The sequence below is a fragment of the Shewanella xiamenensis genome, from assembly GCF_024971755.1.
Classification (GTDB): Bacteria; Pseudomonadota; Gammaproteobacteria; order Enterobacterales; family Shewanellaceae; genus Shewanella; species Shewanella xiamenensis.
Map to the genome: position 1 here is coordinate 56,424 of NZ_CP079717.1, position 57,671 is coordinate 114,094.

The 57,671-nt window shown below is 41.5% G+C and carries 50 protein-coding genes and 1 pseudogene (2 of these 51 cut by a window edge); 30 read left to right on the top strand and 21 right to left on the bottom strand.

The window, feature by feature from the left end; all coding sequences use genetic code 11:
* Positions 1 to 63 carry the beginning of an ATP-dependent helicase gene (locus KXJ80_RS00355; protein ID WP_259474396.1) on the bottom strand. The gene continues 1,803 nt to the left of window position 1, outside the view, so only the first 63 of its 1,866 coding nucleotides appear in the window; its start codon is at positions 61 to 63; the stop codon falls past the left edge of the window.
* A 244-nt stretch (positions 64 to 307) separates the two neighbouring features.
* Here KXJ80_RS00355 and KXJ80_RS00360 point away from each other — a divergent pair, with 244 nt between their 5' ends.
* Complete coding sequence (locus KXJ80_RS00360; RefSeq protein ID WP_259474397.1) at positions 308 to 1,165, top strand: hypothetical protein; 858 nt, start codon at positions 308 to 310, stop codon at positions 1,163 to 1,165.
* Positions 1,166 to 1,210: 45 nt separating this feature from the next.
* Here KXJ80_RS00360 and traN read toward each other — a convergent pair whose 3' ends face one another.
* The 7 genes from traN to KXJ80_RS00395 form a co-directional block, all read right to left on the bottom strand.
* Positions 1,211 to 4,588: a conjugal transfer protein TraN gene (gene traN / locus KXJ80_RS00365; RefSeq protein WP_259474398.1), complete on the bottom strand. Its 3,378-nt coding sequence runs from the start codon at positions 4,586 to 4,588 to the stop codon at positions 1,211 to 1,213.
* A 6-nt stretch (positions 4,589 to 4,594) separates the two neighbouring features.
* Positions 4,595 to 5,626, bottom strand: coding sequence for a TraU family protein (locus KXJ80_RS00370; protein WP_259474399.1), 1,032 nt, complete (start codon positions 5,624 to 5,626; stop codon positions 4,595 to 4,597).
* The gene (locus tag KXJ80_RS00375; protein ID WP_259474400.1) at positions 5,623 to 5,775 is read right to left on the bottom strand and encodes a hypothetical protein; all 153 of its coding nucleotides are present in this window, start codon (positions 5,773 to 5,775) and stop codon (positions 5,623 to 5,625) included. The genes KXJ80_RS00370 and KXJ80_RS00375 overlap by 4 nt, the downstream gene beginning before the upstream one ends.
* Positions 5,772 to 6,938 (bottom strand): TrbC family F-type conjugative pilus assembly protein, encoded by a 1,167-nt coding sequence (locus KXJ80_RS00380; protein WP_259474401.1) that lies wholly within the window; start codon positions 6,936 to 6,938, stop codon positions 5,772 to 5,774. Before KXJ80_RS00380 ends, KXJ80_RS00375 begins: the two co-directional genes overlap by 4 nt.
* Positions 6,925 to 7,398: a signal peptidase I gene (gene lepB, locus KXJ80_RS00385; protein ID WP_069455482.1), complete on the bottom strand. Its 474-nt coding sequence runs from the start codon at positions 7,396 to 7,398 to the stop codon at positions 6,925 to 6,927. Before lepB ends, KXJ80_RS00380 begins: the two co-directional genes overlap by 14 nt.
* 147 nt (positions 7,399 to 7,545) lie before the next feature.
* Positions 7,546 to 11,949, bottom strand: a complete 4,404-nt coding sequence (locus KXJ80_RS00390; protein WP_259474402.1) for an Ig-like domain-containing protein — start codon at positions 11,947 to 11,949, stop codon at positions 7,546 to 7,548.
* A gap of 575 nt (positions 11,950 to 12,524) precedes the next feature.
* Positions 12,525 to 13,253 (bottom strand): hypothetical protein, encoded by a 729-nt coding sequence (locus tag KXJ80_RS00395; protein WP_259474403.1) that lies wholly within the window; start codon positions 13,251 to 13,253, stop codon positions 12,525 to 12,527.
* Between the two features lie 2,397 nt (positions 13,254 to 15,650).
* Here KXJ80_RS00395 and KXJ80_RS00400 point away from each other — a divergent pair.
* From KXJ80_RS00400 to KXJ80_RS00420, 5 genes are all read left to right on the top strand, one after another.
* Complete coding sequence (locus KXJ80_RS00400) at positions 15,651 to 16,217, top strand: hypothetical protein (protein WP_259474404.1); 567 nt, start codon at positions 15,651 to 15,653, stop codon at positions 16,215 to 16,217.
* A gap of 163 nt (positions 16,218 to 16,380) precedes the next feature.
* Entirely contained in the window at positions 16,381 to 17,028 is a 648-nt protein-coding gene (locus KXJ80_RS00405) for a hypothetical protein (RefSeq protein WP_069455485.1), read from the top strand.
* A 59-nt stretch (positions 17,029 to 17,087) separates the two neighbouring features.
* Positions 17,088 to 17,663 carry a hypothetical protein gene (locus tag KXJ80_RS00410; protein WP_069455486.1) on the top strand — a complete coding sequence of 192 codons (576 nt, stop codon included), beginning with the start codon at positions 17,088 to 17,090 and terminating at the stop codon, positions 17,661 to 17,663.
* Positions 17,664 to 17,733: 70 nt separating this feature from the next.
* Positions 17,734 to 18,153, top strand: a complete 420-nt coding sequence (locus KXJ80_RS00415) for a LexA family protein (RefSeq protein ID WP_069455487.1) — start codon at positions 17,734 to 17,736, stop codon at positions 18,151 to 18,153.
* The gene (locus tag KXJ80_RS00420; RefSeq protein ID WP_069455488.1) at positions 18,141 to 19,397 is read left to right on the top strand and encodes a Y-family DNA polymerase; all 1,257 of its coding nucleotides are present in this window, start codon (positions 18,141 to 18,143) and stop codon (positions 19,395 to 19,397) included. The genes KXJ80_RS00415 and KXJ80_RS00420 overlap by 13 nt, the downstream gene beginning before the upstream one ends.
* A gap of 221 nt (positions 19,398 to 19,618) precedes the next feature.
* Here KXJ80_RS00420 and KXJ80_RS00425 read toward each other — a convergent pair whose 3' ends face one another.
* The 6 genes from KXJ80_RS00425 to KXJ80_RS00450 form a co-directional block, all read right to left on the bottom strand.
* Positions 19,619 to 20,086, bottom strand: a complete 468-nt coding sequence (locus tag KXJ80_RS00425) for a hypothetical protein (protein WP_069455489.1) — start codon at positions 20,084 to 20,086, stop codon at positions 19,619 to 19,621.
* A gap of 74 nt (positions 20,087 to 20,160) precedes the next feature.
* A complete protein-coding gene (locus KXJ80_RS00430) occupies positions 20,161 to 20,613 on the bottom strand; it encodes a hypothetical protein (protein WP_069455490.1) in 453 nt (150 codons plus the stop codon).
* Positions 20,603 to 21,124: a hypothetical protein gene (locus tag KXJ80_RS00435; protein ID WP_069455491.1), complete on the bottom strand. Its 522-nt coding sequence runs from the start codon at positions 21,122 to 21,124 to the stop codon at positions 20,603 to 20,605. The genes KXJ80_RS00430 and KXJ80_RS00435 overlap by 11 nt, the downstream gene beginning before the upstream one ends.
* A gap of 11 nt (positions 21,125 to 21,135) precedes the next feature.
* The gene (locus KXJ80_RS00440) at positions 21,136 to 21,588 is read right to left on the bottom strand and encodes a metal-dependent hydrolase (protein WP_069455492.1); all 453 of its coding nucleotides are present in this window, start codon (positions 21,586 to 21,588) and stop codon (positions 21,136 to 21,138) included.
* Positions 21,589 to 21,592: 4 nt separating this feature from the next.
* Complete coding sequence (locus KXJ80_RS00445) at positions 21,593 to 22,348, bottom strand: hypothetical protein (protein ID WP_069455493.1); 756 nt, start codon at positions 22,346 to 22,348, stop codon at positions 21,593 to 21,595.
* A 12-nt stretch (positions 22,349 to 22,360) separates the two neighbouring features.
* Positions 22,361 to 23,713 carry a hypothetical protein gene (locus KXJ80_RS00450; RefSeq protein WP_069455494.1) on the bottom strand — a complete coding sequence of 451 codons (1,353 nt, stop codon included), beginning with the start codon at positions 23,711 to 23,713 and terminating at the stop codon, positions 22,361 to 22,363.
* A 270-nt stretch (positions 23,714 to 23,983) separates the two neighbouring features.
* On the opposite strand from KXJ80_RS00450, the gene KXJ80_RS00455 reads away from it, so the two are divergent.
* The 5 genes from KXJ80_RS00455 to dnaN all read left to right on the top strand — a co-directional run bounded on the left by KXJ80_RS00455 (position 23,984) and on the right by dnaN (position 28,916).
* Positions 23,984 to 25,117: a PD-(D/E)XK nuclease-like domain-containing protein gene (locus KXJ80_RS00455; RefSeq protein ID WP_167352766.1), complete on the top strand. Its 1,134-nt coding sequence runs from the start codon at positions 23,984 to 23,986 to the stop codon at positions 25,115 to 25,117.
* 60 nt (positions 25,118 to 25,177) lie between these two features.
* The gene (locus KXJ80_RS00460) at positions 25,178 to 25,894 is read left to right on the top strand and encodes a recombinase RecT (protein WP_069455496.1); all 717 of its coding nucleotides are present in this window, start codon (positions 25,178 to 25,180) and stop codon (positions 25,892 to 25,894) included.
* Between the two features lie 9 nt (positions 25,895 to 25,903).
* Positions 25,904 to 26,818 (top strand): recombinase RecT, encoded by a 915-nt coding sequence (locus KXJ80_RS00465; protein ID WP_069455497.1) that lies wholly within the window; start codon positions 25,904 to 25,906, stop codon positions 26,816 to 26,818.
* A 2-nt stretch (positions 26,819 to 26,820) separates the two neighbouring features.
* Positions 26,821 to 27,750: a hypothetical protein gene (locus tag KXJ80_RS00470; protein WP_069455498.1), complete on the top strand. Its 930-nt coding sequence runs from the start codon at positions 26,821 to 26,823 to the stop codon at positions 27,748 to 27,750.
* A gap of 71 nt (positions 27,751 to 27,821) precedes the next feature.
* The gene (dnaN, locus tag KXJ80_RS00475; protein WP_069455499.1) at positions 27,822 to 28,916 is read left to right on the top strand and encodes a DNA polymerase III subunit beta; all 1,095 of its coding nucleotides are present in this window, start codon (positions 27,822 to 27,824) and stop codon (positions 28,914 to 28,916) included.
* A gap of 166 nt (positions 28,917 to 29,082) precedes the next feature.
* Here dnaN and KXJ80_RS00480 read toward each other — a convergent pair whose 3' ends face one another.
* The 3 genes from KXJ80_RS00480 to KXJ80_RS00490 all read right to left on the bottom strand — a co-directional run bounded on the left by KXJ80_RS00480 (position 29,083) and on the right by KXJ80_RS00490 (position 32,386).
* A complete protein-coding gene (locus KXJ80_RS00480) occupies positions 29,083 to 29,967 on the bottom strand; it encodes a 3'-5' exonuclease (RefSeq protein WP_259474405.1) in 885 nt (294 codons plus the stop codon).
* A gap of 290 nt (positions 29,968 to 30,257) precedes the next feature.
* Positions 30,258 to 31,190 (bottom strand): ParB N-terminal domain-containing protein, encoded by a 933-nt coding sequence (locus KXJ80_RS00485; protein ID WP_259474406.1) that lies wholly within the window; start codon positions 31,188 to 31,190, stop codon positions 30,258 to 30,260.
* The gene (locus KXJ80_RS00490; RefSeq protein WP_259474407.1) at positions 31,187 to 32,386 is read right to left on the bottom strand and encodes an AAA family ATPase; all 1,200 of its coding nucleotides are present in this window, start codon (positions 32,384 to 32,386) and stop codon (positions 31,187 to 31,189) included. Before KXJ80_RS00490 ends, KXJ80_RS00485 begins: the two co-directional genes overlap by 4 nt.
* Before the next feature lie 670 nt (positions 32,387 to 33,056).
* Here KXJ80_RS00490 and KXJ80_RS00495 point away from each other — a divergent pair.
* The 13 genes from KXJ80_RS00495 (at position 33,057) to KXJ80_RS00555 (ending at position 44,979) form a co-directional block, all read left to right on the top strand.
* A complete protein-coding gene (locus KXJ80_RS00495) occupies positions 33,057 to 34,766 on the top strand; it encodes a PRTRC system ParB family protein (protein WP_259474408.1) in 1,710 nt (569 codons plus the stop codon).
* 93 nt (positions 34,767 to 34,859) lie between these two features.
* The gene (locus KXJ80_RS00500; RefSeq protein ID WP_069455504.1) at positions 34,860 to 35,210 is read left to right on the top strand and encodes a hypothetical protein; all 351 of its coding nucleotides are present in this window, start codon (positions 34,860 to 34,862) and stop codon (positions 35,208 to 35,210) included.
* An 11-nt stretch (positions 35,211 to 35,221) separates the two neighbouring features.
* On the top strand, positions 35,222 to 35,443 hold the full coding sequence (locus KXJ80_RS00505; RefSeq protein WP_069455505.1) for a PRTRC system protein C: 222 nt from the start codon (positions 35,222 to 35,224) through the stop codon (positions 35,441 to 35,443).
* A gap of 256 nt (positions 35,444 to 35,699) precedes the next feature.
* On the top strand, positions 35,700 to 36,926 hold the full coding sequence (locus KXJ80_RS00510) for a hypothetical protein (protein ID WP_259474409.1): 1,227 nt from the start codon (positions 35,700 to 35,702) through the stop codon (positions 36,924 to 36,926).
* Between the two features lie 51 nt (positions 36,927 to 36,977).
* The gene (locus tag KXJ80_RS00515; protein WP_259474410.1) at positions 36,978 to 37,724 is read left to right on the top strand and encodes a PRTRC system protein B; all 747 of its coding nucleotides are present in this window, start codon (positions 36,978 to 36,980) and stop codon (positions 37,722 to 37,724) included.
* 2 nt (positions 37,725 to 37,726) lie between these two features.
* Positions 37,727 to 38,035 carry a hypothetical protein gene (locus tag KXJ80_RS00520; RefSeq protein ID WP_259474411.1) on the top strand — a complete coding sequence of 103 codons (309 nt, stop codon included), beginning with the start codon at positions 37,727 to 37,729 and terminating at the stop codon, positions 38,033 to 38,035.
* Positions 38,032 to 38,391 carry a hypothetical protein gene (locus KXJ80_RS00525; RefSeq protein ID WP_069455509.1) on the top strand — a complete coding sequence of 120 codons (360 nt, stop codon included), beginning with the start codon at positions 38,032 to 38,034 and terminating at the stop codon, positions 38,389 to 38,391. The genes KXJ80_RS00520 and KXJ80_RS00525 overlap by 4 nt, the downstream gene beginning before the upstream one ends.
* Before the next feature lie 484 nt (positions 38,392 to 38,875).
* Positions 38,876 to 40,756, top strand: coding sequence for a BRCT domain-containing protein (locus KXJ80_RS00530; protein ID WP_259474412.1), 1,881 nt, complete (start codon positions 38,876 to 38,878; stop codon positions 40,754 to 40,756).
* Between the two features lie 63 nt (positions 40,757 to 40,819).
* Positions 40,820 to 41,584 (top strand): hypothetical protein, encoded by a 765-nt coding sequence (locus KXJ80_RS00535; protein ID WP_259474413.1) that lies wholly within the window; start codon positions 40,820 to 40,822, stop codon positions 41,582 to 41,584.
* Positions 41,585 to 41,637: 53 nt separating this feature from the next.
* On the top strand, positions 41,638 to 42,423 hold the full coding sequence (locus tag KXJ80_RS00540; protein WP_259474414.1) for a PRTRC system ThiF family protein: 786 nt from the start codon (positions 41,638 to 41,640) through the stop codon (positions 42,421 to 42,423).
* The gene (locus tag KXJ80_RS00545; protein WP_259474415.1) at positions 42,420 to 42,644 is read left to right on the top strand and encodes a hypothetical protein; all 225 of its coding nucleotides are present in this window, start codon (positions 42,420 to 42,422) and stop codon (positions 42,642 to 42,644) included. Before KXJ80_RS00540 ends, KXJ80_RS00545 begins: the two co-directional genes overlap by 4 nt.
* Positions 42,645 to 42,665: 21 nt before the next feature.
* Positions 42,666 to 42,884: a hypothetical protein gene (locus KXJ80_RS00550; RefSeq protein WP_259474416.1), complete on the top strand. Its 219-nt coding sequence runs from the start codon at positions 42,666 to 42,668 to the stop codon at positions 42,882 to 42,884.
* Between the two features lie 361 nt (positions 42,885 to 43,245).
* On the top strand, positions 43,246 to 44,979 hold the full coding sequence (locus KXJ80_RS00555; RefSeq protein WP_259474417.1) for a phosphoadenosine phosphosulfate reductase domain-containing protein: 1,734 nt from the start codon (positions 43,246 to 43,248) through the stop codon (positions 44,977 to 44,979).
* Positions 44,980 to 45,251: 272 nt separating this feature from the next.
* Here KXJ80_RS00555 and KXJ80_RS00560 read toward each other — a convergent pair whose 3' ends face one another.
* Positions 45,252 to 46,346, bottom strand: a complete 1,095-nt coding sequence (locus KXJ80_RS00560) for a DNA-binding protein (protein WP_259474418.1) — start codon at positions 46,344 to 46,346, stop codon at positions 45,252 to 45,254.
* Positions 46,347 to 46,607: 261 nt separating this feature from the next.
* Between KXJ80_RS00560 and KXJ80_RS00565 the strand changes: the two genes are divergently transcribed.
* From KXJ80_RS00565 to KXJ80_RS00590, 6 genes are all read left to right on the top strand, one after another.
* Positions 46,608 to 51,611, top strand: coding sequence for a helicase-like domain-containing protein (locus tag KXJ80_RS00565; RefSeq protein WP_069455518.1), 5,004 nt, complete (start codon positions 46,608 to 46,610; stop codon positions 51,609 to 51,611).
* Between the two features lie 11 nt (positions 51,612 to 51,622).
* A complete protein-coding gene (locus KXJ80_RS00570; protein WP_069455519.1) occupies positions 51,623 to 52,078 on the top strand; it encodes a hypothetical protein in 456 nt (151 codons plus the stop codon).
* Positions 52,079 to 52,282: 204 nt separating this feature from the next.
* Positions 52,283 to 53,473: a hypothetical protein gene (locus tag KXJ80_RS00575; protein ID WP_069455520.1), complete on the top strand. Its 1,191-nt coding sequence runs from the start codon at positions 52,283 to 52,285 to the stop codon at positions 53,471 to 53,473.
* A gap of 71 nt (positions 53,474 to 53,544) precedes the next feature.
* The gene (locus tag KXJ80_RS00580) at positions 53,545 to 53,790 is read left to right on the top strand and encodes a hypothetical protein (RefSeq protein ID WP_259474331.1); all 246 of its coding nucleotides are present in this window, start codon (positions 53,545 to 53,547) and stop codon (positions 53,788 to 53,790) included.
* Between the two features lie 10 nt (positions 53,791 to 53,800).
* A complete protein-coding gene (locus KXJ80_RS00585; protein WP_259474332.1) occupies positions 53,801 to 54,043 on the top strand; it encodes a hypothetical protein in 243 nt (80 codons plus the stop codon).
* 445 nt (positions 54,044 to 54,488) lie between these two features.
* Complete coding sequence (locus tag KXJ80_RS00590; RefSeq protein WP_259474333.1) at positions 54,489 to 54,707, top strand: hypothetical protein; 219 nt, start codon at positions 54,489 to 54,491, stop codon at positions 54,705 to 54,707.
* A gap of 172 nt (positions 54,708 to 54,879) precedes the next feature.
* Here KXJ80_RS00590 and tnpC read toward each other — a convergent pair.
* The 3 genes and pseudogenes from tnpC to KXJ80_RS00605 all read right to left on the bottom strand — a co-directional run.
* A pseudogene (gene tnpC / locus KXJ80_RS00595) lies at positions 54,880 to 55,799 on the bottom strand (IS66 family transposase); the annotation flags it as partial.
* A gap of 337 nt (positions 55,800 to 56,136) precedes the next feature.
* Complete coding sequence (locus tag KXJ80_RS00600; RefSeq protein ID WP_259474334.1) at positions 56,137 to 57,129, bottom strand: AAA family ATPase; 993 nt, start codon at positions 57,127 to 57,129, stop codon at positions 56,137 to 56,139.
* Positions 57,126 to 57,671, bottom strand: the 3' end of a protein-coding gene (locus KXJ80_RS00605; protein WP_069455526.1) for a hypothetical protein. It continues 561 nt past the right edge of the window; only the last 546 of its 1,107 coding nucleotides appear in the window; its start codon lies beyond the right edge, outside the window; it ends in the stop codon at positions 57,126 to 57,128. Before KXJ80_RS00605 ends, KXJ80_RS00600 begins: the two co-directional genes overlap by 4 nt.

Sequence of the window (57,671 nt, forward strand, 5' to 3'; positions counted from 1 at the left end):
AACAATCAAATTGTGTTGATCGCTACTTTTTACAGCTCGTGCTTGCTCGTCACTTAAACCCACCGAAAAATCCTCAAATCCAGTTTCAGAATCGAGATAGTACCATCTGAAATAATGACGCTACCTTGGTTCAGCGACGAATTACTGCCCTGAATCAAAATCTAGGAGCCTCGGTATGCCGTAAACTGTCTCCAATGTTGTTCTTCTACTTCCGTTTGGAGACGTCTCAATAGCCTAATATTTCGATGTTGCCGTAATTAAAAACGATGATACTCTAGCATTAGTAAATTAAAACAAGGAATTACAAATGAGCCTATTCAATAAAAAACGTTTATACATTTCGCTTTTAGCGACGGCACTGCTTATGGGCTGCGCTTCAACTGACCCCTACAAGCCACAAAGCGATAAAGACTTTGTTTATGACCCTGCCAAAAGTTTTGCGATGAACGTCATCGATGGCTCACTGGGATTCCATAACGGTTTAACTGATGCAAATAGACCGAAGGACGCAGACACAACCCCAGGCGCAGGTTCTTACGCTGCAGATGCGATCATTGGTTTCGGGAATGGCGGTGGCTTAGGAGGTGCATTTTTAAGTATGTTGGGTACCAATCAAGGAAATGAACCTCTTCATACGTATTATGGTGTTGTTTATTACCCTGTCACTGAACGAGGTGATGTACAGGCAGTATTCGATAAAATTGAGCAAGAATTAATTTCTGAGGCGCAAACAAAACGTAATTTGGTTTTTAAAATGAAGACTGTGGAAAATGGCTCCGTCAAGCTAACTTTTAATGGTGAAAATTGTAAAATAAATAGAGAGTTAATGAATCTAAGCCCCGACACAACGTGTAATTTCATTCACCATGATATTCCAAAGCTTCTTAGATATGCCACCGTCAATCCGCAAGGAGAATCAGGCCTATTTGCTGTCATTGGTTACGAAAAATTTTATTTAGGAAGAGGCTTATCTTTAGATTTAGACGGAAAATATTATGTTTTTTCTCCTGTTATTAGAAATCGCACAAAATTTCCGTTCGTTTCAAATTCCCAAACAATCTATCCTTTTATCAAGCCCTCCATATCTTCAGAAACAACCTTATCAATAGAACAACTAATGGACATTGATCCTTGGGTTAGAAAAAATTACGGTTCAGCACAGTAACCGCGGCACAGCTCAGGAGGTTAATAGCTCCTGAGCTGCATATCTTTAATTTCCTTCTAGTTCACATATCATTGGTCGAGGATAGACAGAACAATCGATTTGGCTTGGATCAAATGTATCTCTAAGCTGATTTGCGGCGCCATCTGCATCCCCTCCAAATTGCTCTAATGCTCTCTCGTCTGCGTTTTTTCTATTCATTTCAATGCAATTAGGATCGCCATCGTCACAAGATAAATTTCCATACATTCTGCCATCACCCGTTAAGCGCTCAATGTCATAGCCTGAAGTTGATAATATGTCTGCTTGATACATTGTGGATAACCATTCAGACAAATCCAGTCTGTCAAAATCAATTCGTCCAAATTCTTCAATAGTGAAGCCAGGGCAACTCGCCATATCTTTACCAAGTTGCTTTGAACCTTGGTCTGCAATTATTCGCGACAACATTGAAGAGTAACAGCACCAATCTTGCCTTCTCAAATAACAGACACCTAAAACCTTCTCTGCACAATACTTTCCCCCTACAGCAAAACATTGCTTTTGGGCCAGTTTCACCCCCATATCTTGTTCATTTTTATCGCATTGAGTTAACAGGTTCGCTAATATTTTTACCACGTTATAGATGGTATAAATTAAACCGACAAAGCTTAGAATACTTAAAAAGGTATTAGCTGCCTCAGAAAGAACTACGTCACCAGCTTGAGCAACCCCTTGGTCAACCATTTCAGCAGTAGCCTCTTCAAACAACATATCTGCTAAAGCATCAGGTAAAAGGTCATTAAGGAAGTTATATAATTGCTGCTGCATTTGATGCATCAAACTACTTACGATTCCATCTGCTGTAGTTTCCCCGCCGACTGTGATTGCATCAACGGCCCCTTGCATAAACTCGGGGTCGCCCATCATGGAACTTGCAAAATCCACGACCGCAGTAGCTCCTGAATTCCAGCCATCTACTAACATTGAAGTAAAATCAGTGTATAAGCCCCCAATTTGATCGGTAACCCCGCCAGAAAGTGTCGATGATACATTTTTGAAGGTTTCAGTCTGCATCATCTTGTAGCCCATTGCGGCCATTTCAAGATAGTTGATTCCCGACGGCGCTTCGCAACAATTGTTGCCCATGCCACTGACCTCCCACGAACAATATTCCGATTCTCCGGGAAAGATTTCACACGTAGACGGATCAGTTGTAGCGCAAGCAGCGTCATCTTCTACAGATTGGGCGATTGAAGCCATGAGCACTGCTTTCTCAAAGTCGTCGCTCTTTTCTTCTTGACCATAGGCGCAATCGTTACCCATACAAGGCAGCATTGATGCACAAACATTCGTCGTTGTTGTTTTAGTAATTACAACTGGGTTAGATACATCGCATCTATAGTCATCGCTGTACATATAGCAGATACCAGTAGAATCATCTAACCAACCCTCGGCGCAACTAGACCCAGTTTTTTCACATCTAGGGTTTTGTTTAAATTTTTCGCAAGAGCCTTTAGTTTCTTTCAACTCATTATATTTATAACATTTTTCTTCAAATTCATTTGTTTCAGAATTAAAGACCGCGGCACAATATTTGTTCCCTTTAAGCGGGTCACAACTATATCCCTTCGCATTAATCTTCCATGTACCTACACGATACCCACCAGTTCCATCACTTTTAGCATCATAAATATGTTCTGGATTGGGGTCACCTTCAAACATTCTAGATAACTTTGAAATGACTTGCTGTGTATAGTTTTGTGTGCTTTGTTCTATGACTTCCCACTTATCAAAGGTACAAAATGGGTTAATCTCTACAGAAGGTATATATTCCATACACGCTGGAATTATTGGGCAAATGTCACTCTTACACGATTCAGACTTTCTGGGAGAGGCCTTACATTCCCAAACCGACCCATGAGGTATTGAACCTAACGAACGACAATTAGACAATTCGTATTGCAGGTCATCCTTTAAAATCACATAAGTGATTCCATACTGCCCAGCATATCTTATTGAATCGATGGAATCTTTGGGCGAAATATATTCAGTTTGATATATAAACTCTACACCTGGTTCAGCATCACATGGAATTTGTTCTAACATCTCAACCAAACATGTGGAATATTCATAGGTCGTTCGCTCGCAACTCAGAACTCTCCATTCTTGTCCATCTATAACATGTAAGTACCCAACTACAGGCTTGAATCGTGGCAATCCAGTTGAATCTCCACCCCAATGTTCAATTTTTACTGTGGCTTGTACCTTCGTTTTATTACCAGAGGTATTTTGAATAGGGTTGTCAAGATAGCGAAATGTATCCAACAAATCAGCTTTGATTCGGTTCCTAGATTGCGCCAATAATAGTGGAGATTCCGTAGTAATTCTTTTTGCAACCTGCTTGCATTCTTCATCAGGACAAATCGGCTTCCACCCAATTTTGTCAGCGCAACCTTCAGGCTTTTGTACAAATTTTTCAATATATTGAGGCGTTATGTTTTCAATATATCCCGGGTTCAGTTCCAGTGTTCTGGTAACCTCACAATGGTCTAAATTCTGGTGATTTGGTTGTACACAGATTGCTGGCTCCCATATAGGCATCTGCTTTTGTTCAGTCTCGGTTGTTGTTTGGTCCACACATGACTGTGACCAGATCCCCTTCCCTAGTTGAGCGTCATTTATGGCTTTATTTGTGTTTTCAAGAAAGTATGTATTTGATTTTATTCTAGGCGCAGGATTTACTTCTGCTCCTTTCATGATCGCTCGATATGCCTCCGAACTCATCGTTTTACCGTCTGAAGTTTTCCCATATTGAACTTTCAAATCGTCAATATAATCACTTTCGTTACCGTAATTTCCAGGTGCATTAAACTCTTCGTCAGGCCGACTTTGTTGATTGGTAAAAGCTTCGCTTGCTTTAATACTGGTAGATTTTGCCCCTCGTTCACTAGCGACAATCGTTTCCGTCACTAGCTTGCCATTGTCATCCCGATTAAACTTTACACCAGCTTTTTCGTAATACTCTACGTCGATATCACCATTCGTCATCGATGGTGCTTTAGGCGCCCCCTGTGGAATACCTTCTCCCATATAACGCTTAAACTCATCATGGAAATCTATGTCTTGATAACCTGAAAAATCTAAGGACGTTCCCACACCTGCAGGGCGACTTAACACTTCATTCTCTACATTACCCGATGATGGACTCCCTTTATCTTTGTTAGTCATGATCTTGTTGAATAGGTTATTTCCATCAACATTTTTGGGTGTATTTAACTGATATTTCGAATCTAGTTCTTTTTTTAAATCATCAACTGCATACACATCAAATGCCGCCATTTGACCAACTAAAGTAAAAAAGAAAGCCCAATGCAAACCACTTCCGAGCATGCAAACCGAAGTTAAATAAACGCAGAAAGTTTTGAATATGTGTTTTTCTATCATACGATACTAATCCCTCGAACCAAGGGTGAGGCAGCATTCTTTGAACTGCCACAGCATGTATACCGCATCTTCCATTCCCGGCCTCATTCGTCCACCAGCAGGTAAACACCATAAATTTGTAGACTGTCCCATAGGATGACAGCAACTATCAGTATCGGCACCTTCCTCTGCTTCGGCTCGTGGGTAAATCATGCTGAACTTATATTGAGAACGCGGTGTAAATGGCGCTATCTGCGCTTTGCACACGCTATTTTCCCCCATGGTTTTTGTTGCTAATCCTTTTCGATGGAGCGAACTGATCATACGTTGGGCAATCAAACTCGATTGAGCCACATTGTCTGTTTGGCCTTTAATATTCCCTGTAAACGGATAAAGATGTCCGTCACAACCCGCACAACCAAATGTCGATTCAGGCGCAGCATCGGTAGAAATTAATGCACAATCAGAAGCGCACCAAGGTTGTGCTAAGGGTGTCGCAAACAAAATAGCTTCAGGCGACAGCATTAGGGCCAATAAGTCATTGTTCCAAGTTGGATCAACTTCCGAGAGGTACATCAAATCAAGATCGATATAACCATCTTGGTGGCAATCGATATATAAAATCTCCAACATTTCCATTAAAGGAAACGCAAAATAATGAGAATGCCAAAACCCCTCCCCCTGAGACGCATTGACTTTACCCATTCCTGTATAGTCATCCTGAAGCGTTATCCCACCTAGCGATGGCGAGCACCAAGGTAACTTCACAGTCTCAATTAATCTAAGTGGCGCAAAATATGAAAGTTTTGTCCCTGCAAATGGGACGCCTAGGTTATCGTTACACGTACAGAACGGGTTGTTGCTCGTTGCACCGTCTGGCTTTTTCCCTATTCCCATGAGCGAAAAGCCTTCGGTAAAACAACTCCAGCAGATTTGATCAACGATTTTTGTCCAGATCTCAGCATCTTTGCAGATATTATCTGTTGGCGACGCGGCTTGAGTGGAAACTGTGGTCAGCAAAACCAAAATTAGGATTGTCGATTTTAAAAATGCTTTCATCGCCCCCCTCCTAACATCGATGTAATAGCTCCGCCCATCCAGTTAGCAAACTCTAAAAATCCATAAAAAATTTGTTCAGCGAGATTGGGATATTCCCAGCTTATATAGATGCCGGCCACTATGCCTAAGCTCAATAAGACAAGCTTCATAGTTTGTCCCTCACGCTGTACTCACTAACTTTGATGAAATTATTTTCCATGCTTACAATCGAAGGCACTGCTTTCAAAGCAAACTTCGTGATCAACTCTTGTTCTAGTAAAAAAACATCTCGACCATAACGACGCCTTAACTCCGCTAAACCATCCCAACCTCTTTCAGCATCTAATTGGTTGATAATGATCTGGTCACGGTAATCAAAACTTTCCTTTTTCGTGTCTAACCACGCCAATTGCTTTGGGTCGGTGGGGTCTAGAATATAAAGACGAAGGTACGCATTTGGCATTTCTGCTAATGGATTAAATTTGCTACCGGCTCTTGCAAGCACAACACCTGCTCGATTAATGACATCACGTTTGATCGTGACGGTAGGATCGATATAAAAAACATCATCTTTTGCTGCGAGCTCTAATGGGAATTTCGCTCTCTTTTTCCAATAATTTTGAGTAGCAGCTTGCTTCTTTTGCTCCCAATCAATCGTTTCCATTCGGCGCTTGATTTGCTCTATCAGCGACAACTCTTTAACGGGAAATGTCGCCCCATACTCTCCGAAATCAGCACTTTGCTTAACTGTGGCGACCTTTTCATTGAAAAATGCCATTTGTGTCATACCCGTCATAATGATTTGAGACTTGGCATCGTCATAGACTAGAGCTGGTACTCTCTGAATGTTGTATTTTTTAAACCATGTAGGCCCGAATTTAACCGTCGGCTTAAAGAGCATATCTTTGGACATTTCATCTAACCGCGCCATCGTTTCTAAAATGTTCTTATCACCTTCAAACATACCGTTGATATAAACTGTGACGTTGCTAGAAGCGGCATTTTTTAACGCATCGATCAATGAAGCTCGAGGCATAGATAAACTAACAAACATGAATGTCACAGAAGATGGACGAGTAACTGCGGCATCCGCTGACAGCGCATCACCGGCTATCTCTTTAATCTGCTTTTGCGCATTATTAATGAACTCTTCAACGTCTTTTGAGGTGGCTGTTTCTTCACCCGACAAATTTAGCCCCTCTAACCAACCCTTCTCCTTGGCCATCTTGATTGCCTGCTCAGGGGTGATTTGCTGTAACACTAACGATCTTGCGTCCGTGAGCGGCGCCAACACTAAAAATAACGCAATAACCCATTTCTTATAGCACTGCATAAGCATCTCCAATCATGTCTTGAGCATGAACCACGCCCCAAAACCTAGAGTCATAAGACAATGGTGTTTCACCGACCATAAAGTATTCATCCTCCGCTAAAACAAATTCTCTGATAATTGCTGATTCAGATAATTCAATCTTCATAAGCAACTGCCGCATATTGTTTTTATATGACTTACCATTGATAAGTACCTCATCGATTCTCACAATCACTCTGTCACCCGGCACACCGACCAGTTTCTTTATCCAACGACTCCCCTTTTTGAAATAGGGCGTATCAACTGGCAGATTAAAAGCAATTAAGCGATCACGTTTGATTGTGATGTTGGTTTTATCAACTAGGAAATATCGCGCAAACAGACATGAATATTCTTGAGACGGTACTGCAAGAGTAAATTTTGAAGCCAATAGCAAGATGACAACTGCTATTAACGAAAAACTGGGGATAACATTTTTCAACTTCGTAAGCCCACATTCTTGTCTTGTGGGCCAATTTTAAAGCCTATTCTGAAGTGGCGGTTTTCATTCAGAGTCTATTTACGACGCCCAAATAAAAAAACCGTCATATTTTTCTAAATATGACGGTTTTTATTTAGTTGTATGGAACTAAAAACTCACTCGGCCCACACCAACACCACCTGCATCATCCATCGCTTCAATCACAATGCTCGCAGAAGGGAAATCTTGCTGACTAAACCGCACTTGAGCCCCGTAAGGACTAAAGATTGTGCCGTTAACAACCCAACGATAGTAACTAATCGTTCCATCACTATCTTTACAGTTAGCATCGACAATATGAGTGCCATATTGCTCACGCACACTAGGCTCACATACAGGAGGTTTATTCTCAAGAACATCAAATGACGCTGTATATTTCCCTTTTTGGTCGAAGTTCGACGTTACATCCAACTCGACATCGTAATGACCAACAGGCAGCATTTCAAATACACCAACAGCTCTGCTTGAAACTTCTCCTTTCTTCCCATTGATGGTCCAAACATATTCCTTTATGTAGTCATAAGGGTGGCTTAACTTCACACTGGGATACAAAGAAATCGTCAAAGGTGCTCTCATAAATTTATTAGAGTAAACATCATTCACAGTGAACTCTAATGGCGCCGGTTCAATAGCATCTGCAAAACCATCGATATAAGCAAAGTTTCCTCGATTATCAGACAACGTAAGCGTGATCTTATGCACTCCAGCTTTCATTACGGTAAAGTTCATTGACTTACCTGTGGTACTGGTCTGTTTTATGGCGTCAGCTTCAAACGTCCACTGATAACTGAATACCACTCCTGGCGCGTTAATGTATGGCATATTTAACGTAGCGTAGCCCGTAGAGGGAACAAATTTAATGTTGTTACTTACGGTTAAACTTAAATCATTTTCAGAAGGAAATTCGTAACTGAAAGTATTTATAACGATGTTTGACTCTGTGAGCGTGACATCTTTGTACCCGTCAAGCCATGCTTTTGCCTTAATCACAACCCGATTAGAAGCATCTAAGTCCAGATCATTTACCATATATGTAAGACTGGTTTCGTCTGCTAATACTGTACCATCTGGCAATAGCCACTCGGAATGAACACCCACCCCTGTAGCAGCAAATGGATTAATGATCTGCATCTTTAGCTGGATTTCCTTGCCAATCTCAGCAATGTTTGGCTTAGTCACGTTCACGGTCAACGGTTTAGGCTTGGTCACTGAAATATATTTAATCGCCTGACTCCATTGTCCAGCAGCAACATCAACTGAAGTATTCGCATATTTCATCCGAGCATTGATCTTCAACGCCGCATCACCCACAACCAAATTATATGTTGCAGAACCCGGAGCCCAAGTCACACCATTATCCACTGACCACTCGACAATGGCATCGGTTTGCGGTGTATCACTATTGTCTAAAGCAGTAAGTTCAATTTCTTGACCTGAAATGGTTTGGCTTGGACCTGCAATATTCAACAAAGGTACGTCGTAGCTAATCAACGTGATTTCATCTGAGTTTGTCAAAACTCCTGTTACTTTGTTAGCAACCACAGCACGTACAGTAATTGTTTCTGGAGTTACAGATTTAACAGAGACGTACTGACGACCATCAAAATCAGGATTCGCTACCCAATTGCCTGTGCTGTCTTTAAATTGCCAGCTTATATCCCCTAGTACCATAAAATCATTAAATGATTTGGTATCAAATCGAATATCAAAATTTGCGGGAATTCGTGACTGCACAACACGCGAAACAACCTTACCTTCAACCCCAGTTCCTTTAACGACTGTAATGCTGCGAGGTGTCGAAATTCTCTCAATGTTGATTTCTGGATATGGAGAACGAGCTCGAGCTACTGCATATACGGCTTCGTTGCGATTAAAGATGATATTTGCATCCAGCTCCACAATGCCTGTGCCATCTGAGCCAATCTGAGTGACGGCAGTAATAGGTTCATAGTTAGTGCCGTTTTTAAAAGCCACAAACACATCCCATCCGGTTCCCATTGTCTGTTCATCATATTCAAACAAGCCTGTCATGTTATTGCGTAAACCCAATTTTATAGTAGCTTTAATTGAGTCAGTCGATGCATAACGAGGACTATCCAAATCCATGATAACTTGCATATAAGGGTGTGGAGTCACAATCAAATCAAAGTCTTTTTCAACACTCAATTCTGGCGCCAAACGATAATTAGCTTTCAATTTGTACTTGATTTTGTCCCACAACACTGAGTCGCCTAATCTTTCCGCGTATGCAGAAAACGTTTGAACTTCACCAAAAGGCAATTGGCTATGTTGATAGCTTTTTTGATCTCCATTTTCATTACTCAAACTGACGTCAATATTCGCGCGACTTGATTGGCCCTTATATCGCCCCAGTGACCGATCATTAATCGGTACACTATAAACACCTGCGCTCAACATCTGCTTATCGTCTAATTTAATATCTATCGGCAAAGGTGCAATGGCTTCAAATGTCACGCTTTCGCTGCCAACTTTACCAATACTGCCTGACTTATTAACAATATAAGCATCATAAGCAAGGCTGTTGGTGCCGAGTTTTGCTACGGCTCCAGTTAGTTTTGATTGAAACGTTGTTACTTGAGACGTTAAACCTTCAGGTAAATCTCGCCATTCTATGTAACAAGCGTAGTTATAGTCATTGGATGCCAGTGTTGCAGCTGCTTTGGTTCCATACAAATCACAACGAATACCACGTGTACGATTCACTGTGATCGCTATATCTTCAACTTTTTGAATCACTGTGGTTGGTTTTCGGCTTAAACCAAACGTCATTTGTAAATAATTAAACGGCAAAGTCGTACTAACAACCCGGCCTTGCTTATCTTCTGCAGTGATTTCCATTATGTACGATGTGTTAGCTTCTAAATTGAAACCTTCACTTGTCAATTTCTTGAAATAAGTTTCACTATTTGTCGTTAACGCCTCTTTACCATCAATTTTAATGCTCGTTATCTTCGATTCACCCACCAAGCCATTATGAACAGCTACAACGACATCATCTAACATATTGATTGTTTGTGAGCTGGTAAGTTTTTCAATAGAAGAACGCTTATGCAGCACTTTGATCTGCGGTAACGGTCTTACCACCTCAATGTTTTCATATATTACTGAGCTTTCGTTGTTATAGGCGTCCTTTGCGCTTACCTGTACAGTGTACATTCCTGGCGTTAGCGTCTTCATTTCAAATGGAAACGCCTGTGAATTTTCTCCAGTTATCACAGTTCGAGAATTTAATGTCGTTTCATTGGTTACGTTATTTGGCACATCAAATATGACATCGACGCCATCAATATTTAATGTGTTGGTACTCTGTGTACCATCCTTGGCCGTAAAAACAAGATCAACTCTTGACGGCTTCCACCAAACATCCGTACTGGCTAATTCACTGCGTAAATTCTTAATCCCTACAGCTCCCTCACCACCAGGGATAATCACCGGGAAGCCTAGTTCTGTATTCACTAAAGGGTTGCTTTCAAGCGTTGGATTAAACTTCGTAAACACAATGTTAGGACCACGGAAATCATGATGAATAACCCAATCTTTAGGGGTTAAATCTGATGTTAACCACCCGCCAATTTTGCTGTTCGCTAAAATGCTATAGTTACTGTCCATCTGTAAACTATCTGGATCTTGTGTAAAACTCACATTGCTGTAAATGCTACATGAGTTCGTATTAGTTTTTACATCACACGTACCCACTCCAGCAATCGAGATCGTCTGTTCATAAGTTCTAGGTTCAACGATCACTGTAGTGAAATTCAGCTTACTAGCTGCACTGTAGTTATACATTTCAAAACCTTTCACAACCTTGCTCATCAAGCTTGTAGTAACATCAAGCACAGTTGGTTTTGCTGGCTCAGTGACATTAACAGTTAATGAACCTGTTCCAATGTCCAGTTGAGTCAACTGCATCCCGTTATAACCAACAAGAGCGTAATCTAATGAATATTGCCCTGCCTTTTTGAATATGCCCGTTACTTTGTTGTTTGCTGCAGAAATCCCTTCAGGTAAGGATGTCCACTTCACGAAACAAGGTACGTCGCCTTTCTTTATGCCTCCTTTCGCTAGAGCCTCCGTTGCAACTAACCGGCAACCACCTACTTCATCGACTACTAGCCCAACAACTTCACTGACAACCGCCTCAAAATCAGTCTTATCCAGTTTTACGGCTGATAGCTCAGTCTTAACGTCCCCTTCGTACAACTTTGCTTCAATGCCAGGTGCATATCCAACAGGCTTAGTGTCGGTATAACGACATTGATCGCCTTGCACTGAAAATGGAGAGTTACAAGATGGGTTAGAACCTATTGATTGAGTCAATACGCAGTTTCCACCGCTGACAGACATACCTGTAGGGCAAAAATCATAAACAACATCGACTGTTTTTGAATAGGTACATCCACCTGAATTTGATACATAACCCACTGGACAGTTAGTTAAGACAGTTGTTTTATTAACGCCCTCACATTGCCAAGTAGTTTGATTTAATGACATGCCAACATCACAAGTACAAGATGAGTCAACAATTGTTGTCGGACACGTTGGGGCCTTAAACACATCTTTAACACATTCACCATTCGTTAATGTATATGAAGCTGGACAGCTCTGAATCAAAGATGTCGTATTGCTATAAGTACATGACTTACCATCAGCTGATTTCACAAACTTTACCGGACAAGTTCCCACAAGATCCGTATCTGTCAATTTTCGACATTGAGTTTCTGATATTTTGCTATATGAAGAATCACTACAAATCCAGTTTTCAGTTTCCGTTAACAACAACGAACAACTTGCACCAGAGAGCGTATACGTGGGGTTATTACATTTATAAATATGAGCATCTGTTAATACTTTCTCACATGTTTCAGTGGTCGTATTGGGGGTGTAACCTGGGTCGGTACATGACAACGAATACGCTACCGTTTGATACCAGCTACACGTACCATCGTTGTGATTTGCGTAATTTGCTGGACAACTCCATGTATTTGCAGCCGTTTGAAGCTGGCTACAAGAGCCATTATTTAAATTAGTATATCCAGTAGGGCAACTATAAGCGTAAGAGATTACATTTAGTAAACTACAAGTTGAGCCAGAGAGCGTTTGTCCCGCCGGACAGCTCCATGTATTTGCAGCTGTTTGAAGCTGGCTACACGTTGAGCCTGATAACGAATATCCCGCAGGACAGCTATAACTAAACACGGCCGTTTGTAACAGACTACAGGTTGAGCCAGAGAGCGTTTGTCCCGCTGGACAACTCCATGTATTTGCAGCCGTTTGAAGCTGGCTACACGTTGAGCCTGATAACGAATATCCCACTGGACAGCTATAACTAAAATCGGACGTTTGTAACAGGCTACACGTTGAGCCTGAAAGCGTTTGTCCCGCCGGACAGAACCATGTATTTGCAGCCGTTTGAAGCTGGCTGCACGTTGAACCTGATAGCGAATATCCCACTGGACAGCTATAACTAAAATCGGACGTTTGTAACAGGCTACACGTTGAGTCTGAAAGCGTTTGTCCCGCCGGACAGAACCATGTATTTGCAGCCGTTTGGAGCTGGCTACACGTTGAACCTGATAGCGAATATCCCGCTGGACAGTTGTAACTAAACGCTGCTGTTTGTAACAGGCTACAGGTAGAGCCAGAGAGCGTTTGCCCCGCTGAACAACTCCATGAATTTGCAGTCGTTTGAAGCTGGCTACACGTTGAACCTGATAGCGAATATCCCTCGGGACAGCTGTAACTAAACGCCTGAGTTTGCAACAGTGAACACGCTGAACCATTAAGAGAATAACCAACAGGACAACTCCATGTATTCGCCTCGGTCTGTAACTGACTACACGTTGAACCACTCAATGTATATCCAGCTGGACAGGAAATTGATTGAGCTACCTCCGTTAAAGTTCGAATAAATCCGTCTGGAGAATATTCACTTAAACTTTGACTTCCCATTATTTGTATTCTGCTATTTGTGTAGCACTGAGAAGTTGTTGGACCTGTTTGCTTACACCAGTTAGTGACTGTCCCGCCAGAGCTGACAGTCATGGCTTTCATACAAGCACCCCACTTACTATCAAAATCCGGTAACGCTGAATTCTGGCATAACCAAACTGCCGTGGATTCATAACATTTACCATTTGATTCAGATGAACCACTAGGACAGTTTGTTGTAGCAGTAATAGTTGAAACTTTCTCACACCTCGCATTAACCGAAGAATAGGTGTACCCACTGCTACACACTGGCGAGGCCGATGAGGTAGTAACCTTCTCGCAGCGATCATTGGTGGCTGAATAACTGTACCCACTCGCACACACCTTGTTCGCTGTTTGAGTCACCGTCTTCTCACAACGGCTGTTTGTGGCTGAATACGTATAACCACTGCTACACACTGGCGAGGCCGATGAAGTAGTAGTAACCTTCTCGCAGCGATCATTGGTGGCTGAATAACTGTACCCACTCGCACACACCTTGCTCGCTGTTTGAGTCACCGTCTTCTCACAACGGCTGTTTGTGGCTGAATACGTATAACCACTGCTACACACTGGCGAGGCCGATGAGGTAGTAACCTTCTCGCAGCGATCATTGGTGGTTGAATAACTGTACCCACTCGCACACACCTTGCTCGCTGTTTGAGTCACCGTCTTCTCACAACGGCTGTTTGTGGCTGAATACGTATAACCACTGCTACACACTGGCGAGGCCGATGAGGTAGTAACCTTCTCGCAGCGATCATTGGTGGTTGAATAACTGTACCCACTCGCACACACCTTGCTCGCTGTTTGAGTCACCGTCTTCTCACAACGGCTGTTTGTGGCTGAATACGTATAACCACTGCTACACACTGGCGAGGCCGATGAAGTGGTAACCTTCTCGCAGCGATCATTGGTGGCTGAATAACTGTACCCACTCGCACACACCTTGCTCGCTGTTTGAGTCACCGTCTTCTCACAACGGCTGTTTGTGGCTGAATACGTATAACCACTGCTACACACTGGCGAGGCCGATGAGGTAGTAACCTTCTCGCAGCGATCATTGGTGGTTGAATAACTGTACCCACTCGCACACACCTTGCTCGCTGTTTGAGTCAGGGTTTTCTCACAACGCTTATTGGCCGTTGAATAGGTGTACCCACTGCTACACACTGGCGTGGCCGTAGCTGTTAAAGTGCGTTCGCAGATCTTTAGTGTTGGGTTGAATGAATATCCTGCCTGACAATTAAAATTTACCGATTGATTGACTGTTTTTCTACAATCATTGGTTGATGCTTGATAGCTATATGACGGATCGCTACAGGTTTTATAAGCACTTTCTACTAATGTTTTTTCACAACGGTCGTTTGCCACTGAGTAAGCATAACCCGCAGGACAATCTGCTACTGTGTTTTGAAATTCAGTCTTAGTACAAGTTCCATCTCCGTTCGATTCAAATCCAATTGGACAAGTTACTTTTGCTATTTGCGATTGTTGGCGGCAAGTTGAGACATCACCTGTCATCGTCCATTCGCTATTAGGACACAAATACAACAGACTGGTGGTATTAACCTTTTGACATGTATTAGATGCGGCATCATGCACGTAAGAATCTTCACAGATTTGAGCTGTAACTTTCGGAATGTCTAATGAGTAGTGACTAAGCCCTGCCATACCGGATGTTGCAGGATATGCGGGAATTTTTATAACCCCACCTGTCGCAGATAGATCCTGCACAACAGTCATCGTTGCGCCCGGCACTAATGTTTTCCCAAGGATGATAAGACTCGTTGTAGAGCTGCTGTCTAATGAAATGGTAACTTCTGTCAATCCCTGGGCTATCTTCCCTTTACTGTCTGTGATGATAGGCGTTTCCAAGACCGTTACAGGCTGTCCAGCACGATCTATTACCAATTTATCCAAAGCCAATGCTTTAATCTCTGGCAATAAAACACTGGTATTGCTTGACGCATAACTAAATGAAACAAATCCCATAATACCAATCAAAACTATGGTCTTGATTATACCTTTCATGACAACCACTCCACATTAGACTATTCCATTGTCAATTCTATTCCCGATATTTCATCAATTTTTTCAACTCAGCGTCGATTTCCGTTGTGCTAATTATTTTCTATTTTTCAATTGGAACTATGGTTTTAAGCCAGTTGCGGGATTAACCAATGGAGGGATAATTTAATTATTTCTAACGAGAGGAACTTTTTATGTATGGCGCAGCGTATCAACTCTACTCATCAACACCTGATTATGAGCAGATTCAGGAGCCAATGGCTCACCAACAAGGTTCAGAGCGATACATGGGAGCATTTAAAGAGTTCACATCGCTAAAATGCCATGGAACTAAAGCCGCTATCGAATTAAAGCCCTCCATTTCTAGAAAAGGTTGGGAAACGGTAATGCTTGAAGGGGCGAGTGCTATTGGGCCTAAAACGTTTAACTGGGGCAATAAGACCTCGATTCAAATCACAAAGAGCGAACTTCCGCATGTCATTTCGACTTTATTGGGCATAAAACCCTTTTATGAAGCAAAGTCCCACGGCGAAGCAAAAAACAAAGGATTTACATTGAAATGGCAAACGCTAAACTCGTCTACAACATTGTTTGTTAACATATTGGAAGGTGGAAAGCCCTCAGTCGCCGTGCCTGTCGCTGGCTTTGAGGCAATGATGCTTGGCCACATGGCATTAGTTCAATATCTCCAGAACTTCCCTGGACTTACTGCCGATGCCTGTATTAAATCACTCGAGATAATGGCAAGACACAACATTTAAACCAACCAAGGTAAAAACACATTTCAGACCCTCTCTTGATGAGTTTTCCCTAATAGTCCCTGATTAACACCGTATTCATTGCTCTTTGTTCGAGTATTAATCAGTGTTATACTTTTATATGTAAATTCTGTGCGACAATTTTATTCTGGAAAATCAGAGAAAAATGCCAAAAATCTTTAGTACCGACTTCGACCAAAAACTCAGAAGGTTGCCGTCTAACATTGCGGAAACCGAAGCGTTCTTGCTCGAACAGCCAACTCCTTTAGAGTTGCCCGACTTTGTTGTGCAACACGGGTATCGGCTGCTTCAATCTAAAGTTCGCGGCACTCAGGAAGGCGCAGAGCGCACTATTTGCTTGATTGCCGATACAGCAACTCATAGCGAAACCGTCTACAAGGTAAAAGTGTTGGTTCGTGAAACGCCTAACGCCTATTTACACGTAACCAATGCGACTCAGTTACTCGTCTGGAGAACTGCGGCACCGAAGCATGAATTAGCCTTAAATGGCTTCGCTTCGAAGGTTTTTGCGTATCTTTTACAGACTCACAATATTATGGTGACTGATAAAGACCAAACACCTGACGGCCGTAGATTTTGGGAAAGACGCATTCTTGAAGCCGTTGCGATGGAAAGCCGCCATGTTTACTACATCGACCTTAACGAGCTTGATGATGCAATGGTGCCTGTCATTACCGAAATAACTGACTCGGAGAACTTCTACGAGCATTATGAGCCTATCGCTTGGGGTTCTGATGATGCCCACGGCGATAGAGTGTTCGTAATCTCCTGTCAGAACCTCAAACCCGAGTAAATTAAACGCAGCACAAGCTGCGTTTTTTATGCCACTTATTTATCAAAGGATTGATTGATTTGTCAGATTCTCAAGTCGAAAAAAATATTAGCTATGAATTGTTCAGGGCAAAAGCTGCATTCGAAGTAGTGAGAGGCCTTGCAGAAATAAAATGCGCCAATCCTGATTTCAAATTCCACATCGAATATAGCCTTAGATTCTTTGACGCATATTCCAGATGGTGCGGCCATATTTATGAAACCCTAAAGGCTCTAGTCTGCAATGATCCCTCTTATGGTAATTTGGACAAATATCAGAAGGTTGACAAGGCAATTCAGAAATTTTCAAGATTCATTATCGACAATATCCCTGAGCAAGAGGGTCATATACCATGCTCTCTTAAAAAGGGCTTCTCAAGAGATTTAAGGATTGTACGTAACAGGTGCTCATTCCACTGTGAAATAAGTAGGATTGAAACTGAATTATTGAATGAATTCAAAGATAATCATCATACAACCATTGGCAACATTTTTATTTATTTATGCAAGTCTAGCCTTGTGAAGCCATTAGATAGCTTTGATGATTTAGGCCACATAGAGAAATTCTTCAACATTAGCATCATCGGAAAAGCACAGTCATACACAATTAAAAATTAATCCAGTCAAGTTGCGCCATTCCGTTTAAGTGCTAGAATTACACTGTATATTTAAACAGTGGTATCTAGTCATGCGCGTTATACCTATCTATGCCAGAGCGGGGCTCACTGGCTTCGAAAGCCCCGCAGAAGAATACAGAGAACTCGAATTAAGCCTCGAGCAGCTTTTGATTGCTCATCCTAGCGCAACATTTTTAGGGCTCGTGCAGGGCGACTCAATGGAAGGGCGAGGCATATACGAGGGCGATGTTCTAGTTGTCGACCGCTCGCTTCGTGAAATGGATGACGATGTTATCGTTGGCACGTATAACGGGGAGTTCGTCTGCAAGATTATCAACGTAACCCATCGCCTATTGCTATCTGCTAACGAGAAATACCAATCTCAAGCGATTCACGATTACGACAACTTCAAGTGCGAAGGCGTTGTCACATCGTCTTTCAGATTGCACAGGTTTCACGCTCAACTGTATAAACTGCTATGTTCGCATTAGTTGATGCGGATAGCTTCTATTGCAGCGCAGAGCAAGTGTTTCGCCCTGATTGGCGCGGAAGGGGCGTCATTTGTCTCAGCAATAACGATGGCTGCATAGTCTCAGCTAATAAGCAGGCTAAGGCGGCTGGCATCCCCAAGTTCGCCCCGTACTTCCAAGTCAAAGAGCTTTGCAAAAAGCATGGCATTATCGTTTGCTCCTCAAACTATGAGCTTTATGCCGATCTATCATCAAAAATGATGAACATCATCGGGAGATTCGCGCCAGAGCAATACGTGTATAGCATTGATGAGACGTTCCTATCCTTCAAAAATTGCTCCCAGGTCATAACCGACCTTGAGAGCCATGGCCGCCTAATACGTAGAACAGTTTGGAAGGAGGCAAAGCTGCCTGTTTGCGTTGGACTAGGGCCAACTTTGACGCTGGCAAAGATAGCGAATAGAGCCGCTAAGAAACTGCCTGAATTTCAGGGCGTATGTGTTATTGATAACGACCAAGTGCGCATTCAGATCCTCAAACAGATAGACGTTGAGGACGTTTGGGGCACAGGCCGCAGACTCAGCGTTAAGTTACGCCTGATGAATATCAAGACCGCTTATGACCTTTCAAATATGGCTGCAGGATTGGCGAGAAAGACTTTCAGCATCGAGGTAGAGCGAACGGTACGTGAGCTTAATGGCCAAGTCTGCAAAATGTGGGATCAGGTGAAGGCCGACAAGAAGCAGATCTTCTCAACCAGAAGCGTTGGCGAGCGGATCACTGAGTTTGAACAGCTTAAACAGGCACTGAGCAAGCATGTATGTATCGCCGCGGCTAAAGCGAGAAGGCAGGGTTCAGTTTGCAAGACCGTCTTGATATTCGCCACTAACTCGCCTCACGACGAACGGCCATCAAGCTTTAAGTCAGTGATACACCTTCCCTATCCAACAAACAGCACCGTAGAGCTGTCTCAAGCGGTTTCGCAGTCTGCTTCGACGCTGTTCAGAGAGGGCGTTCGATATTACAAAATCGGTGTAGGGCTGCTCGACCTCACCAGCGAGAAGAACTGTCAGCTTGACCTTTTTAACGCTTCCAAGGCCAACCCAGCATTGATGAACATCCTTGACCAGTTAAATGAAAAATATGGAAGGAATACGCTTTTTCTTGCCGCTCAAGGCACCGAGCAAAAATGGGATATGAGGCGAGAATTTTTAACGCCTCAATACTCTACAAAGTGGCATAGCTTGCCACGCATCAAATGCTAAACTCCGTCAGACTGATATATATGTGAATTCCATCTCAATTTTGTACCAGTAGCGTTTAGAGTTGTAATGCGGCAACTTCCCTTGGCTACTGACTTTGTAGTCTTATAACCGATTTAAAATCAGTATCATGTGTTAATTGAACTACGATGCTGAGTGGTAAGATAATTAGCTGTTCTCCGAAATTATATTTAAAATAAACCTATTTAGTGATTGTTAAATTCCTAAGTGATTGTTGTTAGAACTAATGTATTTTCAATATACGTACTTTCTCTAAATGAAAATGTAATCCCCTCATGCTTTAGGCTAAACTCCTGTAAATTAAGAGCATTTTTATTTAACTTTAAGGCTTCTTTCACCAGGCGGTTACACCAACTACTTATTCCCTCCCTGCCATCAAATTCTTGAATAAATTTGTGTAAATAAAGAATACTAAGCCGATCGAGTGCGTGAAGGGTAATTTCGTATTTCCATCCCATCGACTGGCTATCTACGTAGGACCGCCTTTCCAGTTCAGAAGTGGCTAATGTCTTTTGTACTTCAGTCGAGTTATCACACGTAGATATTCGTTGCAAATCCTGGCTTCTAATCCTCGTATACCTCTGATTTTTATAATTTTTAAGTGTACATATTACATTGTGAGTTGAAATCCTATTTTCATCTTTTAGCTGGTTATCCAAAATAAAATTCATAATTTTTCCATTCGAAAATTATTAACTGTGTATTCCTAATATCCCATGGCTTCACAGACGCGCAATCCTTGTGCTCATCCTGCATTTTTGCGATAATTATCATAAAGTTGCTTAAAATCTCGACTCATCTTGAAGTACATCACTCCAGTATCGCTAGATTTTAAAATGGAGAGACCATTCACTTTCCCAAGTAGGTATTTTTCTTCATTAGGCATGATCGATATTTCAAAATCGAACTTCAATGGCCCTAGCTCACACTCGCTTGAGAACACCTTTGCGACTAAGTTAATATCATCGATTTCATCACGTTTGCCTTCCCTGATTGTGTGATCAGAAAAAATATCAATCCCCTGAATACCTTCTATGTCTTGATTACATATACCGCCAACTGCCACCCACTCCCCATAGACTTCATTGTGCAGTGTCGATTCAACCAAAGTCTTTCTGGCTTCTAGTTTCCACCAGCCTCCACCACCCACAACCAGCGATATAGCGATGAAGCTCACCAATGCTATTTTATTGTTCATACACACCTTCCTGAGCCAACAAACCTGCGTACAACTGCTTAAAACAATCAATGAACGTTTTGATCATGTAATAGATGTGTTGTTTGCTAACCCCACCCGTTAAATGGACGTCTACTCTATACACCGTTGCTTCGCTTTCTTTGTTAATTCGGTATAGCCGACCGATTTTTGTATTTTGATTAAATCTCGATATAAACTCACCCTCAAATCCAACAGGGAGCGTGACCATCACACCGAAAAAATCAACACCATTATGAGCAGACCAAGAGCCGTTGCTGAAAAATAGAAGTCTCGATGATTCAACGGTAATACTAAAAATGGAATCACTATCATCAAGGTCAATTTTGGCGTTACAAAAGCTAAAATCATTAAGTAAATTGATGAGTTCCCTCGTCGTTACATTCTCGATGAGTTCTGATGACGATCTCGCAGACAAATTAACAGAGACATTCGGCTTCACTTTACATTCAAGCACTTCCGATAAAAATGCGTCTTTCTTAGTTTTTTCCATAATATTTCCTTTTAAATAACGATAGCCGCAGCCAACAAGCTATAAGCCGTAATATGTTCCAAAATTCCACCTGTCGTACACAGTGATATCCCAAATCGCATTGGAATTGGCCACAATAGCGGTACGCCACTATCTGACAACATATCCCCCAGTAAATGCGAGAAGTAACCAATTAGTAATGCCATAATCAGCCAGCTTTCAGGCATCTCGAGATTAAACAGCCAAAGCACACCAACAAAAGGCCAAATCGAGTGCGTTATTTGTCGATGTCCAAATAATCCCGACAACGGCAATGAAATAAACAACACTCGGCGCCCAATTGTAGAGCCTGGATGATCTAAATCCGGGAGTAATGAGCCAAAAAATACGCAACCAATGACAACCCACACTGGCATAGCAAAATCAATATATTTCACCGCAGCGATAGCGACCGCGGTTGTCACAATCAGATGGTTGCGGAACATCACCTTAGTTCACCAAATCCATGACAGCATCAAGCGGAGTTTTCTTGGACGGAACAGCCATTGCTTGTGGTTCCTTCTCAGCAGGAGGAGTGGCTCGACTGGTTGCCCCTGACAACACTTTATTTTGCTGATCCATTAACTCTAATTTCCGCGCATGATCACGTTCTTCATCTTGCGATTTTCGATCACGCTTGGCCTCTAGACGACGCTCTAAATCGTTAAATGCTTCTAATTCTTTGGCATCTTGCGAATCAGCCTTAATGCTCTGCAGAACCTTATTAAACTCATCAAATGGCAGCTTTAATAACGTGAAAGCCTGGAATTTGCCATCGGGCAACACCATCACTTTTTGGTCAACAAGGTCATATCCGACAATCGGCACTGAATCCACCAGCTTATCGATTAAGAACTGGCTAGCTTGCACTAAATTACCCGCCGCGTCTTCACGCTCATAAGAACGTTCTGAGCCAGAGAGCTCTTGTCGATAATTCTTAGCCAACTCAAACTCAGCCTGTAAACGGGCCTTTTTAACTGCGAGGTGCATGTCTTTAGATGATGCTGCACCTACCCCTACCAAGCCATAACCATCATTTTTAGGCGGGGCGATATACCAATCTGGGGCACTATCAAGCTTTGCCTTAGCTTCTTCAACGGCAATGTCCTTTAATGCTTCTTGTTGTTTTGCGTATTTTTCCACTGGATCAGAAGCACAACCCACCAACACAAAGGCAACGGCTAACGCGATAGATAATTTTTTCATTGTTAAATTCCTTTAATAAAAACCGATTCTTCGGGTCTGATATCGCAAAAAGTTTCCAGCTGTATTCATCCACTTGCTTGTATTTGTATCGAATTCTTCCTCCTGTACCCTGAAGCTAATTTTTATTCCATCCTCGGCGTCTTTCTCAGGCATGTAAGCCGACAATGTGATGTCATCCAACCAAATATTACTAATATTGACTTTAAACTTTTCCTTACCTATGTTGATTTGCAACCAGTAAGCCGTTCTCGACAACTCTCGAAACGCATTGTCAAAAGGTTCCGGTTGCAGCGGCATTTCAGGAGTAAGCAGGTTTTGCTTGTGCGATTGATAAAAACGCGAGTCTCCAAAAGCGAATCCTTTCGAAATTCCGCATCGAACCTGCTCTTCTTCGTCTATAAACGACCTTTCCCCCGGATATCGATAAGGCAGAAATTCATATAATGAGGGTCCACAATATTTGGGTACCAATAATTCCTTCACCTCAATTGATGCATTGCTTTGATTAGGGTTAAGTAATGCGTCACATCCGAAAAAGAACTTTTTACAATTTTTAATAACATTTTCATTAGCCGCTATCGGATACCATGCGTCTTTAACGCCCCCCTTTCTTTCAATCGTAACCCTGACTTTAACTTCCGCAACTGAGTGCTCAAGTGGAATGATATCAATCACTTGGTAATTAATGACTGGATTCGCCATGAAAGGGAATACAAACTGCTTATACGCGGAAACTATCTCTGATTTTAATTTTTCGCTTGGGGTTTTCCCTTCTCGATGCGCTCGCAACTGTTCCTTAACCACATCACCGTCTACAATCCCTAGCCTACTGTTCAATTTGGCGTAATAGTCAGCAACGATCACAGAGTCAAGCGTGCTTAACGCAAGGTTCATCTTCATTTTGTCTAACACCGCAACCAGCTTTTGATAGTCGGCATTGAGGTCATCGATAGCTGACTCCATCAGTTTTTCACGTTTTTCACTGTAAACCTTCGACTTCATCGCTGAAATATCAACTGTGACATCGGCAATCACATTTACACTCACATGATCATCTTCCAACGCTTTCACGTACCGCGTATTGGTAACTGAGACATTAGCACCTTGGGCAATAACGCCTTTTTCTAACATCTCATCGGTCCGACTATCGTAACTTGTTGTGTGCGAGACAAATTTAGGGGTCATTGTTACAGCTTTTATCTGCAACAATGACTCAGCCCGATAAACAGCCTGCTGTACCGTCTCGCTATCACTCATTAGCACAGAAACTTCCATGTCCTTATATTCATAAATGTTCGGATCTTCAGCGCAAACCTTGCCCGTACTAAGCAACAGTATTGATAGCCCTAGTAATGTAAATTTCATCTGGCCCCCTCATTTTCAATTAATCCGTTATATCAAAGAAAATTGCACATAAATCTCAGTTCAGAATTGATTTAAGACGTGCTAATAAAAAATCTTCCTCACCAACCATTGTATCTCTATTTAAAAACGCGCAACTGCAATGTATCTATCTGATTTACGGTCAGTTGCCTGTTTTTAGATTGATGCGATAGTGATGACAAGAAGTGAACGAATTAGAGGTTATTTATGGGCGCACCGTTGATACAAACAACATCGTTAGATTGGCAAGACATGATCCAACCAGCATATACCGCATCTGGCAAACCTAACTTTTTGGATGCTCAAGGTGAAATCGTTGAAGGGATTTACACTGACATGCCTAACGAGGTCTATCACGCCTTGGACGCCCACAGCTCTACAGGCATCAAGACATTCGCTAAAGGACGTCACTACTACTTTCGTCAGTATCTATCCGATGTGTGTCGTTTAAGAACCAAGCAACAAGAATACACATTCGACGCAGGTACGTTCGGACACATGAGAGTATTAGAGCCTGAGAATTTCCATGGAAACTTCATGCGTAATCCTGTGCCAGAAGATTTTCCCGATGTAGAGTTGATTGAATCCATTCCGCAACTAAAGGCTGCATTAGCTAAAAACAATTTACCTGTATCTGGTGCAAAAGCCGTACTGGTTGAACGTCTTTACGCATTTGACCCCACATTGCCATTGTTCGAAAAATTGCGTGAACAGTTAATTGTCAATTTTTTAGACCAGCGTTATGCCAAATATCTACGAACCGATGCTGAACTGGATGAAATGGCGTACTTCTATGGAATAGATACATCACAGACGCGTGAAAAGAAAATAGAAGAAATTCTTGCGATTAGCCCTTCTCAACCGATTTGGGAAAATTTAATCAACCATCACGTTATCGATCACATTGTATGGGACGATGCCATACGAGTAGAACGCAGCACTCGCGCCCACCCAAAAGCGGATTGGCTACTCAGTGATGGTTACGCTGAATTAACTATTATCGCCCGTTGCCCAACCACAGGACTGTTACTCAAAGTCCGTTTCGATTGGCTACGCAATGATGCCATTGCTGTAGATTTAAAGACAACTCTTTCAACCAACCCGACCAAGTTTGCCTATCAAGTTAGAGATCTTCGATATGATCTTCAGCAGGTATTTTACTGCTACGTCGCGAACCTTGCAGGCATCCCAGTTAAACACTTTTGCTTTATTGCAACGGAATATAAGGACGCTGACAACTGTGAAACATTTGAGCTGTCTAGCAAAAAAATCATTGAATCCACTGAAGAAATGTTCGATTTGCTAGATGAGTTTAAGGAAGCACTGACTAGCGGCAATTGGTACGGACATGATCGTAGTCGTTCGACTTGGGTTATAGAGGTTTAACTGTAGTTGCGGGATTAACAGCACAGTTTAATCTGGCTATATCAGTTTAAGGAGTTCACCATGCAAACCGCACAAGTCAAATTGTCAGTACCGCACCAGCAGGTTTTCCAAGATAATTTTAATTACTTGTCTTCACAGATTGTTGGCCATCAGGTCGATCTCAATGAGGAAATCGGCTATCTCAACCAAATCGTGTTTAATTCGCTTGCGACCACCTCCCCTTTGGATGTCGCCGCATCATGGTCAGTGTATAGGCTATTACTCAACGTTTGCCGTTTAGGGCTCTCACTTGATCCAGAAAAAAAACTGGCTTATGTGATCCCATCGCTGTCTGAAACTGGCGAGAAAATAATGAAACTGTATCCTGGCTATCGCGGAGAAATTGCCATCGCGTCCAACGCAAATGTACTCAAAAATGCTAATGCCGTTCTGGTTTATGAAAATGACCATTTTCGCATTCAAGCAGCCACCGGAGAAATTGAGCATTTTGTGACGTCGTTGTCGATTGATCCCCGCGTCCGTGGTGCATGTTCTGGAGGGTACTGCCGTAGTGTACTGATGGACGGTTCTGTGCTTATGTCCTATTTAAGCATCGAAGAAATGGATAGCATTGCACAACATCAAATCGAAGCGAACATGGGTAATACCCCTTGGAATAGTATTTGGAGAACAGAAATGAACCGGGTCGCTTTGTACCGCCGCGCAGCAAAAGATTGGCGTCAGCTAATCAAGGCTACCCCTGAAATGCAATCCTCGTTGTTAGATACTGAATTTTAGGAGTTCCCTATGGATATTATTCAAACCACCATTAATGACATTAGCAATATGTTTTCGCTTAACGATTCAGAAATGCAGTCTATCAACCAATTTTTATCGACGTCTTTGGATAGTCGGTTTCAATTTGGTCATGAGTTTTTCTTGCTAAAGGATGTGGTGCCTACCACGCTACTCGAAGCTGTTACCCCTTATGTTCATGCTGGCTTGCAAATTGATACCAACACGATGGAACTGCAAGCGCGTTATCACGAATCAAAATTCAGGTTTGAGTTTGAACTAGACTATTCTTTTGCTGGTTTAACCGCGTTATTACTAGAGCATTCAAGCATTGCAAAGATTGTAGTTAACCCTGTTTACGAGAATGATACGCTGCAAATCAATCACGCATCTCAAGAAGTGCATCACACAGTTGCCGTTGAACCCAGTGAGTTGCATGGACTGTATTGCATTATCGATTTAGACAATGGCCAATCGTTCTTTGCACAAATGTCAGCTGAAGAAGCATCGCAAGCCATGTACGCTAACATTCACGACCGACTCAATGGTGTGAACCCGTATATCACTAACACTAAAAAATTGATGTTCTACAAAGCCTCTTGCCTACGTCGTGGACTTAAAGCGATTTCAGCAATGCAGAACAACGGTGATCTCGACATTGTATCCACGTTGCTTAATTTGCATGACCGTCAATTCCATAAAGCCAAAGCATTGCGAAAAGTTATGCCTTTAAATCACTACAAGTTTCGCGGTTGCTCTAAACAACCCAGTACCATTGACCAGCTCTTTAAAAACAACCAAGGCAATGTGGTAATCCCGTTTGCCCCACTCGGTCAGAAGTCGGTTACAAAAAACGAACCACTGCCGCCAGCTAACAGCGAAGACTTCATTGCATGGGGATCTGACGTCATGGGCGTGGGGTTTTAATTATGCCTGATTACGAATTCATTGAAAAAATCACTGTGCTACAGCACTCGGAAACAAAGAACATTGTTCGATTGATGATCGAACACGATGGCAACCGCAACTATGGTTTGCAATGTTCTACCGTCACCAATGGCAAAACACGCCATTTTTATAACAACAAAATTTGGCATTCTGTGTATCAAATTAAAGATGAACTTGAATGCCGGGTATCTCAGTATGAAGAAAAGGGGTTCGACGTTGTAACTGAGATCTCTTTGGCCCCAAATAAAAATGCCACAAAGCCAACCGCCTTCTGCTTTACTGACGAAGTTTCGATTGTAGTCAACAACAACGTACTGCCTATTTCAGCTAAAGACATCCCTTTAAAAATAGAATGTAGCTTTCATAAGTTAGATCTCATTGATTTGCGTTACAACACTCAGGTTTACGAACCTACAATAAAAAATTACTTTGAAAGCATAAGGGTAAATATCGACTTTTTGCCGTTTGATATGGTTGCTGTAGTGGATGGTAACCAGATCAAGGTATTATCTCTCGAGTTTAAGTCAAAACCTACACCTCTAAATGCATTCCACTATTTGCGCTCTTTGTCGAAGAATATCACTACTTTCGACATGGTGGATGCAAATACCTTACTACTCGATGAAGCTGCAGGCATGAACTTTGCCTACTATGCTGATAATCAATTGATTTTCTGCATTACTCAATCCTGGGTGAATGCTAAGGTCTATATTGAAAAGCCAACATACTCATCAACCTGCAAAGTATTCAGTGTTCGTGACGAACAATTTTGTCAGATTTATCAAGGTGAGATAGCTAACGTGACTCGCTCAGGAAATGCCGAAGTGAAATACTCTATTGTGGATGGAAAACCCTCGGAGTTTTTATTCCTCAAATTTCTTGGATTTGAAGAGAAAATCTCATCTATTTAACCGAGTAGCGCCTTTTAAAGGCTGTGTAACTATATAGAAATACAGCAATTAGTCATTTAAGAGGCGTTCCTATGTTTACTTTCCCTTTAGACCAAAAATCTCGTATTCAGTCAATTTGCAGCCATGCCACCAGCAAAATTAACCCTATCTTTGAGCAAGTGCTAATCGAGGCCGATGCCAGTGCCAATATGATTCGTTTTAGCGCCTCTAACGGCTCTCAATTTAATTCTTTTAAACTTGAAGCAATGGTAATTGAAACTTGCTCATTCACCCTGTCAGCCAAACGGTTGGCAACCGTGTTAAGTGCTCTCGCTGCTGATACTGCTAAATTCGAGCTAAAAGATGGTATGGCCATCATCAAAAGTGGTAAAAGCCGACTCAAATCTCCTGCAAGCCCTGCTATTGATTACCCTGACGCGCCTACCGTGATTGAATCTCAGGCTTCAATTATTTGCAATATTTCAGAGTTATCAGCCCTATTTAATACTGCGGCTTACGCGGTCGCTAAAGGGGATGTTCGTACCTACTTGTGCCATGTTAATGTTTCAATAGAAGCCCAAACGGTAAAGGTTTGCGCGACTGATGGACACCGATTAAGCCAACTGACCCATGAGAATTTAACTTGTAGTGGCAATGGTAGCTATCTCGTTCCTACGTCCTTGATTTCCGCCGTGTTAGCGCAATCGCTGCCACCAGAAACACAAGTTGTCATTTCATTTGATGAACAACGCGCTTCGATTACAAGTAGTGATACGTCTGTCATATCAGTTTTAGGTGAAGGTCGTTACCCCGATGTAAATAGAGTAATTCCCAATAGAACTGGCGGGTTTGTTTCCTTCAATTTAGACGATCTGAAACACACTATTAAACGCTTTCATGCTGTCGCCAGCCTTGAGAAAAATCCCATACTTCGATTCGACATAGATAGAGAAGTTGTATTGTCTGTTTCAAGTATTGATGAAGCCAATTCATTTGCAGAAACAATTGACCATGTTGAATTGCACTGTCCCGCGATAACCATTGGAGTGAACCCTAGTTACCTTGCTGATGCCCTTGCAAAACAAGGGGGTGACACAGTAACTTTTTACTTCAACCAGTCAACAGCGATTTTGATCACTTGTGGCATACATGAATTGATCACTCTAGTCATGCCCGTTCGTTGTTGATTTGAACTGATCAGAGCAATTGATAAAGTCTATAAAACATAGGCTTTATCACAACTAACAGGTCGTTGAAGCTCAATTTGAACATCTGGTGTTGGAGTAGTCTCAATCCTTGGGGTGACTTGTTCGAGACTTATCCTTGGTGTTTTCTGTTGCAACATCATAGCTTTTAAAGAGCCGCCATTTCCGCCTCTAATGACGCTATCGCAACTTTGATAGCGTTATATCGCTCCAGCATTTTCATTATGACCTGTCGTGTCATTTCACAGTCATTCACCGCATTATGAGCTTCTGCGCCCCAGGCTAAACCTGACTCTTCAACACAGGTCGCAAGCGAAATGGTACCGTAACGATTTGTACTTCCAAAAACTGAGGCAGCTAATGCCATAGCACAATAGGTTGATAAGCTCCTTATCCACTCAGTATTCAAATTAAATGCTTTTGACGTTTGTTCTAATAATCGAATATCGAACTCTTTATTGAAAATAATCACTGTCTTATCACGCAAGATTTCAGCTATGGAATCCACTTGCGATGGCCATTTGGGTCGAGAAGACAACGAATCAGCACTGATACCATGAATATCTTGGGCATATTCATTGATAGCCACAGAGGGCTTAAACCGCTTATCGTAGAGCACTCGCCCTTGAATATCGATAATAGCCAACTCGATGATCTGATCTTGTTTTTCTAAGCCAGTGGTTTCACTATCCAAATAAACCACTCTTTCTGGTTGTTGTAGCAAAACCGTCAATCGTTCAATCGCTTGGTTGCTAGGACTTCTTAACTTCGCTTTTAATCCGCTAATCTTTCTTGCCAGCAATACTTTTTTGGACGGTTCTATCGAATTTCTAGCTCGCAATGGCACACAATCAGCGACAAGATATATCGGATTTTTGGCGCGATTGTAAGGCGATTTAACCCATTTATGCGGTTTGGCATCGACACTCGGCTTCATGCGTAGTTCCGTCCGCAAACGCGATACGCCAAACGCCAATTCCTTTTCGATAGCCTCTTTTCGCAAGAGTTCAATCTCAGCTTTATCAATGGCCAATGCACTTACCTCGCTTTCAAATAAACTAAAAAAGTGCTGCAAATGATTGCAGCACTTTTTTCGATTTAATTACTTATTGTTGAGCCTAGACTCTTTAAGGCATCGGCAAAACAATGGCCAATCTGAAAACTTCATCGCCGGCATCTTAACTCTCTGCCCCTTTGCAATTTTTTCTGCAACTGCTACCATCGCACTTACTGACATGATGAACCTCCTTCACTTGTTGGTATGGCGGCGAACATGAGCTACTTGGCGGTTGAGCATGTTCGTCGTTTTGTTTTAGCACTGAGTTATGTTTTTGGTGCTAATACTTCAATAATAAATTGCTCTATTTTGGCTAACTCTTCTTTAGTTGCTCTCGATATTTCAAAAACCTGCTTAACTCCACTGCTACGAGTTTTTACCCACTTATCCTTGCTAATATCGATAATTTTTCGCGGTTTTTCGGTGTTGGTTTTCTTGCTTAAACCTGCGGCATCCACAATAAAGTCCATCGTCTCCTTGTAGGATGTTCCAGGCTTAATGTCTAATCCTTCAACAAAACTCTCTAGCTCTGATTGCGTGGCGTATTTTTTAGCTACCTTTTTTAATATCGTATAGCTGCCATCGCCCAACTCTTTTTGATCTTCAAATAGTGCTATCAAAATACTTGGCACTGACCAAGCCTTCATACATCGGTCGAATTTACTTTTGCTTATTTCTTCTTCAAAAATAATTTCTTCTTCGGTCATGGGCGATGTTGGATGATTCAATAAAGACTCATAGTAAGCACCGTGATCGCGCAACGAATGTTCTTCCGCACTTTGCAGTTCTTTAATTAACCCCTTAACTTCTTGATTCGTTAAGTCTTCTGTGCAGTACATTACCCGTAAAGGTCTATGGGCTTCGATGGCTGCAGCTCGTCTGCGAGAGCCGTCGTAGAAGTAATATATGCCGTCAATTAGTATTGCAATACAACTCTGATACTGTTGACGCCTGATAGAGTTAACCAATGATTTACTCTTCAGCTCGTTTTGTACGCGCCGGTTATGCTCATTAACTTTAGTTAGACGTTCTACATCTTCGGCAGGAATAGTGATCTCTGTAAAGGTCACTTTGCGGCCAGAGATTAATGTCCAAACCGTAGGCTGATCGGCTTTTTCAGCCTGTTTCTCAGCCATAAGTTTCGTCACCTCTTCGGTTATCGAGGTTCCACGTTTTTGCCTTAATAGTTTCGCATTCATTGCTGACGGCTCCTGATTAATTGTGTACGCGCAAAAAATGAACGGGCGAAAGTGTAAATGGCATCTTGAGAAGATTTAAGCGCACTTCGCCCTCCATCGTACATAGTCGGGTCGACTGAAATTACAGTGTCCAGTGTCACACCACAACGCTGAAAACCAGATAGTTCCGGAATGTGTGCGTCTAACATTTTCTCACCCAAACAGAGTGTTGCACCAGATAAAGACTCCTGATGCTGCATGATGTGAGAACTAAATTTATTCATAAAACCCATCAATTCCTTGCCTGAGACATCAATCCCTTGCTTACTCAGGTATTTCAATAACAGGGGTAGTTGCGATAGGTATTTTAATGACGAATGAAAATCAACAGGTGCAGGTGGAAGAGGTGTCACGAGCAGATCAGCCGCGACGATACCGTTTAATAAGGAAAAATCCAAATGTGGCCCGCTATCGACAGCAAGGATATCGAAGTCACCTAGCAGTTTTTCAATGACATTCTCTTTCAATAACGAATGTGGCTCTTGGTTATCAAGTTTTTCCTCACAGAGCTCCAGCCATGATGTCGTTAAAAACGCATCATCAATCGCAGCAGGCATGATATACACGCCCGGCACGTCGGTTTCGAAGATGTAATCACGTAACAGGTCTTCTCGCGTTAGTTCTTTAGTAAACATCGCTTTGGCCGTTGTAAATGGTTGCCCACCAATAGCAAGGTTGCTTTTATAAAACATAGTTGCACTTGCTTGAGGGTCTAAATCAAATACGATCACCCGCAAATCATGATGAATTAATGTAGGTTCCGTCCTTAACGCATGGGCAGTATTGACACAGGCAGAAGTTTTACCAGAACCACCTTTCAAGTTGTTGAAATAAAGAACAAACCCTTTGCTATGAGTGTTGCGATATTTGGGTACTTTCCGTTGCTCATAAATCGCAATGACATCCATCAGGCTAAATGAATCCAGATTGCCATTATCTTTACGTTTGAACTCGTAACCCTGAGCTTCGAGTTCAGTCATCGCCTTTTCAACTGCATTTCGGGATAGGTATGGGAAAGACTCGATGGTTTTTTTCGAATATCTCATGTGAAACTCAGGCTTGCAAAACTCTTTCTTTAAGTCCAACACCTGCTTATTCATAACTTCTAAATACGTATCTGCTTTACTCGATATAAAGTCGAAATCTTTAATTTCCATACACCCCCCTTATGCTAATGGCACGATACTAATACACATCAAACGAGCGTTCAACACGAAAATCGAGGTTTTACACAAAAAACGTGCACAAAACCGAAACGCTCACAAAGATAAATTGGCGAGCCATAAACGCAGTTAGTAAAACTCTTGAATAAACAGCTAAAAAATCAAAAAATTCGCAAATCAAAAACCATCAATAACATACTGTATTTTAAGGATTTATACCGATTTCAGCATAAAAAATTCGCCCCGAATTTCGCAAGGGATTTTACGTCACCTTCACGGATGGAATGCTACGTTGATACAACCAAAACTGGTTGTTGAACTGCAACAATCGAAAAGGTGACGCCCTTCTCTAGCCATCAAGGATTCGTGCTTGTCGTGAAGGAAATCGCAATGTCCACGCATTGGCTCATGGGATATTGACAGTGTTTAAGTGTAACAATGATTCTGTTCAAGGTGGACTTTCTGTAATTACTAACAACCCATTTTTACATTAAACCTTTGCATTCATAGCCCCAACCAACAACCAATTACCACTGCCTACAAAGATATTCTTCAACATGGAAAAGCCTATCCCACCCCATAGATGATAGACAGTTGCTCGATTCTCACTCTATGCGAATCTAATCACATCGAAACGACACAACTCAATTTAACAGGTGACTATATGAATGCAGCAATCCAAACCACAGCAACACACAACACCATGCTGCCTATTAGCATGATTGACGCCCTCCCCTTTGGTAATAGCAGACGCTCACGTAATGACAATAAATTCTCTGAGCTAAAGGAAAGCATTCGCATACGTGGCGTTATTCAGCCTGTGCTTGTTCGTCCTGCCGATGACCGCTTTGAAATTGTGGCTGGTTATGGTCGCTGGATTGCCAGTAAAGAGCTTGGATTAACAGAAATTCCAGTATTGGTTAAACTTCTTTCGGACGCAGAAGCCCTTGAGCATCAAATTGAAGAAAATTTAAATCGTGAGGACTTGAATTTAGTTGACGAATGTAAGGCGGTTCAACAACTCAGTGCCTTTTATAACGGTGATCGTCAGGCTATAGCTGACCGTTTATCTTGGACAATGAGAAAAGTTAATGAAAGGGTTGAAATCTTAAAGTGTTGCGAAGAAGTGTTGGAAGCTGTTTTAGATGGTTCTATCACGGTTGGACACGCACTGTTATTAGCACCCTTCTCAACCAAGTTGCAGAAAGGCACGTTAATGAAAATCATTGATGAAAAATGGACGGTCACCTATTTACGTGAACGCGCATCTAAAGGTCAACAATATCTAAACCTAGCAAAATTTGACACTACGGCTTGTAATACCTGCCCTCATAACAGTGCCGCCCAATCAGGCTTGTTTGGTCTGGATGACCACAAAGCTGCATGTTCAAATATTAATTGCTTTAAAGAAAAAACAGCGAAATGGCTTGAAGTAAGAAAAGCGGAACTAGCAGATCAATACGGCACAGTCCTGCTCGTTCAACAGATCAATGACAATGACCGTAATACCGTAGATGCGATTACCGTTGGTGAAGAACAATTTACTACAGGATGCCAAGCCTGTGAGAAGCGTGTTGTTCTTGTAGATGACCGACTAGGCCGAGCGTTAGGGACAACCTACGAGAACCAATGTATCGACAACCTGTGTTTTTCAAAATGTGTTAAAGCATTAACGCAACCTGTAGTGACCGAGAAAGAAGACTCAATGGTTGCTCCGTTTGAAAATGAACATGGTAATACCTCTAAATCTGTAGTGGCCGAACATATTAAGACGAAAAAGCCAAAAGAAGCTAAAAAAGAAGTTAACTGTGTTGTTCCTAAGAAAGTTATAGAAACCAATAAAGCCATGCTGAGACAGACTTCTGTTGATTTACTAATGCCGAATGAGTGTTTCCAGCTTGCTATGACCTATGCAGCCCTAAAGAGACTCACCTCTAACTATAAAGCTATTAACAAAGAGCTATCTAACCCTTGCCGCTTTGAGGACACATTTAAAGCTGCTTTACGGTTGAATGTCTGCGACTTGAAAGCAGAGATCCGAAACATCACGCTCCATTTGGCATCAAAGGAATCAGATCAAACAATCAATATGACTAACATGATGATTGATAACATCACCTTTGCTACAGACGCTAAAGCGGTAGCCATAGCTAAGTGGATTCCAACGAAGGAGAACTTATCTGAATACACAATAGGCTCACTTTCAGCGTTATGTATCAAAGCTGGCGTTGATAAGGCAATGGATAGCAAAAAAGAAGGGAGCTTCAACACAGCTTCTAATGCAGGTAAAGCCAAATTTGTTGAGGCAATTCTCGCAGCCCAATTTGATTGGTCTAGATTTGCGCCTGATGAATATATTGCGTTGATCAAGTAAGTGAGGTCATTGGCAAACGGGCGTGAGAGTTGCCCGTTTGCCGACATACGGCATGATTAATTTATCCAAACCAAATCAATTTTTGAGGTCACTATGCTTAACCAACTCAATCAATTAAAAACAATCGGTGGTGCAGAGCGCATCAACTTCTCAATCCAGTTTACGGCTGATAACAAAGCTAGAGTGATCCTAACTTCTCAGATTAATGCGGCTGCAACAGGCGAACTAGCCGACTTACTTCGCACTCCAATTGTGATGATGGGGAGTCTAGCAGACATTGATATGATGCTAACCAACGAGTTGTTTAACTTGGCAGAGAAAAGCAACAACATCAAATCTCAACCACAACGAGAAGCTACTGATGATACAACTACAAACGCGCAGCCTGACGATGACGGGAATTGGGTCGATTTAGAGTTTGAAGATGATGAAGAATCTCTATAGGGAGTAATAGCATGTTGAAAATGAACACATTGACAAGAAAATTTAAAATCGGTGCTGCAACGATTACTGATCCAGCCCCTCACGCTGACTTAGATGAAGTACAGCGAATATTAACTCAACAGTTCCCAATGATCCGCCACACCCGCCTCTATTTAGAGGACGGTCAGTTAAATGAAGATGGAACAGAACTTTTATACGAATTTCAACTTATCCCTGTCAAAACTAAAGGCTAGTGATATGGATGAAATGCTAACTCAATGGGCAGCGTCAATATGCAAAGAGGTTAAACAGTCGAAACCTGTTCTACTCTTGCAAAGATTGAATACTATTCCTAGCTCACCTCAACTGGTCAAATCCCGAGATATTCCCCCTCTTGGATAACCCCCCCAACACTTTTAGCGCCTTTCGAGGCGCTTTTTTTCAGTAGCGCGATTTTGAGTCAGTTGTACTTTGTTCGTATCAGCCGATTAAGCGTACAAGGTCAACACAATGAGTCTTAACCCACCAACATTATCTAGCATGTCGAAGGTTTGGTATTCTGCCATGAACGGGACAACTGTACCCACCCTTCCCCATGATACACTCATTACCCTTAACCATCGCTATAGCGTATTTGACCGCAATATTAATAACATCGTATCCATTCTTTCGCATGGTCTGAAAATGGGCTATCTGAGCCAAGAGCAAGTAATGCTTGCTGTGAATGAGCAAGATAATATTAAGCAAATTGAAGCAATATCAAATTTGCTGGCCAAAGACTATTGGAATAATTTTACGACTCAAGTATCTGAAATAATCAATCTCCATAAAAACAACATACGCCTACTGGTCATAGACTCGCTTCAAGATAATCCAGATTTACAGCGAAACTTGCTGGAGAGTTACGATGGTATACTTGGTTTCTATGAAAAAGTTATGGATTTATCGTTATCTTTAAGCGACCCCGAAGCTGTAGGAACACATTATCAATTCGATTTTGCGGTAAAAGTCACTTTCAGGGACGCAGTAAATAGTCAATTCGACGTTCAAAAGTATGCGTTTGATCCGCACTTAAAATGTTGCCTAGTGGGACTTGTGGAAAAAATCATGCCTCATCAATTTGAATGTCCTACAGCCTACCTACACGAATCTGACAATAATTGGTTACTCGAAGAAATATGGGATGAATGCACGATTAAAAGCATTATGGACTATTTCAATGCTAAAGGTTTTAACAGCAGTGATGAAATCGACACAGAACAGATGTGTATCGATCTAAAAATAAATGACGGAGAAATGATCGACTATCTGAACGATTATGGCGTTGACTCCATTTTAGATTGTGAATATATGAACAGGTTTGTTGATGAAATCAATGGGCATTCAGGAGTCAAACTATCAACATTGCAGGAACAAAGTAAATCATTGTCAAAGAAATACCCTGAATTGACACCATTAAACAATGTGTTTTCCTATTTTGAACAAAATATCAAGCCTACCATATACCCGTTTGAAGAAGCGTCTGACGTTGATACATCAAGTCAATTTTTCTATTCATACAACCATCCAGCAGAAATTTGGTCAATAGAAAACGCAATGGAACGCTTCTACGCAATGGGTGAACTGGCCGTATTAAACATGAACTTTGATCATGACATTATTCAATACTTTAATAACTACGCCATTACGACTTGCCTCAAGAGCTTAATCATGGCGGTCATTGAGTTGCGCGATTAAGTGCTTGCCTTAACCTAGTTCTATCTCTTTAGTTACATTTGGCATGGCACTATGAATATTGAAATGACTACACCAACTTCTCTTGTAGAGCAATTCATACAAGCAAACCTCGGTGATGAAAAAGAAATCCGCAGTCAGTTGGCAATTGTGATCCACGGAAATAATACTGGTTCACGAACCTGTATTACTCGCCACAAAATTAATAATGGCAAACTGTTGTTGGGGGATGTGATTTCAATTGATGACTTAGCAGAAGCGGTAACGGATATGCAAAGTCGCAATGAATCGAATAGCCTGAATGCTTTTGCCGACTACATTGAGCCACACATTATTGCTCAAAACTCAAAAATACTAGCTTGGTATACGCCAAGAAAAGAGCAGACCCTCTTTTTAACAAAGTCGAGTGTTCTAGTGACACTTCCACCATTGCTGTACGTCTACAAACCCGCTATTGGCAATGGTATCGCTTCTCTATCCGTTTTTGCACTTGCTTCTAATAAACGACCTAATACCAACACAAAACTCTACCACGCGCCATTGATGAACATTTATCAGAATGGAAGCGTGTGTCTTGGAACGATGAAAATTCCTCAACAAATGTCAGGCAACATTATTGATGTGGTGGAGAAAGAATTTTTTGGTTCTAAATTTACCCACCCTAACCACAATCAATTAACGCGCAAGCCTGTCAACATTGAAGAATTCTATCGTCAAAAGGAAAAGTCTGGTCAACGAATACTTACTTCTGAACTTATGCCAATCAACTCCACTGTCGGGCAAATCTTGAGAGGACGTTAATCATGTGCTCACAAGAAGTTGTTGATACTGCCCAAAACCTTTCGCAACTCACGGTCGCTAACCTTGCATTTAAATATGTATTACTTGAGAAAGAGTACATGACTATTGCAGACAAATGGCTTGAGGGTTCACCCGACTATCTTTTGACCGAAGCACTATTCCATCTGGCATTACTGGCAAGGCGTGAGCGTGTGCATCCTGCATATGCCAACATGCTCATCTTTGATTGGGTTAAAGCTCCTTCACACACACAAACGCTATGCTGGTTTAATCAATTGCGAAATGCCCTAAACAATAAGAGGCCATTATGAATAACTTAGTGTCATTTTTAATGAGAAATCCGAAAGCATTTGAAGCATTTAAACTCGGTAAGACGCCACCTTACAAGCCCACCATTGCAACACCATTGCGGGACTTAATCGAAACAATTCCACTAGCGTTACGCTATGAGTTTAAAGGGATTCGATTACACCCAGAATTGGGGTTTAATAGCTCGGCTAGATTCAATAATGTTCAGCAACTTTATACTTGGCTTGGGGGAGGTGTTAATACGTTCTTCCCCAATACACTACCTTACGTTCACTGGCGAAAAGCACACTTCAATAAGAAATTAACAATCGATGACCTAATGCGGTTCTGTGAAAGCTATCCAATAGTTAAGGAGTGACATCAATTATGAATTATCTTTCTTGTATCCGAGTTAAAAAACTTAATGCGGCTGTGTCTTCCCATCCAGGTACAAAATTTATCAATTGAAAGTCAGGGATGTACGATAAGTTAGTGCAGCTGCACTTAGTGAGCATTTCCCCAAATTCTGTGCTGTGATAGCCAATATCACTATCCTCTAGGCTAAGTATGCTGTACTCGCGTAGGTCAATGTTGATTAAAAGCCGTATAAATTTAAGTTCGCAGCCGGTTCGTTGATATTTTAAATGCGCTAGCGTATCCGCAATGTCATCTACATTAGCTAAAACGTATTGTTTCACCACGTCTAGTCTATCCATTTCCAACCTTCTTGCTCATCCGTGAAATTCTATATCTATGATATTAAAAACAGAAATTCTACTAATGTACCCTCAGTCCATTGGGGTGGCGCGATATTGAGAAGGTGAGAATATTTGGGTATCTCTGAAAATCAAAGGTATCTCAATATGAAAAATCTAATTTCAACTCCAACAGCATCACTCTCTAACGATCAGCTTTCTCAATTGATGTTCTATTTTAATGACCAATATAGAGCAGGTACGCCAGTGATCTCCGATGCGGCATTTGATTTCATCTATATGCCAGCCTTAAAAGCTCGTTTGCCTGAACATCCACTGATCACCAAAGTGCAACCTGAAGCATTCAATGCAGTTAGTAGCAATGGCCGCTACAAACATACCAAACCAATGCTTTCGACTCAAAAAGCGTATGAACTACATGATATCCAGTCTTTCGTCGAACGCTGCAAGAACGCGGCTGATGCACTTGGGATCACTGATGAACTTCTCTATCGAGTCAGCCCTAAGCTAGACGGTCTAGCGGCATCTTATATTAGCGCCGATGAAGATATTTATTCGCGGGGGGACGGGTTTGAAGGTAACAGCATAACTCACTTGTATCGTAACGGTTTGAAGTTAGTCGGTGATAGCAATAAAAACAACATCGGTGAGGTGGTTGTGGTGCAAGACTATTTTGAAACGGTACTCAAAGCTAAGGGGTTTGCTCACCCACGAAACTTTGTCGCAGGACTCGCTAACAGTAACACTTTAAGCGATATTGGTTTAAATGCGTTAAAAGACGGCGCTATACATTTAGTGTTCTTTGACTCCATCGAATGCCCATCTGTAACAGCCAGCGAACTTATTAATAATTTAGACTCATATTGTGACCAAGCGCGAAATGTTTCACCTTATTTAACCGATGGCACCGTTATCGAAGTTACAAACGAAGCCGTTAAGCAAAAATTAGGTCACAACAATCATCATCATTTGTGGCAAATCGCGCGAAAGTCAGTTAGTGAAACCGCAGAAGTAGAGGTAATTGGTATCGAATGGCAGGTTGGGCGAAACAAAATCACCCCTGTTATCCAGATTGTACCAACTTGGATTAGTGGAGCGACAATCAGCAAGCTCTCTGGCCATCACGCCGGATATGTTCAAGCTAACGGAATAGGGAAGGGTGCTTTGCTAGAGGTGGTAAGATCTGGTGAAATCATCCCATCTGCCAAATCTGTGATCTCAAGTGTTGTAGCTGAGATACCAACAGAATGCCCTTGCTGCAAAACTCCTGTTGCGTGGAAAAATGACTTCATAGTATGCACGAATGATAACTGCACTGAACGCCAAGTCAGCTCGATTGAATATCACTTTCAGTTAATGCAAGCAGTTCAATTCGGTCGACAATCAGTACGTAAAATTGTTGAAGGAGGATTTAACACGATTGGCTCCGTTTACTCAATGACCGAGCAATGCCTATTAACCTGTGGCTTTGGGGCAGGGCAAGCGGCTAACCTGATCGCAGAGATTAATCGAATTAAAGCAACGCCTGTCCTCGATTATCTTGTACTTGCCTCAATTGGTATTCACGCCTGCGGTAGAGGCTCCAGCAAGCGTATTTTAAAGCATGTGCGCTTGGCTAATATCAGTGAACTAAACAGCCAGCAATTAAAAGCCATAGAGGGCTTTGGTGAAGCCACATCGGTATCCATCTGCAACGGAATACAGCAAAATGCCAGTCTGTTAGCATTCCTATCAAATGTGCTTAACGTGACTGATTCCATTATTCCTTCTACCTCTGAAGCTTCGAAAGATTCAGCGTTGCCTCTAATTGGTTTAAACCTTGTATTCACAGGCAAAATGGAAAGCAATCGAGATGATATGAGCGCTAATGCAGAAAAACTCGGGGCGAACGTGCAATCTACCGTTGGTAAAACCACAAATTATCTGGTTATCGGGCAAAATGTAGGACAAACAAAACTGAATGCTGCAAAGGATAAAGGCGTTAAAATAATTACTGAATCTGAATATCGGAACATGATAGCAGCATAATTGAATTTTATTAATGAAGCTCCCTACAAAGCTGTTTGTGGGGCGCTGATTAAGAGGTAAGTCATGCCGTCCAATCTTAAAAAAGCGTCTATCGCATTGACCATCTGCTGTATTGCTGCGTTGATTTTTGACGCAGACTCCAGGTTAAGCATTTTCCCACTTATTATTTTGATTTATATATTTAATTTTTACATTTCAAGAAAATATCTGCTTAGGGTGGCTCGTATGCCCAACATTATTGACCGCATCAAATTAGTGTCATTTTCTTTGAGCCTACTGGCGATATTGATCAGGCTAGTTTTTGTTTATGATGAGGTCTTCGTTTTCCAAAACGTAATGCTTACTACATTCATGGTTGTTTTTTTTACTGCCTTTTTATTGGGCATATACACGATGAATAACCACAATTGGCAATTAAAGAGTTTTACGGAAAATTCCAAGCTCACTTTTGGAATTAAGGATTCAACTATCACCCCTCATTTTAGTGGTTCTGCTAAAAACCTTAGAAGTGCGATTCAGGCATTCGGAGAATTGCTTACGACCTGCATAAAAAATGATAATGACTACGTAATAAAGCTCAAATCCCCTCTACTCAACAATCCCAAATTCAAGCAATTACTCTTTGAGTTGATCAAAAAATACAACACGAATTTTATGGAGACAGAAATCATGATCATTTCTGAAAAACGTGTGCCAGTTAATATCATTTTACAAATTGGATATTGGCTAACCTTTACCAGCAAACTTCAACTAACCCCTTCCGAATGTTGGAGAATGGCATCAACCAACTGGACTGAAATAGAGTTGTCCATAAAGTGTAGTTGCTGATTATTAGACTTGGCATATTGTGCACTTATCTACACAAGAAAAGGCACAAACCAATGGACTTCTTTATACCTCAAAACATGCTCAATCGACCAATCAATATCTTGTTAATTGGGGCAGGGGGGTCAGGTTCTCAAATTGCTACTGAGTTATTTCAGATGGATGCGCTATTTCGGCAGATATCAAATCAAGAAATCTACATTAACTTAACGCTTGTAGATGGTGATGATGTGTCCATCTTTAATGTGGGGCGTCAGTGCTTCTATCTCGGTGATGTGGGTTTCAACAAAGCTGATGTTCTTATTAATCGCTTTAACAATTTTGGCGGTACAAACTGGAAGTCTATTCCCCAATATTTAGATCCCAGTCTTAAACACTTCGTTAGCACGGATATAGTGATTACCGCAGTAGATAGAGCTAAATTTAGAGTCGAACTAGGTAACATATTCAAAAAATCTAATACAAAATCTGATTTGTTGTGGCTAGACGTAGGAAACGGCAAAAACGATGGACAAATCATTCTTGGTCACGCTTATAAAATGATTAACAGCAACGGAATCAGACTTCCGAATGTTTATGATCTATATTCGTCAGCCTTAGAACAGGTCGATGACTCAAGCGAAGATACCCCTTCATGCTCAACCGAAATGGCATTAAAAAAGCAGGACTTTGGTGTAAACCGAGCCGTTTCAGCACAAGCAACGCAATTAATTTGGCAATTAGTTCGATACGCCAAGGTGTCACATCATGGCGCATTCGTTGATGTAGCTTCCGCGACTGTGCAACCAATGAAGATAGATCCTCAAGTTTGGGCTGTCTACGGTTATGAGGTTGAACAATGATCCCCAACTCTCAAACAACAATCGCTCACAAGGCGGCTGAACAAGCCGCTAAAGAGTTCGGCTACTCTGGCTATGCAGAGCTTAATGAAAGCGGCAATGAACCAGCAAAACAAGCTGCAAGAGCAGCCTTTGACAAAGCCTTTACGAACTATCCTGCAAAATCCGTGATTTTAACTCAGCTTAAAAAACGTAAACCAACACTGGATACTAGCTCTAAATAATTACCACGTTGGGAGACAAAAATGAAAATTGACACCTCAAAACTAGCCAACAAATCTGATTTCATTGTACTCATAGCCTTAATAGCTATGCTCGTTATCCTTGGATTAATAATCTATCTAGCGACAATAAATACCTTTATCGCTGGTTTTATATCTGCAACGCTCACATGGAATTGGAAGCGATGGATTTATGACCCAGTTGATCGCTTTCTTGAACGTCATTGGCCTTTCAGAGATTAATATTACTGGATTTGATAAGAATTGGATCTGGTTGTGTTCTTAAACACCTTTCAAAATACACCTCGTGTTTTAGATAAACATTTCTAGTTAACCGATTGTGCTAACGCCAAGCAGATTGATGCTCTTTTCTTTAATGTGAATTCCAAAAGGGTATTCACATTTTTTGTTTACAACCTGTACACAACATGGCTAACCACATAAATGTCAACAGAAACAACTCTTCACACTTGCTCTCTTGCTTTCATTTTTAAAAAATTCCGAAATTTTACACTACTGAACCTTTTGCGAACATTTCAGCTGGTTGCGCCTTTGTAGAAGTGGGCGATGATCGATTAATCAATCACTAAGCGCATCGAGTTTTATGAACACCACCATCGAATATCAATTTCTATCAAGCCATGATCATGGCAAGTACGAGATAACAGTCGCTCGAGTCCAAAAGCTATTCCTCGAAGGTTGGCGTGTAGTGTTAGGGCTTTCAGGCAAAGACAGTATTGCGACCTCAGTATGTGTAATTGAGGGGCTTAAACGCGCTAGGGCGATGAATGCTGATGTTGGTCCTCTTTATGTTGTTACTACTGATACGACTATTGAAAACATCGTACTACATGACTACATGCTTACTTTGCATGACGATATATCAGCTTATGCCATCGAAAATGATCTCCCTATCGAATGCCAGGTACTCAAACCAGCCCTTAGCTCTCAACCACTTGTTGAGTACATTGGCCGAGGAAAACTACTGAGAACCCCCGAAACTTCCTCAAAGTCGCGAGATTGCGCGTACTCATGGAAAATAATGCCCCTGAAAACATTCCTAAACGATTTAGTAAAAAAACATCAAACTGAAAAAATTTGCTCAATATCAGGTTCGCGTGATGATGAAAGTTTAAAGAGGGCTGCGAACTTAGCAAAACGGCAAGAAACTGAGTTCGCACCAGTAATGAGCGAACTTGGCTGGACAATGGCGCCAATAAAAAATTGGACTCTCAACGATGTGTGGCAGTTGTTCTCTATTATCGATGATGGCGATATAGAAAGTTACTCTGACCATTTCGAACAGTTGAAAAAACACTATTCTGCCGGAAACGGCGGTGTGTGTGATTTATTTGCAGGCAAGTCGATCAACGCTGCGGCTAAAAAATGCGGTGCGAGACATGGCTGCTTTCTCTGCTGCCAAACAAAACGAGACGCTTCACTTGAAAATCAGATAAATATCGATCCAAAGACCTACGGATTTATGAAGCCTCTCAACGAACTCCGCACTTATATGCTAAATACATTATTCGATTATAACCATCGCAGCACCCTTGGCCGTAAGATGTCTAAAGATGGTTATATCAAAGTAGGGCTGAACCAATATAACCTCACGTATCGCATGAATCTCCTGCGATACGTGCTTTCGATTCAAGCTGACGCATACGAACTTAATGGGAATCATATTATTGATTTGATTGATTATCGTGAACTATTAGCCATTCAATATCACTGGAGTAGAGAAGGAGGGGAGCCAGAACCCGGCATGGCCCTGAAAATCTGGCATGAAGTCGTTAATGACGGTGTACGGCATTCCATCCCCGAAACAACTTACACTGGGCAAGCACTCACCCCAGAGTACCGCTATTTTCCGTTAATGACATTCGTAGAAAGTAATCAACCAGAGGGTTTAGACGACGAAGGGCTTGATGGAAAATTCAAATCCCTTACCAGAATGTTTAAGAAACACGGAGAATCACAGAGAGTAATTCGCTATACCGAGTCGGCTTCATTCAATGTAGTGACCGCAGACGCAAAAGCGATGATGTTTGTTGAAGATTTCTATATCAATCTAGTGGAAAATGGGCATCTAAATGCAAAATGCCCCACAGTTATGCTAAAACATTTACTTGAATCCGGTGTTGTAACACTCGCTAAAGGCTCGATTGGGCGTGTCCACGATGATGCCCGAAGAGCTCAAGCCTTAAATAGCTTACGAGCAACGTTGGATATATCAATACCTGACGCAATCATGTTGCTGTCAGTATCAGAACGCCAAATGAATTTAGAGATTGCCTCGCGCGTTGCAGAAAATAACCCTCAACAGACCTTGTTTTGAGTCGGCGGGTCTGCTTTTTATCTGCTAATGTGAGCCTGGTTTGGCGGATGTAATCTCGCCCTAGGGATTATGTGTGCAAGCTGCTACAGCTAAGAATCTGCCATAAGACAGCCCCCCATATCTTTGGCTAAAATCGCATAGTCTCGAATTGGAACCGCATCCGAGACTGAATTAGCAAAAACCTCCCATTTTCAGTATTGTGGGCATTTTAAAGATATCATCCATGCTCATACATGCTTCCTATTTATTGCGCTTATAGGGCATTAGAATAGCTAGTCTTGAGTTTTTTGCAGAGACTTTTCTAACTTTGCAATCATTAGATCTTTATTTTTTATAATATTTTTCATTTCACCCAATGTCTCGCTTAATCTTCTGACTTCATTTTGAGCAATTTGTTCGTCTGTTTCGCTGCGCTCCAGCTGTATTAAGAGATCTTTATTTGTCTTATTTGCCTCAACAAGCATGGATCTCATATTTTCTTCATTTTTACTCAATGCTTCATATTGTTTTACAGTGACAGCAAACATTTCTTCTTTGGCAGCAATTTTTTCATTGGCCACAGCTAAGTTCTGAGCTTCTCTTTGGAAATCCTTGCTTAACGCGGCAAGATCACTTTCAAGCTTCGCTACCCGTTCCTTGGCCTGTTCCTCAATTTCCTTGATCCTTTCTTTAATATCACTTACCAATTCAGCATTGCTTTCATTTTTCAATTGCGCCTTAGCCAGTTCAGTACGTTGATTTTCGCATACCCCCTGAAGCTCTTTATTGTTACTGTCCAACACTGATATTTGTTGTTGTAGTTGTTCAACCACCAACACCTTTTCATTGTTCAGTCGATACTCTTGTTCTTGGAGCTGGTGCTGTAGTTTCTCGATTGCGGACTGCTTACTATTTTCCTGTTGTACTAACTGATTTTTAAAATCTCGAGTCAGATTATGGATTTCAGCTTGCAACTCTTTAATTTCGGATTCTCTTTTATCAGCGAGAGTTTTCTGCACGTTTCTTTCATGCTCAATGGCTTCTAAGTTACCTATTGCAGCGTCTCTACCTTCCGTCAATTCAGTAATTTTCTCGGCATACTCATTTTTGGCCTCCGAATGAAAGCGGTTAATTTCTGTCAAAAAAGCATCTTGAAATTGAGTACTAAAACCAAATGACTCAAATAGCTTGTCCTTGCTGGCCCTTAGCTCTTCTTGCCACTCTTTATGATATTTGTGAATTGTCGACGTGCTGCTGACACTTGGAAGCAGATCAAGAACTGTACGGATCTTGGGCTTAATACTTTGAGAATGAAGCTGATAGCAAATTTTGAAGACTTGTTCACGGATAGATTGTGATTGTTCGTCAGTTGATATCTGTTGGTTCATTGCACTTACCCGCACTAATTCTGAATGTGTTCTGATTATAAGATAAGCAATCCTAATTCTCAACGAAAGTTGTTCGACAAAATCGAACAACGAAAATTGTTTTTGCATTTAATTAATTTACTGAAAAATAATGACATTGTATTCAATGTTGCCGAACATTTTTGAATTTTGTTCGTTAATACATACTTAAACCTCTCTGTTGCGGCTTTCTATTGTCATGTTTTCATAGGGACTAGAAGCGATAACAAAAGGGTAAGATTGATGGAAGCGGTAAGCACAATTGAGTATGTAGGCGGGCAAACTGGGTTCTTCTTCGGTGACGAGGACGCATTACACAGCTTTATCAAGCAAACTCAACAGAACAAAAAGCTATCTTTGCGGGTTCAGGTACAGGCCAATGATTTTTTTCATCACTTCCAGGTCTCAAAAATTAGTGAGGTCACACGCTATAACTTAAACGTTGCGGCCATTAAGACCCTCAAGGCATTAAAAGAGGCAAACGCCGAAGCTACCCATGCAGAACAGCTCTCCATGGCAAAATATGTGGGGTGGGGTGGTTGCGCTAAGGTTTTCGATCCTAATGATGCAAAATGGACAAAACGCCACCAGCAACTAAAAGGCTTACTATCAGCGAAAGAATGGACCGCGGCTCAAGCTTCAACACTTTCATCATTTTACACGCCTGACTTTCTTTCTATTGCTATTTATAAAGGTTTGCAAACCGCAGGACTTCGAGCTGGGACTTTTCTAGATACCTCAGCAGGGGTAGGCGGTTTAATCCGCACTATGCCGGAATCCCTTTACCGTTCAATGGATGTAAATCTAGTTGAGCAAGACGATATATCGGCCAACATCTTAGAAAAACTTTATCCAACGGCACGAATTCAAAATACTGGTTTTGAGGCTGCTAACTTCAATAAACCTATGTCGCTAATTTTTCATAACCCACCATTTGGACAAGCGCCAATATTCGATCGTAACAACAAAGACTTAAGCGGCTTGTCACTACATAACTACTTTCTAGCTAAATCAGTTTCTTTACTCGCTAAAAAAGGTTGGATGGTCGCTATCGTTTCTCGCGCTTTCATGGATTCCAAACAATCTAAAAGCCGTGAGTTGGTCGGAAAATATGCATCCCTGAAAGCTGCTGTCCGTCTACCAAAACAAGTGTTTGAAGTCGCGACAGGGGCTAACGCTACCGTTGACGTATTGATTTTTGAACAAGGGGCCGAGTCAACAAATGCAGCGTGGCTAAATGCTGTGAACGTGCAAGATGCCAACGGTAAAGATTATCAAATCAATCAATATTTCATAGAAAACCCTGAGAAAATCAAAGGTGAAATGCAGGTACTTAATGATTTTCAGGGTAATAACGTGCATTGCATCGGTGATAGCGATTTTGAAACTGTAACCATTCAAGCTGTAGCAGACCTATTTAGCAATCTAACCTTTAACGGTCAAACCCTCTTTACAACCCAAGAAGCGATTAAATCTGTTACTGCATCAATGAATGAAATTCACGGAACAAGAGAGGGCTCATTTGCGATTGGGTCAGACAATGAGATCTACAAACTTACTAATGATACTTGGCAAATAACCGATTTCACAGGTACAGCAAAGGCACGTTTAACGGCTCTTTGCGGCATAAGACACACACTAATGAGCCTGCTTGATGCCGAACAAGCAGATCACCCTAATAGCGAATTAGATAGCCTAAGAAGCGAACTTAATCAGCGTTACGATGCATTTGTAAAAACCTTTGGATTTATTCACGATGCTGCTAATCAACGAGTAGCAAAACTTGACCCTACTAACTATAACCTCTTATCTCTAGAAGTGAGCTATAACGCTGGCTTGACCAAATCAGCCGCTAAAAAGCTAGGGGTGAGCGCTATTAGTCCTTCTGCAAAAAAAGCCGAAATTTTTAACCAGAGAGTGCTTACACCTTGGATGAAGCCTACTCATGCAGACTCAATTGAAGATGCGTTGCTCGCATCAACTAACGTATTTGGTAAACTCGATATTCAGTATTGTGCCAATCTGCTTGGTATTACCGCAAACGAGTTTATTAATCGTGCAAACGGCGAGTTAATATTTTGGGATGCTCAAGCGTGGGTGACTAAAAATGTGTACTTATCCGGTGATGTAAAAACCAAGTTAAGGCAAATTCCATTGTTACCCTATGACGCAGATACTAAAGCCCGTTATGAGTCAGCCTTAGATACCGTCATTCCGCTTGATGTGCCATTTGAAAATATCAAAGTCAATCTAGGTGCTAATTGGGTACCTGCGAGTGTCTATCAAGAATTCGTTTTGCTTCTATGTAATGGAAGAGACCATAGCCATACCAAAATAGCCATGGCCTATGCCGCTAGTTCCTGGAATGTAGAATTATTGGGAATACCGTATCAACTGGAAACCCGCTTAGGCTCTAATTCGGCATTTCGCTTTAGTCGTTTGTTTCCTTGCCTTATGAACGGCAAGCCTACTCAGATAACGTTTAAAGATGAAAACGGACGTCGAGTTGTCGATAAACAAGCCTCGCTTGAGAATGAGATTAATAGCGAAAAAATTATCGGGGAGTGGGATAGCTTCTTATTATCTCGCCATGATATTCAAGAAAAACTTTCAACTATTTACAACGAAAAATTTAACCGTTATGCGCCATTATCGGCGGCGGGTAACACCATTACTCTGCCCGATTCAAATAGGGCTATCACATTACGCCAACACCAACTAAATGCCGTTTATCGTGCTATCACCGAAGGACGTCTTTTGATCGCTCACGAGGTTGGGGCTGGCAAAACCTTTACAATTAGCGCTATCGTTCATGAGTGCATTAGATTAGGACTAAAACAACGCGCTATTTTAGTGGTTCCTAACCACTTAACGAGCCAGTTTGCAGCGGGATACTTACAACTTTATCCACAAGACCAAATCACGGTTTTAGACCCAGAAGATTTAAGCCCGTCTTGTCGCAATGCCACATTGTTACGCTTAAAAACAGGAAGTAAGATCATCATCTGCCCCGAGAGTTCTTTTGCTGCTATCCCTGTCGATAAAGACATCGAACAAATGGTAATTGAATCTGAAATCAGCAAGCTAGAAGAAGCACTATTTTCACTAAACAAAGAGAACGGCGCTCGATTTTCAGTTAAAAACATTGAGAATAAAAAGGCTAAATTAAAAGCGCGATTAGAAGAACTCGCCAATGATAACCGCAAGAAAGGCTTATCAATGAGTGACCTAGGTGTAGACTTGCTGATTCTGGATGAAGCGCATTACATCAAAAATCTAGCGTATGAATCCACTAGATTAACGAATGTAAGGGGCTGCGGTAATCCTGTGGGTTCGAAAAGAGCGTTCGACTGGTATTTGAAAATACAATCGTTGAAACGTGACAATGAAAATGGTCTTGGCGTTATCTTTTCTACTGGTACGCCGATCTCTAATACACTACTCGAGTCTTACACGTTTTTACGTTATCTCAACGAGGAAGGACTAGCAGAACAAGGCATAGAATCAATTGATGATTTTGTCTCTATTTATGCCACTGTCAGTAGTGACTTCGAAGTATCGCCAAGCGGCGATTTCAAGTCTGTCACCCGCTTGCGCACATTCAATAACCTGCCTCAATTGCAAGCCCTGTGGTCTACTATCGCTGATTCTGTTAATGAAAGAGAATTAGCGCAATTCTTGCCTAAACTGTCCTTTAAAGGTCAGGTTTATAGCTCAATTCCCCCATTAACAGGAGGGCGAGCGCGTCAGATCATCGTTGACGCGACACAGACACAAGAAGATTTTTCAAAATCATTGGTTAAACGGGCCAAAAATTTTGCCTCTAGTCCTATTGATAATGACAACATGCTTTTAGTTATGTCTGATGCCAAGAAAAGTTCAATCGATATGCGCTTGCTAGATAAATCAGTCTCTACAAGCGAAAGCGGTCACAAAATAAAAACCGCTATTGCTATTACTGCAGAAAAATATCATGCAACAACTGATGTTAGCGGTACCCAAATATTGTTCCTTGATATCGGTGTTCCTAACAAAGATGGTCGTCATTGCGTGTATGATGATATTCGTGACGGTCTGATTAGTGCTGGCGTGAAGGTCAACGAGATCGCCTACGCACAATCCTACAAATCCCCGCTACAAAAAGCGGAACTGTACGCAAAATTAAATGCTGGGATCATTCGAGTAATTATTGCGTCTACGAATACTCTTGGTTGCGGCGCAAATGTAAACCAACGCTTAGTCGGTATAACGATCCTCGATGCTCCATATCGCCCCGCAGACCTAACTCAGCGTTTGGGCCGCGGAATTCGCCAAGGAAACAAGCTTTACCTTGCAAATCCCGATACATTTACACTGGATGTAACCTACATAGCGACCAGAAATAGCCTTGACTGCTTTCTTTTCCAAACTCTTGAAAACAAACAGCAATTTATATCCAACTTTAATTCATCATCAACTATCGTTAGTAATGAATCAGTTGATTTATCATCTGCTGAATTAACGTTCGCAGAGCTAAAGGCAGAGACTAGCGGATCACCGCTTGTTCTTGAAATGGTCACTCTCACAAAGACCATTCAACGCTTAGAAGCACAAAGATACGCCTTTATCCGTAACCAGCGAGACGCAAGATTAAACATTGAACGCATTCAATCAAACCTTGCGCGTAACCAAGAATTGCTAACCGCCTTGCAGTTCGATAAATGTAGCGGGTGTCATGTGGCACAAACACCAGAATCATTCATCTATCGCAACGCTCATGATGTTTGCTTGTACACGTTCAAAGAGGCTACGACTGAAATTAACACAATGATTAGACCGCTTGCAGATTCGATCAATAATGGATTTTATCGTGACTCTAAAGTGAATTTAGGCGAGTTCGCAGGATTCAAGGTCGCCGTTACAACCGTTGGTCGCACCATGACACTTTCTGCCACTGGATCTGCTAACTATCGTTTTAATCTTGACGTAAGCAAACCTACATCACTTGGTAAGCAAGTGTTGGTTACTATAAATAGTTTCATAACTCAAGTTGATAGCCATATTGATCGTTTTGCAGCGAATGTCACTAACAACCAAGCATCACTAGAAGTAGCCGAAAGTGCGATTAACGCTACTTTTGAAGAACTAGATCAACTGATCGAGTGCAAACAACGCATGATTGAATTGAAATCATTGATAAGCGATTTAGAAACCGAACCAGAAACCATTGTAAATACCGATGAAATCATTATTGATGTGGCCGCATAAGGTAGTTAAAGATGAAATTCACCCAACATTTTAGCGCCAAAATAACAGACTACCTTATTACTTGGACCTTGGATTTACTAAGCCGGAACGGTCTGTTTTATGTTTGCCAACATACAGCGGGTAAACCAAAGAAAATGCTGCTCACCGGAAGCAAATCTCTTTCGACCGCATTGTCTATTATCAAAACGGTTACATCTGAACCTTTCGTTTCTGTTGTCATAGAAAAACAATTGGATTTGCCTTTGCCAGAAAGAGCTCGCATATCGTTCATTCGGCCAGAGCTGACCCAATGCGTGATAGTCGGTATTCAGAAAGACGGCTACACACTGGCTGTTATCCGTGAAGATCTTAGTTTGCTGAATGCTAATGTCATTGATGGATTATTTAGAACAACATTGGCAGATTTACGCTTATTCGATGTTGTTCAGGCGAGTATATGCAAAAAAATTATTCAATTTAACGAGTAACCGAGATAGGACTAATGACAATGGTATTCCCGCCGAGCATTTCCAATATTTTTCTATAACAATAAATTTTTACCCGTTCATCAATAATCTTCTGTGATAATTTACTTTCTCACAGATCCTCAAGCGGCAAGAGTTCACTACTCGGTAGCCCGTTTTGAGGATACGCATAATCTAAAAGTCCAATTAATCAATTGTGACGAGCCCATGCAATACCCTTTATTTGACACTACGCCCCAAACTCGAACGCCTCAGCGAATACCAGCCAGTGACGATTGGCAAGGGCAGTTGCAGAAAATTGAAACAGATAGGAAACAGTTCAAGCTTATCAACGATGATAACCTTTCATATCTGTACCGGTCAGGTGCATCTTCAAAATCAGATCTTATAGGCCTTATCAAAGCCAATGTGCCTATCTGCGTCAATATGCTCGATACCTCTGCATTTGGGCGAGAATTGTTGATTGAGTATGCTAATCGCAACGGGCAACTGCTACTTGATTCTGGTGCGTTCAGGGTTTTTAAACATAATATCAAGCATGAGCTAAGTAACACACTGGATTTTCAACGTGTATTTAAGCATTACGCAGAAATAATCGATGGATGCATTTATGCGGCTTCGGTTATCTTTGTGGGTCCTGATATCGTGGGTGAACAAGCCCAGTCACTGTCATTATTGCTGAAATACATTGAGCAGATTAAGCCGCTGTTAGCTAAGGGCGCATCTATTATGATACCTCTTCAAAATGGCCCCCAAACGCTGACAGAGTGCCATGACTTCGCCCTATCGGTCATTCCAGTTCAATACCATCATCAAATAGTGATTGGTTTGCCATCGAACGCTGAAGCGCTTTCAGCTAGCGACATTATTTCCTTTTTGAAACTCACACAGCCAATTCGCGTACATTTTCTTGGTTCGTCAGAATCTCAACTTGTACACCATGCAAAATATGTAAGTCCTGGCACTGAGTTATCATGTGACTCGACTCGACTACGAAAACTGTTAGGGCAGGGTAAAATATTGACCACCATGCACAGATCAATCGTGGACAAGGCTATCGAAGCAGTGTGGTCAGGTTCTAAAGTTCCGTATCTTGAAGAGTCTGGTATTGGGTTTGATTTCACCGAGTTTTTAGGCAACTTAGATGACTTTGTTTCACATTGTTCTTACAACGAGCTAAAACGATTAGCGGTAACCTTTGGTTGTTCTACGACCGATTTAAAAAACGCTTGTGACAACGATGCTTTACATGAATACCTCGATAGCCTTAATTATGGCTACGCGGATTTAAGTTATCATCTGCTCTATCAGTTTCACGAAGCAGAGTGCCGCCGCCTTTTAAGCCCCAAGATTCGCCAATATTCTGTAACAACACTCGCAAAATTGGGTGTGATTTGAAGGGTTAGTTGTGAGATTCATTGACTATGAGATACTGTTATTGTTCTTAGGTAAATCAACAGGTGTCTAAAATGAAAGGTTTTTTATTATTTATTGGGTGTATCGCCATTGGTATCATGACATCATCCGTGAAATTTGCGTTATTATTAATCATTATTTTGATAATTAAGTCTATCGTCAAAGCGTGTAAATCTGATAAACCAGCACCAAAGAAATTACCGCAAAGTTCTAACCAATTTTATGGAGAACAAAGTCTTTTCCATGAAGATAAATTTGACCCACTTCATCATTTTGATCCAGATAGTGGTAGTTTCTAGGAAGATTGTTATGTACAAAATAAAATCATTTGGAAAAGATTCTATTCCAATTTCCGCGCGAGATGTCATTGACACTTTGAACTCTCGCTATCAGGGTTCGTCAGTAGCAATACATATTAAAAAACCTTCTGGTATTATCCATGTTATTTTTGTCGACGTAGCTCCAGACGGGACAGTCACCGATTCTTACACTCAACTGCCAATTACTGTTGAATTCCTTCAATCATGTGAAGACAATGCCATCGATGCTTAATTCTGAAAAATCAGATACATAGAACCACAACTATCTGTTTTGATTATGGATTGGTACGCTTGAAATTAATGCCGGTGCTCCTTTTTGCGTTAATGAGAACGTACAATGGCAATACTTGGAAACATTTAAGAAAAATCAGGTCCTGCACCAGCTTAAACATAGGAATAACCCAAGAACCAATACTAACGAGTATGCTCATATCGTTCTGTAATCTCTTTTTATCCTCATTTATTCATTTTCACCTTCGTTGCTCGATTTAAGCCCCATGTTTTACTGGATTTGCTTACGAAATCATTGGGGTTTTGTTAATCTTCGAGTTAATACTATGGATAGATTTCTAGTGCCATATTTCTTAGACACCACGACGGTACATAACATCGAAAAACACATTCGATATGAGATTCGAATGTCATTGCTTGCAAAGTCAATTCTCAGAAAAATGAAAATGACTTTCAGTAGACAGACGTTGGCTGAACTAGATAAGGCCTTTTTGGTCCGGGGATATAGCCGTCAATTGCAAATCAATGAGATTAGTTCTGCAGTGGTTTACGAAGTATTTAATCGAGAATTCGACGTGATCTTAGATGCCCGTATCATTTACGACGCCTGGCACTATGCGTATCTTCTTGGCATGTGTCCAACAGAAAATACTGTCGCGCATTAGAAATAATAGCTGAAAGCACAATGGTTTAACTGGTAATGATTATGGTGTTAAGAAACCTCATCGTTCAATTGACGAACTTATGGGAATGTAATAAAGGGGTGAGCAAGTCACCCGTCATTGTAAGAGACTTTAATACTGAGTATCAAATTTAACCTTGGCCATTGGTAACTGTTCACCAGCAAGGCGTTGACACGGCTAATTCTGCCGGAATGGGGTAATCCGTTTTCTCTATGCAGGCACGTACTACGGCGCGTAGCCACACCTGAGGACAGTGCCCCAGCTGTTTGGCAGTCTCAACCAATGACAGGAACCGTTGCCGAAATTGCTCTCCACGATGAGACCAGACGCCATCGCTCCCCTTGCTCCACAGCACGTAACCGCGCAGGGCTCGTTCCGCCTCATTGTCGGTCAAGGCGATATCATCATCCGTCATGAACACAACATAGCGTCATCATTGAGCAGGTACTGACAGCGTCCTCGATAGCGTTTGGAACACAATAACACGCCTTGCTCCAGCTGTGTTTCAGCCAGCTTTGACGGCTGCGCAGGTATTGTGTCTTATTTTCCCATCTGTGCCGGTCCTGAATACGGTCTCCGCCAGCAATAGCAGCCGTGCACCGATGGGCAGATTGACTCGCTCAACACTATCGCCAATGGCAACCACATTGCGTGCCACATGCGAACAGCACAGCTGGCGCCGGCTTGAGACAATGAATTTGTAACCTGCGTACTGGTCGGTAATCACACGCCTTCCGGGGCCCGTCCCAGCATGTGTTTTGCTGCATCTTGTTCACGACCATAGGCATTCATGAAGCAGACGCCTATCTTGCTCAGCGCCATCCACATCCAACTGCGCTAGCCGCCGCGTTGATGACGAGTTTCATCTGCATGGATATGGAATGCTGACTGCACCTGATGCTTGATGGCCTGATAGGTGGGGGTCAGCATGGCACTGACTCTCCCCTAGGCTTCACTGATGGCGCCGCAGCTGAAGTGCTGCTTGAGCTGACTGATTATACTGGCTAAGAATGTTGAAGTGTTTACCAGTAGTGTTATATACAAAATTGCATTTTTTGCCTGACCGCTGTTATTTTTTAATAAAAAGTGAAATTACTAGAAAGTTTAAATACTTGACTCATGCCGGCGACAAAGAGAGCATCCCTATTAGGGATGATCTCTTTGTCGCTGGCCCAGGGCAAACTATGAGTTTGAACTGTTATCATTAATTATCATTAGAGATCATTAAGATCATAGAGACAGGGGAAAAATATGCTTATTCCGATCAAAACACCCCTATTTTATGCATATCCTGATCAACTATATGCTATTCTTGATCAACCATATGCATATTACGATCAAAATTTGGAATTCCATATGCTTATTGCGATCAAACAGGGGGATTAATATGCTAATTTGGATCAAACCGATCCTACTTAGAGATCGTCAAGGCTTTAGATCTTAATTTGTCCAATTCTGGCGTGATTCGCCTAGCAACACCAGTAGAAGATGCTGGTATTTCAATTGATTTAGGTTCATTAGAAACTTTAACAGTGCCCAACGTTGAGGGAGCAATTTTTGCTTTAACTGCTTTAACTGCTTTACAATTTTCAAGATCTAGATTGTTTGCATGAAGCATAGAGTTTGCAGCCCAATACAAAGAACGTACTGCCCTGAGTTCCATGTCAATATAATTAGCTTTTGAAAAAATCAACTCAAGATTCGTAATATCCTTTTTATGTGTTTTTTTCAGGTATAGGTGAAGCTTACTTTTGGAACCAAGTAGTGAGAAACCAGATGGTGACACTGTACTGACATCTTCACTACCTCTGGAAACTGACTTAGTTGGATGATGGATAGCTAGGATCGCACAATTGGCTTTATGGGCGATTTCCTCTAATACCATTTTTACCTGGTAATCATCTTCAACTTCATCAGCCGAACCGATAGACTCACGAAGAGTATCAATGATTAACAGATCAGCTTTTACCTGAATAAGCTTTTCAATTAAGCGATTTTTTTCTTCATTTACAAGCTTATATTCAGGGGTGTTAATCAACCGCTTTGATGAACAAATTGGAGTATCACCTTCATAAAGGAAAAAGTGGGCGCCGATCAGCTTTTGATTATCGGCCGAGAAGGTGTCAAGACTCTTTTGAATCCGGTCTGAAGCGATGGCAACTCCATCTTCCAATGGCCAATAAACCACGTTCTGAGATATTGATTGTTCAGTTAAGCCGATGATAGGTAGAGTGGTCGCCAACTCATATCCTAAGCTGATAGAGAAGTAACTTTTGCCAGTATCTGGAGGCGCCACCAATAAACCTATACATTTGCGCTGCAGGCCCATGAGAACGAAGTCTTTGGTGTTCTTCTGGCTCCAAGAGTTGAGATTATCAATTAAAACTGGTTTTATTTCACTCATTTATCTGGACTTTCCTGTACTAATCGGTAATCAATATTATTATATCTGTTTGTGAGATCTACTACATTCTCTCTGCATAATGTAAAGCCAAAGTGCTCAAGAATTTGCTGATTTTGCCTCTTAACTTCCTCAAACAACTTATATTTCACATGGTAAATATTCATCGATGAAAGGCTTGGTTGAGGTTTTGAATCGTAATAGCTATCGATCAACCAAGTTAGTCGCTTCTTGTTGATGAAGGAACGTTTGTGAGAGTCAATGAACTTTAAAAAATCTGATAAACCGTAGATTTTGTTGAAGTCTGGATATACGTCCATCAGGCGTTTACGAGACAGAAAACCATCATTAGTCAACTCTGATAAGTATTGGTCATTGATACAGACGATGATATCGGTATACGTATCTGGACTAATGTTATTCTTGTTCTTTAACGAGTTGCTGTCCAAGAGGAAATGGAGTTCATCGCTGTAGATGATATTCCTCTGCTTAGTCCCAGGTAGCTCAGTCCCATTGTTAAAGTATTTCAACACAAACATCATCTT

What these genes read in the sequence shown, in the direction of transcription:
- KXJ80_RS00460 (WP_069455496.1), top strand. Translation starts at nt 25,178, where the DNA reads ATGCAAACCGCACAAGTCAAATTGTCAGTACCGCACCAGCAGGTTTTC.
- KXJ80_RS00520 (WP_259474411.1), top strand. Translation starts at nt 37,727, where the DNA reads ATGTGCTCACAAGAAGTTGTTGATACTGCCCAAAACCTTTCGCAACTC.
- KXJ80_RS00435 (WP_069455491.1), bottom strand. Translation starts at nt 21,124, where the DNA reads ATGGAAAAAACTAAGAAAGACGCATTTTTATCGGAAGTGCTTGAATGT.
- KXJ80_RS00440 (WP_069455492.1), bottom strand. Translation starts at nt 21,588, where the DNA reads ATGTTCCGCAACCATCTGATTGTGACAACCGCGGTCGCTATCGCTGCG.
- traN (WP_259474398.1), bottom strand. Translation starts at nt 4,588, where the DNA reads ATGATAGAAAAACACATATTCAAAACTTTCTGCGTTTATTTAACTTCG.
- KXJ80_RS00580 (WP_259474331.1), top strand. Translation starts at nt 53,545, where the DNA reads ATGAAAGGTTTTTTATTATTTATTGGGTGTATCGCCATTGGTATCATG.
- KXJ80_RS00370 (WP_259474399.1), bottom strand. Translation starts at nt 5,626, where the DNA reads ATGAAAGCATTTTTAAAATCGACAATCCTAATTTTGGTTTTGCTGACC.
- KXJ80_RS00510 (WP_259474409.1), top strand. Translation starts at nt 35,700, where the DNA reads ATGAGTCTTAACCCACCAACATTATCTAGCATGTCGAAGGTTTGGTAT.
- KXJ80_RS00360 (WP_259474397.1), top strand. Translation starts at nt 308, where the DNA reads ATGAGCCTATTCAATAAAAAACGTTTATACATTTCGCTTTTAGCGACG.
- KXJ80_RS00390 (WP_259474402.1), bottom strand. Translation starts at nt 11,949, where the DNA reads ATGTCATTAAATCAAACTACTTGGCAATGTGAGGGCGTTAATAAAACA.
- KXJ80_RS00530 (WP_259474412.1), top strand. Translation starts at nt 38,876, where the DNA reads ATGAAAAATCTAATTTCAACTCCAACAGCATCACTCTCTAACGATCAG.
- KXJ80_RS00455 (WP_167352766.1), top strand. Translation starts at nt 23,984, where the DNA reads ATGATCCAACCAGCATATACCGCATCTGGCAAACCTAACTTTTTGGAT.
- KXJ80_RS00575 (WP_069455520.1), top strand. Translation starts at nt 52,283, where the DNA reads ATGCAATACCCTTTATTTGACACTACGCCCCAAACTCGAACGCCTCAG.
- KXJ80_RS00555 (WP_259474417.1), top strand. Translation starts at nt 43,246, where the DNA reads ATGAACACCACCATCGAATATCAATTTCTATCAAGCCATGATCATGGC.
- KXJ80_RS00450 (WP_069455494.1), bottom strand. Translation starts at nt 23,713, where the DNA reads ATGAAATTTACATTACTAGGGCTATCAATACTGTTGCTTAGTACGGGC.
- KXJ80_RS00570 (WP_069455519.1), top strand. Translation starts at nt 51,623, where the DNA reads ATGAAATTCACCCAACATTTTAGCGCCAAAATAACAGACTACCTTATT.
- KXJ80_RS00590 (WP_259474333.1), top strand. Translation starts at nt 54,489, where the DNA reads ATGACTTTCAGTAGACAGACGTTGGCTGAACTAGATAAGGCCTTTTTG.
- KXJ80_RS00405 (WP_069455485.1), top strand. Translation starts at nt 16,381, where the DNA reads ATGCCAAAAATCTTTAGTACCGACTTCGACCAAAAACTCAGAAGGTTG.
- KXJ80_RS00415 (WP_069455487.1), top strand. Translation starts at nt 17,734, where the DNA reads ATGCGCGTTATACCTATCTATGCCAGAGCGGGGCTCACTGGCTTCGAA.
- KXJ80_RS00495 (WP_259474408.1), top strand. Translation starts at nt 33,057, where the DNA reads ATGAATGCAGCAATCCAAACCACAGCAACACACAACACCATGCTGCCT.
- KXJ80_RS00430 (WP_069455490.1), bottom strand. Translation starts at nt 20,613, where the DNA reads ATGAACAATAAAATAGCATTGGTGAGCTTCATCGCTATATCGCTGGTT.
- KXJ80_RS00505 (WP_069455505.1), top strand. Translation starts at nt 35,222, where the DNA reads ATGTTGAAAATGAACACATTGACAAGAAAATTTAAAATCGGTGCTGCA.
- KXJ80_RS00515 (WP_259474410.1), top strand. Translation starts at nt 36,978, where the DNA reads ATGAATATTGAAATGACTACACCAACTTCTCTTGTAGAGCAATTCATA.
- KXJ80_RS00545 (WP_259474415.1), top strand. Translation starts at nt 42,420, where the DNA reads ATGATCCCCAACTCTCAAACAACAATCGCTCACAAGGCGGCTGAACAA.
- KXJ80_RS00445 (WP_069455493.1), bottom strand. Translation starts at nt 22,348, where the DNA reads ATGAAAAAATTATCTATCGCGTTAGCCGTTGCCTTTGTGTTGGTGGGT.
- KXJ80_RS00470 (WP_069455498.1), top strand. Translation starts at nt 26,821, where the DNA reads ATGCCTGATTACGAATTCATTGAAAAAATCACTGTGCTACAGCACTCG.
- KXJ80_RS00525 (WP_069455509.1), top strand. Translation starts at nt 38,032, where the DNA reads ATGAATAACTTAGTGTCATTTTTAATGAGAAATCCGAAAGCATTTGAA.
- KXJ80_RS00550 (WP_259474416.1), top strand. Translation starts at nt 42,666, where the DNA reads ATGAAAATTGACACCTCAAAACTAGCCAACAAATCTGATTTCATTGTA.
- KXJ80_RS00485 (WP_259474406.1), bottom strand. Translation starts at nt 31,190, where the DNA reads ATGAATGCGAAACTATTAAGGCAAAAACGTGGAACCTCGATAACCGAA.
- KXJ80_RS00560 (WP_259474418.1), bottom strand. Translation starts at nt 46,346, where the DNA reads ATGAACCAACAGATATCAACTGACGAACAATCACAATCTATCCGTGAA.
- KXJ80_RS00380 (WP_259474401.1), bottom strand. Translation starts at nt 6,938, where the DNA reads ATGCAGTGCTATAAGAAATGGGTTATTGCGTTATTTTTAGTGTTGGCG.
- KXJ80_RS00375 (WP_259474400.1), bottom strand. Translation starts at nt 5,775, where the DNA reads ATGAAGCTTGTCTTATTGAGCTTAGGCATAGTGGCCGGCATCTATATA.
- KXJ80_RS00425 (WP_069455489.1), bottom strand. Translation starts at nt 20,086, where the DNA reads ATGAATTTTATTTTGGATAACCAGCTAAAAGATGAAAATAGGATTTCA.
- KXJ80_RS00600 (WP_259474334.1), bottom strand. Translation starts at nt 57,129, where the DNA reads ATGAGTGAAATAAAACCAGTTTTAATTGATAATCTCAACTCTTGGAGC.
- KXJ80_RS00535 (WP_259474413.1), top strand. Translation starts at nt 40,820, where the DNA reads ATGCCGTCCAATCTTAAAAAAGCGTCTATCGCATTGACCATCTGCTGT.
- KXJ80_RS00540 (WP_259474414.1), top strand. Translation starts at nt 41,638, where the DNA reads ATGGACTTCTTTATACCTCAAAACATGCTCAATCGACCAATCAATATC.
- KXJ80_RS00465 (WP_069455497.1), top strand. Translation starts at nt 25,904, where the DNA reads ATGGATATTATTCAAACCACCATTAATGACATTAGCAATATGTTTTCG.
- KXJ80_RS00490 (WP_259474407.1), bottom strand. Translation starts at nt 32,386, where the DNA reads ATGGAAATTAAAGATTTCGACTTTATATCGAGTAAAGCAGATACGTAT.
- KXJ80_RS00420 (WP_069455488.1), top strand. Translation starts at nt 18,141, where the DNA reads ATGTTCGCATTAGTTGATGCGGATAGCTTCTATTGCAGCGCAGAGCAA.
- KXJ80_RS00565 (WP_069455518.1), top strand. Translation starts at nt 46,608, where the DNA reads ATGGAAGCGGTAAGCACAATTGAGTATGTAGGCGGGCAAACTGGGTTC.
- KXJ80_RS00500 (WP_069455504.1), top strand. Translation starts at nt 34,860, where the DNA reads ATGCTTAACCAACTCAATCAATTAAAAACAATCGGTGGTGCAGAGCGC.
- KXJ80_RS00585 (WP_259474332.1), top strand. Translation starts at nt 53,801, where the DNA reads ATGTACAAAATAAAATCATTTGGAAAAGATTCTATTCCAATTTCCGCG.
- dnaN (WP_069455499.1), top strand. Translation starts at nt 27,822, where the DNA reads ATGTTTACTTTCCCTTTAGACCAAAAATCTCGTATTCAGTCAATTTGC.
- KXJ80_RS00400 (WP_259474404.1), top strand. Translation starts at nt 15,651, where the DNA reads ATGTATGGCGCAGCGTATCAACTCTACTCATCAACACCTGATTATGAG.